The organism is Enterobacter cloacae complex sp. 402C9, assembly GCF_050030745.1.
Lineage (GTDB): Bacteria > Pseudomonadota > Gammaproteobacteria > Enterobacterales > Enterobacteriaceae > Enterobacter > Enterobacter intestinihominis.
The window spans coordinates 4,580,213-4,637,883 of record NZ_JBLGUW010000001.1 but is presented as its reverse complement, the minus strand read 5'-3'; the positions used below and the strand labels follow the sequence as shown (position 1 = coordinate 4,637,883).

The window sequence follows — 57,671 nt, the reverse complement described above, 5'->3', positions numbered from 1 at the left end:
CGTTGGTGTGGTCGTAACCGTAGTTGCACTTATAAGCACACTTGTTCTTGTAACGTTCCAGCGCTGGGTTGTACGCAAAACACAAAGCCAGGCTGTACGGGCCGATATGCTTCATTATCAGTCTGATGTTATGATGAATGGGGCAATTCTTATTGCGCTCGGTCTGGCCTGGTATGGCTGGCATCGTGCCGATGCGTTGTTTGCGTTAGGGATAGGGATCTATATTTTATACTGCGCGTTGCGGATGGGGTATGACGCGGTACAGTCGCTTCTTGACCGTGCGCTTCCGGATGCAGAACGTGATGAAATTTATGCCATCGTGACCCACTGGCCTGGCGTCAGTGGTGCTCACGATCTTCGTACGCGGCAGTCAGGGCCGACCCGCTTTATTCAGATTCATTTGGAAATGGAAGACAACCTGCCACTGGTTCAGGCGCATATGGTCGCTGAACAGGTGGAGCAGGCGATTTTGCAGCGTTTCCCTGGGTCAGACGTCATTATTCACCAGGATCCGTGCTCTGTCGTCCCCAGGGCGTTTTGAGCTTTCGTAATTCGTTGTAAAAAAGTGAGCCAGACCAGCATTTTGTGGATAAATTACCACCATATGGCCTGACCTGAATCAATTCAGCTGGAAGGGATTGATATACTATTTGCAGTATTCGACGGTTGAACAGTTTCTTCCGGCAGCAGATTTCAATTTTGCATTCCTAAGTTCAGAGGTAGTCATGATTAAGAAAATCGGTGTGTTGACAAGCGGCGGTGATGCGCCGGGCATGAACGCGGCAATCCGTGGGGTTGTCCGTGCAGCGCTGACGGAAGGTCTGGAAGTTTTTGGTATCTATGACGGTTACCTGGGTCTATATGAAGACCGCATGGTTCAGCTCGACCGCTACAGCGTGTCTGACATGATCAACCGTGGCGGTACTTTCCTCGGTTCCGCGCGCTTCCCGGAATTCCGTGACGAACACATCCGTGAAGTGGCTATCGAAAACATGAAAAAACGGGGTCTGGATGCGCTGGTGGTTATCGGCGGCGACGGCTCGTACATGGGTGCAAAACGTCTGACTGAAATGGGCTTCCCGTGCATCGGCCTGCCTGGCACCATCGACAACGACATCAAAGGCACTGACTACACCATCGGTTACTTCACTGCGCTGGGTACCGTTGTGGAAGCGATTGACCGCCTGCGTGACACCTCTTCCTCTCACCAGCGTATTTCCATTGTTGAAGTGATGGGCCGTTACTGCGGTGACCTGACCCTGGCAGCGGCCATTGCCGGTGGCTGTGAGTTCGTGGTAGTTCCGGAAGTAGAGTTCAGCCGTGAAGATCTGGTCGCAGAGATCAAAGCCGGCATCGCGAAAGGTAAGAAACACGCCATCGTTGCTATCACCGAGCACATCTGTGACGTTGACGAGCTGGCGAAGTACATCGAAACCGAAACCAAACGCGAAACCCGCGCGACCGTTCTGGGTCACATTCAGCGTGGCGGTTCCCCAGGCCCGTACGACCGTATCCTGGCGTCCCGCATGGGTGCGTACGCGATCGAGCTGCTGCTACAGGGCCACGGCGGCCGCTGCGTCGGTATTCAGAACGAGAAACTGGTTCACCATGACATCATCGACGCCATTGAAAACATGAAGCGTCCGTTCAAAGGTGACTGGCTGGACTGCGCGAAAAAACTGTACTGATCGGCTCTGTTGCCCGGTGGCGGCAAGGTAAATGCAAAACGGTAACCCTTGGGTTACCGTTTTTTATGGTTGCTCCCTCTCCCGTGGGAGAGGGTTGGGGTGAGGGCATCAGGCCGCTCATTCACTTTTTTTTATTCCTTCACGTTATAGCCAATCTTTTTTTATTCTTTAATCATCGGTTAGCTTTCTGGCACGCTGCATTCATCAAAACACTACACAAGAGAGCCGGGCGATGAATAAATGGGGCGTGGGGTTAACATTATTGCTGGCATCGACCAGCGTTCTGGCAAAGGACATTCAGTTACTGAACGTGTCGTACGATCCGACGCGTGAACTGTACGACCAGTACAACAAAGCTTTTGCGGCGCACTGGAAACAGGAAACCGGCGATAACGTGGTGGTTCGTCAGTCTCACGGCGGTTCAGGTAAGCAGGCGACATCGGTGATCAACGGCATTGAAGCCGATGTGGTTACCCTGGCGCTGGCTTATGACGTAGACGCGATCGCGGAGCGTGGCCGTATCGACAAAAACTGGATCAAGCGCCTGCCGGACAACTCTGCGCCATACACCTCGACCATTGTCTTCCTGGTGCGCAAAGGCAACCCGAAACAGATTAAAGACTGGAACGACCTGATTAAGCCGGGCGTGTCTGTCATCACGCCGAACCCGAAAAGCTCCGGCGGCGCACGCTGGAACTACCTGGCGGCCTGGGGCTACGCCCTGCACCACAACAACGGTGACCAGGCTAAAGCGCAGGAATTCGTGAAAGCGCTGTTTAAAAATGTCGAAGTGCTGGACTCCGGCGCGCGCGGCGCAACTAACACCTTCGTCGAGCGCGGCATCGGCGACGTGCTGATTGCCTGGGAAAACGAAGCCCTGCTGGCGACCAACGAGCTGGGTAAAGACAAATTCGAGATCGTGACCCCGAGCGAATCCATCCTGGCTGAGCCGACCGTCTCCGTCGTCGATAAGGTTGTTGATAAGAAGGGCACTAAAGCGGTGGCGGAAGCCTACCTGAAGTACCTCTACTCACCGGAAGGGCAGGAAATTGCGGCGAAAAACTTCTACCGCCCGCGCGATGAGGCCGTCGCGAAGAAATACGAAAACGCCTTCCCGAAACTGAAGCTGTTCACTATCGATGATGTTTTTGGCGGCTGGACCAAAGCGCAAAAAGAGCACTTCTCTAACGGCGGCACCTTCGACCAGATCAGCAAGCGCTAAGCGTTTTACAAAGAACGACACGGTAACCCGGTGTGAGAAATCCACCGGGTTTTTTATTTGGTCATCATTTTGCGTTACTCTTTTGCCTCTATTGAAAACAGGGAACGCGTTGTGAAAAAAATTATCTTACTGATTCTGATCGTTATCGCCCTTGCCGCAGGCGGCGTGTACTGGATGAAAGCGGGTAATCCGAATGCGTTGCGTCATATCGTTCTCGACCAGTGTGTGCCCAACCAGCTGCATAACCGTAACCCGGCACCGTGTGCGCAGGTGAAGCCAGATGCGGGCTACGTGGTGTTCAAGGACCGCAACGGACCGCTGCAATACCTGCTGATGCCCACGTACCGTATCAACGGCACCGAAAGCCCGCTGCTGACTGAGCCTCAGACACCGAATTTCTTCTGGCTGGCATGGCAGTCTCGTCATTTTATGAGCATGAAACGGGGAGCCGACGTGCCTGACAGCGCTGTTTCTCTGACCATCAACTCCCCGACCGGGCGCACGCAGAACCATTTTCATATCCACATCTCCTGCCTGCGCCCGGACGTGCGCGAGAAGCTGAACGCGGCGCAGGGGCAAATCAGCACCCAGTGGCTACCGCTTCCGGGCGGGCTGGAAGGGCATGAGTACCTTGCCCGTCGGGTGACGGAGAACGAACTGGTGCAGCGCAGCCCGTTTATGATGCTGGCGGAAGAGCTGCCGGAAGCGCGCGACCATATGGGACGCTTCGCGCTGGCGATGGCGCAGCAGTCAGACGGCTCGTTTGTACTGCTGGCGACGGAGCGTAACCTGCTGACCTTTAACCGTGCGTCGGCTGAGGAATTGCAGGATCATCAATGCGATATCCTGAAGTGACCCCACCATAAATAGCGTTTACTCGCCCTGCCTGTCGCCGTAGACTTGCTGAAAAATTCTACAGGAGACAGGTATGTCGCTCTGGTTAACGCATCCTCTGCTGCTTCCCTCGCTGATCGTCGGCGTCACCATCGTGCTGTGGGCGACGTCGCTGTTGCCGGAATTTATCACCGCGCTGCTGTTCTTTACGGCGGCGATGACCGCCAGAATCGCCCCGCCGGAAGTGATCTTTGGCGGCTTCGCCTCGTCTGCCTTCTGGCTGGTGTTCAGCGGCTTTGTGCTGGGCGTGGCGATTCGGAAAACCGGCCTGGCGGACAGGGCCGCCCGGGCGCTGTCGGCAAAGCTTACCGACTCCTGGGTGCTGATGGTGGCAAGCGTTGTGCTGCTGAGCTATGCCCTGGCATTCGTGATGCCGTCGAACATGGGACGTATTGCGCTGCTGATGCCGATTGTCGCCGCGATGGCGAAGCGGGCCGGCATTCCTGATGGCTCGCGGGCCTGGTTTGGCCTGGCGCTGGCGGTCGGGTTTGGCACCTTCCAGCTCTCGGCCACTATTTTGCCCGCTAACGTGCCAAACCTTGTGATGAGCGGCGCGGCGGAGGGCTCATACGGCATCCACCTCAACTATGTCCCGTATCTGCTGCTGCACACGCCGGTGCTGGGTATTCTCAAAGGCCTGATTCTGATTGGCCTGATCTGCTGGCTGTTTCCCGGCAACCCAAAACCGGCGAAGGATCTCGCGCCATCGGAACCGATGGCGCGTGACGAAAAACGTCTCGCCTGGCTGCTGGCGGTGGTGTTGACGATGTGGGTAACGGAAAGCTGGCACGGCGTGGGGCCAGCATGGACGGGGCTGGCGGCCTCGGTCATCGTTATGCTGCCGCGCATCGGATTTATCACCGGCGAGGAGTTCTCGGCGGGGGTGAATATGCGCACCTGTATTTACGTCGCGGGTATACTCGGGCTGGCCATTACGGTGACGCAGACCGGTATCGGTGCGGCCGTAGGCGAGGCGTTGCTCCATATCATGCCGCTGGATGCAGACCGCCCGTTTACCAGCTTCCTGGCGCTGACGGGGATCACCACGGCGCTCAACTTCATTATGACCGCCAACGGCGTTCCGGCGCTGTACACCACGCTGGCGCAGAGCTTCTCCGACGCGACCGGCTTCCCGCTGCTGTCGGTGATCATGATTCAGGTGCTGGGGTATTCCACGCCGCTGCTGCCGTATCAGGCGTCGCCGATTGTGGTGGCGATGGGCTTAGGGAAAGTGCCTGCGAAGGCGGGGATGCTGCTCTGCCTGGCGCTGGCGATTGCGACGTATCTGGTGCTGCTGCCGCTGGATTATTTGTGGTTTAGCGTATTAGGACGTTTGTAGTGGTTTTGTAGGGCGGGTTAGCGAAGCGCCACCCGCCCCAAAGGCAATTACGCCTGCTTAGCCGCTTCTGCCGCTTTAACGATCACCGCGAAAGCGTCTGCTTTCAGGGATGCGCCGCCAACCAGCGCGCCATCGATGTCTGGCTGGGTGAACAGCTCAGCTGCGTTTGATGCGTTAACGGAACCGCCGTACTGGATGATGACCTGCTCAGCCACTTTCGCGTCTGCTTTTGCAATGTGGTCACGGATGAACTTGTGCACCGCCTGTGCCTGCGCTGGAGTTGCAGATTTGCCGGTACCGATCGCCCAGACTGGCTCGTAAGCGATAACCGCGCCTTCGAACGCTGCCGCGCCCTGGGTTTTCAGCACAGCGTCGATCTGACGTGCGCACACTTCTTCGGTTTTACCCGCTTCGTTTTCTGCTTCGGTTTCACCGATGCACAGAACCGGGATCAGACCCTGCTCTTTCAGCACAGCGAATTTCTTCGCGATGAACTCGTCAGATTCTTTGTGGTAGGTGCGACGCTCAGAGTGGCCGATGATGATGTATTTCGCGCCGATGTCTTTCAGCATTTCAGCGGAGGTTTCACCGGTAAACGCGCCAGACAGGTTAACGTCAACGTTCTGCGCGCCCAGAATGATGTGGCTGCCGTCAGCGGCACGTTTAGCCAGATCCAGGTACATATCCGGCGGAGCGATAGCAACCGCGCAGCCGGTCACGCCAGCCAGCTCTTTACGCAGGTTAGCAACCAGTTCGTTTACCATGTGGCGGCTGCCGTTCAGTTTCCAGTTACCCATCACTAAAGGATGTCGCATTTCAATTCTCCACGCTCAATAAGCGAATTAAGGAATATGGCCACCCTTAAGGGCAGCATGGTCTGTGAATCAGTATAGAGATTTTCCCTCGAAAGGCTTTGCTTTTTGTCATTAATTCGCCCCCTCGAGTGCGTCTGATAGGGCCAGCTTAATCGGTTCAACCGCGAAGGTCAGCCCCTTTTCGCCGTTATCTGCGACAACATAGCGAACGGCACCTTCCGTATCCGCGTAATAGCGTTTGTTTTTCCCGGCGGTAAGCAGTTTTTGCAGCTTTTGCTGGCTTTGCGCTTTCGTGAAGGTGGGGGTAAAGGCGCGCAAAATAGCACTCATATACTCCAGCGCTTTCGCTTTCGCCGCTTTCTGCTCTGGGCCCTGAATCGGCAGCCAGGTGATCTGCATGCTTTTGATTTTTAACGTTCCGCGCTCAAGGGCAGTGGAAGCATATAGATTCTCGTTAATTTTGCTGGCAGCGCGGGTCAGGGTTGGCGTATCGCGGGCACCGTCAATCGCACGGAACTCCCCCAGCGCAAGCGAGGGGTTTTCTTTATTGAAGGCTTCGCGGAACTGGCTGATAGATTGATCGAAAGAGGGGGCGCCCGCCAGAAGGTAGGGGGCGGTGACCGGGGAAGCCGGTTCCGCGGCGTGCAGAGAAAAACTGGCGCTCAGCATCGCTAAACACAAATAAAGAGAGTGTGCCGAACTTTTCATCAACATTGCCCCTGGCCGTTATTGCCCATGATTAAAACGATATCTGGTCGGCTTGTCAAAAGGTCACAACTCCAGGGTAAAATGCGGGCTAAACAATAATAAGGAACCTTACATGACCATACAGCAGTGGTTGTTTTCATTCAAAGGGCGTATTGGACGCCGTGACTTCTGGATCTGGATGGCAGCGTGGGTTGTCGCCATGCTGCTTCTGTTTTTTGTTGCCTATAACGCCTGGCTGAGCACGCAAACTGCGGCTTTTGCGCTGGTCTGTTTACTGTGGCCAACCGCCGCCGTGGTGGTGAAACGTCTGCACGATCGCGGTCGCTCCGGCGCTTGGGCTTTTCTGATTATTCTGGCGTGGATGCTGGTGGCGGGGAACTGGTCAATGCTGCCCTCCATCCTCCCGTGGGTGGTGGGCAGACTGCTGCCGACGGTTATCTTTGTGATGATGGTTGTCGAACTGGGCGCGTTTATTGGCACCCAGAGCGAGAACAAATACGGAAAAGATACCCTTGAGGTGAAGTACCGCTGATCACCAGTAGTGTTCGGCGGTCATATGGCCCGGTCGGCGGCGAAGGTGTTTCGTCATCTGCCGGGTATCCTTCAGCAGTTGCTGCGTATCGCGCACCATCTGCGGATTACCGCACAGCATCACATGGCTGGTTTCGGTATTCATCGGTAAACCCACCGCCTCTTCCAGCGCGCCGCTTTCAATCAACGCCGGAACGCGGCCGGTTAACGAGCCAGCTGCGGTTTCGCGGCTGACCACCGTCTGAATTTTTAACTTCCCGCCATATCGCTGTTCCAGCGCCTGCATCTGCGGCAAATAGCTCAGGTCTGCGGCGTAGCGCGCGGCGTGAACCAGCACGATATTCTTAAAGCGCTCCAGATCTTTGCCGTACTCCAGGATAGAGAGATACGGGCCGATGGCCGTGCCGGTCGCCAGCATCCAGAGCGTGTCACAGTCGGGGATTTCATCCAGCACGAAGAACCCCGCCGCGTCGGAGACAATCTGCACCTCATCGCCCGGTTTCAGCGCGGCGAGGCGCGGGCTGAGCTTACCGTCCGGGACGGTGACCAGATAGAACTCGAGATCCGGGTTATCAGGCGCGTTAACGTAAGAGTAGGCGCGCTGTACGCGTTCACCGTCGATATCCAGCCCGAGCTTGGCAAACTGCCCGGCGGTAAACGGATGAACGGGAGCGTGCAGCGTGAGGCTAAATAGCGCATCGGTCCAGAACTGTACCTTTGTGACTTTACCTGTTACCCAGTCCGCCATGATCTTCTCCTGTGCTGTTTCTCTCTTCTATCTTCCGTACTTGTGGGAAACATTTCCAGCCCATTCGGGCCGGAAAGCTCTATCGATCAAACGGTTTTACAGAATGTGCGTCTGTACGTCCGGGTCTTTGCGGTCGAGATAATGAATGGACTGAATGCGGCGAATGGTGCGGGATTTGCCGCGGATCAGCAGGGTTTCAGTGGTGGCCATGTTTCCCTTGCGGGTGATGCCATCCAGCAGATCGCCTTTGGTGATGCCGGTTGCGGAGAAGACCACGTTATCGCTGCGAGCCATCTCGTTCAGCGCGAGCACTTTATTGGCCTCGATGCCCATCGCCGCACAGCGCGCCAGTTCGTCTTCACCAATGCGAAGGTTCTCGTCGCTGTCGCCTTTGACCTCATGGCGTGGCAGCAGACGCGCCTGCATATCGCCGTCCAGCGCGCGGATCACTGCCGCAGAGACCACACCTTCCGGCGCGCCGCCGATGCCGTAAAGCACGTCGACCTCGCTGTCCGGCATGCAGGTCAGAATAGAGGCGGCAACGTCGCCATCAGGAATGGCAAATACGCGCACGCCGAGTGCTTGCAGATAAGCGATGGTGGCGTCGTGGCGCGGTTTCGCCAGGATGGTCACGGTGAGTTCGTTGAGCGGTTTACCCAGCGCCGCTGCGATATTGCGCAGGTTGGCATCCAGCGGCAGGCTAAGGTCGATAGCGCCTTTAGCACCAGGACCGACAATCAGCTTTTCCATGTACATATCTGGCGCGTTGAGGAAGCAGCCCTTATCGCCCACCGCCAGCACCGCCAGCGCGTTGGCCTGGCCCATCGCCGTCATGCGCGTGCCTTCGATCGGGTCGACCGCGATATCCACCGCATCGCCTTTGCCCGTCCCGACTTTTTCACCGATGTAGAGCATCGGGGCTTCGTCGATTTCGCCTTCGCCAATGACGATAGTGCCATCGATATTGACCTGATTAAGCACAATGCGCATGGCGTGGACGGCTGCGCCGTCTGCGGTATTTTTGTCGCCACGGCCCAGCCACTTGTAGCCTGCGAGGGCGGCAGCTTCGGTGACGCGGGAAAACTCGATAGCAAGTTCACGTTTCATGAGGTACTCGTACAATCAAAAGGAATTGCACGAAGTTTATCACAGAGTGGGGAGGGGGAGGGGTGGTGCGGTCTGAGCCCCTCACCCCGGCCCTCTCCCCAAAGGGGAGAGGGTGTTTTAAGTCCCCTTGCCCCTTTGGGGAGAGGGTTAGGGTGAGGGGTGAGTCTGTCTTACTCGTCGTGCTCTTCCCATGCCAGGGCACGTTTCACCGCTTTCTTCCAGCCGCTGTAGCGGTAGTTGCGCTCGGTGGTTTCGATGCCTGGACGGAATTCGCGTTCGATCACCGCTTTTTCCTGAAGCTCGTCAAGGTTTTGCCAGAAGCCAACCGCCAGACCTGCCAGATACGCCGCGCCCAGCGCCGTTACTTCTCGCACCTCAGGACGTTCAACGCGGGTACCCAGAATGTCGGACTGGAACTGCATCAGGAAGTTGTTGGCTACCGCACCGCCGTCCACGCGCAGGGCGTGCAGACGAATGCCGGAGTCCGCCTGCATCGCTTCCAGCACGTCGCGCGTCTGGTAGGCGATGGATTCCAGGGTCGCACGAATAATGTGGTTTGAGTTCACACCGCGCGTCAGGCCGAAAATCGCGCCGCGGGCGTACGGATCCCAGTACGGTGCGCCCAGACCGGTAAACGCTGGCACCACGTATACGCCGTTGGTGTCTTTCACTTTGGTCGCGAAGTATTCGGAGTCAAACGCATCGCTGATCAGCTTCATCTCGTCGCGCAGCCACTGAATGGAGGCACCCGCCATGAATACCGCCCCTTCCAGGGCATAGTTCACTTCACCGCGTGGGCCGCAGGCGATGGTGGTCAGCAGACCGTTTTCTGATTTCACCGCTTTCTCGCCGGTGTTCATCAGCATAAAGCAGCCGGTGCCGTAAGTGTTCTTCGCCATCCCTTCCTTGACGCACAGCTGGCCGAACAGCGCCGCCTGCTGGTCACCGGCGATACCGGCGATAGGAATACGCGTGCCGCCTTTACCGCCGATGTTGGTCTGGCCGTATACTTCTGAAGATTTGCGCACGTCTGGCAGCATCGCACGCGGAATGTCCAGCGCGTCCAGCATCTTGTCATCCCACTCCAGGGTGTTGATGTTGAACAGCATGGTGCGCGAGGCGTTGGTGTAGTCGGTGACGTGAACGCGTCCCTGAGTCATCTTCCAGATAAGCCAGGTATCGACGGTGCCAAACAGCAGCTCGCCGCGTCGTGCACGTTCGCGTGAACCTTCCACGTGATCGAGGATCCACTTCACTTTGGTGCCGGAGAAATAGGGGTCAATGACCAGACCGGTTGTACTGCGCACGTACTCTTCCATTCCGTCGCGCTTCAGTTTTTCGCAGATCTCTGAGGTGCGGCGGCACTGCCAGACAATGGCGTTGTAGATGGGCTTACCGGTTTCGCGCTCCCAGACAACGGTGGTTTCACGCTGGTTGGTGATACCGATAGCGGCAATCTCGTCAGAACTGATGTCGGCTTTCGCCAGCACTTCCACCAGCGTGGAGCTTTGTGACGCCCAGATCTCCATCGGGTCGTGTTCAACCCAGCCTGGACGCGGATAGATTTGCTCAAATTCGCGTTGAGACACGCTGACAATGTTCGCGTCATGATCCATTACGACAGCGCGGGAGCTGGTAGTGCCCTGGTCGAGCGCAACGATATATTTTTTTTCGGTCATGGTATGTGTCCCGTAGTCAGATTACAGCGAAGCTTTTTGTTGTGTGGTGGAAGTCGACTCTTTTTCCTCTTCCACACAGGTGTCGCACGGTAAGTGGCGACCAATTAATTTGCGATAGCCGAATGCGCCCAGCGCCGCCCCTACGATTGGCCCGAACAGCGGAACCAGGAAGTAAGGAATGTCTTTGCCGCCGGTAAAGGCGACATCGCCCCATCCTGCAAAGAAGGCGAAGGTTTTTGGACCCAGGTCACGCGCCGGATTCATCGCAAAGCCGGTCAGCGGACCCATGGATGCGCCAATTACCGCAATCAGAAGGCCAATCAAAAGTGGTGCCAGCGGGCCGCGCGGAATGCCGTTTCCGTCGTCGCCCAGCGCCATAATGACGCCCATCAGAATAGCGGTAATCACCATTTCAACTGCGAACGCCTGCACAAAATTAATATGCGGATTCGGATACGTTGAGAAAATGCCTGCCAGATCCAGACTTTCGACACTGCCACGCACCATATGATGCGTCTGTTCGAAGTCGGTGAAAAGATTGTAATAAAGCCCGTAAACTAACGCCGCTGCGCAAAAGGCGCCGGCAAATTGTGAAATGATGAAAGGGACAACTTTGCGTCCGTCAAAGCACGCGAATAGCCACAACGCGATGGTCACCGCCGGGTTAAGATGTGCGCCGGAAACCCCTGCGGTCAGGTAGATGGCCATCGCCACACCCAAACCCCAGATAATACTGATTTCCCACTGACCAAAACTGGCACCTGCCACTTTCAGTGCAGCGACACAGCCTACTCCGAAGAATATCAACAACCCGGTACCCAGGAACTCGGCAATGCACTGGCCTTTTAAGGTTGATGTCTGACTCATAATCGGAATCCTGCAAAAGAGTAATGTTTATTGTTTGCGTGACCGCCCGTGACAGCCACGATGCCCTGTAGACATAGTGTTAATTTATCGTTAACGAGCACAAACGAGAAATATCGAAATCAAAATGTGTGGTCTGTGTCAATAAAATGAGCGTTTTCGCGCCATAAAGCGCGTTTTTGCATCAACGGTATAATGTGAGCTGAATCATTTCATTAACTAAAGAGTTAACAATTTAGGGGTATATACCGCGAACGCACCAGGACCAGACCTAAAAGTGTTGCAAACCGCGATCTGCGCGGTGTGTCGCTGGACACAGAGCGCCGCGCTCCATACAATCGACGGTATATGTCGTGCGCGTTTACGTTAAAGCGTCGCCTTGCAATTCAGGAGAGGTAGCATCATGTCTTTAGAAGTGTTTGAGAAACTGGAATCGAAAGTACAGCAGGCGATCGACACCATCACCCTGCTGCAGATGGAAATTGAAGAGCTGAAAGAGAAAAACAACTCCCTGTCCCAGGAAGTTCAGAATGCTCAGCACAGCCGTGAAGAACTGGAGCGCGAAAACAACCAGCTGCGCGAACAGCAGAACGGCTGGCAGGATCGCCTGCAGGCACTGCTGGGACGTATGGAAGAAGTCTGATTTCCTTTGGGAATGAATTGAACAGGCCGGGTAAGGCGAAGCCGCCACCCGGCTTTTTTATGGTTTTCGCTAACCGATATCAAACCATAAAAAAGGCCGCCTGAGGCGGCCTTAACGCTACTTGTCCTGCGCTGTCGTAGCAAAAGCAACAAACCCACTCGGTTCATCGCTCTTTACAACGAGTACGCTGGCGACAATGAACGCGATACATAAATAGCATTTCATTATGCGGTCCCTGCAGCTAACCGCTCCACCGTTCACCACCGGTGATAAGTCGGTGGACACAAGCCCGGTTAAAGGTTGCTTTACGGTGGTGAATACACCTTTCCCTGGACCGGCGCCCATTTGCGAGATGGCGGAAAGGGACACAGCATCATAATGAGCAACAGCTGCGGAGTTAAGGTTTCCACACATAATTAGGAATTCATAAAGGGTCGACAGGGGTTACCTGAGGAATGAATCAGGGTAAGATAAAAATCCTGGTTAAAGGTTGCAATATCACCCAACGGACCGCGAATCCCGTGGGACAAAAAAACCGCCACATTGCTGTTGGCGGTTTTTTTATGCATCTCGCTTATCGATTAACTACTCAATGTCCAGCGCATCCTCGGAAAGGATAATGCCGGTATTGTCAGCATAAAGGTGGTCGCCCGAGAAGAAGGTCACGCCGCCGAAATTGACGCGCACGTCGCTTTCGCCGATGCCGTCGCCCGCTGCGCCTACCGGTATGGCCGCGATGGCCTGAATCCCGATATCCATGTCTTCGAGATCGTCCACCTGACGCACGGAACCGTACACCACAATGCCTTCCCACTCGTTCTGGACGGCAATTCCCGCCAGTTCAGCATCAATCAATGCACGGCGCACGGAACCGCCGCCGTCGACCACCAGAACGCGGCCACGGCCGTTCTCTTCGAGCAGATCGTACAGCAACCCGTTGTCCTCGAAACATTTCACCGTGATGATTTGTCCGCCAAACGACGACCGTCCACCAAAGTTGGAGAACAGGGGTTCAACGACGTTGACATCTTCCTGGTAGATGTCACAAAGCTCGGAGGTATCGTATTTCATAGGTTTAACGCTCTGTTGCTGCGAATGTGTTCAGTATATCGTGCGAAATGCCTTGTTGGCAAAATCATCAATTGTTAATTGATATTTGTCAGCTAACTCAGCGTCTGGCTTAAGACAATCCCGATGACGAACAGCAGGTTAGTCAGCAACGCGCCTTTTACCGTGCGCTCCAGCATCGGCGGCATAGCAGCCGGGCTGAGTTCACGCATGACATAGCGGGCCTGCTTGACCAGCAGCGGTGCGGCGAGCACAAACAGCCAGCCCCACAGGCTGTGCAGAGAGATCAGATTGAACAGCGCCAGGCAGACCAGCGCGCCGATGAGCAGGCAGGCGTGATAGCGGCGGGCATTCACCGGGCCCAGACGCACGGCCAGCGTGTTCTTACCGTTCTCACGGTCGCTGTCGATGTCGCGCAGGTTATTGATATTCAGCACCGCCGTCGCCAGCAGACCGCAGGCGGTCGCGGGCAGGAACAGGGCGGGGATCACCGTATGCGCCTGCAAGTACCAGCTTCCCATGACGCTCAGCCAGCCGAAGAACACCAGTACGGAGATGTCGCCCAGACCAATATACCCGTAAGGACGCGTCCCGACGGTATAGGTAATTGCTGCAATAATGGCGAGCAAGCCCAGCACCAGGAAGCCAATGAAATCGCTGGTGGTTTTCGAGGCGACCGTCACCAGCGCCAGGCCGGACAGGCAAATCAACACCACGGTGATAATCAGCGCCCGCTTCATCTGTGCCTGGGTAATCACCCCTTTTTGCATCCCGCGCAGCGGCCCGATACGATCAGGTTTATCGCTGCCTTTTACCGCATCGCCGTAATCATTGGCGAGATTAGAGAGGATTTGCAGTAGCCCGGCGGTGACAAGCGCCAGACCAGCCACCAGGGGATCGAAATGCCCCTGCCACCAGGCAAGTGCGGTACCGACGATAATGGCGGCAAAAGCCAGAGGAAGCGTTTTTGGACGCAGACTTTCGAGCCACGCCTGCGTACGGCTGATATCAGTCATAGTTATTTAGCCAATAAAAATGGGGGCCATAGCCCCCATCAACAGTGATGAAAATGCATTGAACGCGATTATAGAATAAAACGGCTCAGATCTTCATCTGCCACTAACGCATCCAGGTGTTTGCCCACATACTCTGCGTCAATGGTAATGGTTTGACCGTTAAGGTCGCTCGCATCGTAAGAGATATCTTCCACCAGGCGTTCCAGCACGGTGTGCAGACGACGCGCACCGATGTTTTCGGTGGTTTCGTTGACCTGCCATGCGGCCTGAGCGATGCGTTTTATCCCATCGTCGGTGAACTCGATATTCACGCCTTCGGTCGCCATCAACGCTTTGTACTGTACGGTCACAGAAGCGTTTGGCTCAGTCAGGATACGTTCGAAATCTTCAGTGGTCAGCGCCTGCAGCTCAACGCGGATTGGCAGACGACCCTGCAGTTCCGGAATGAGATCGGATGGGCTGGCAACCTGAAACGCACCTGACGCGATAAACAGAATGTGGTCAGTTTTCACCATGCCGTGCTTGGTAGAGACGGTGCAACCTTCCACCAGCGGCAGCAGGTCGCGCTGAACGCCTTCGCGGGAAACATCCGGGCCGGAGCTGTTGCCGCCGCGCTTACAGATTTTGTCGATTTCGTCGATAAACACGATACCGTGCTGCTCAACCGCGTCGATAGCGTCCTGTTTCAGCTCTTCCGGGTTAACCAGCTTCGCGGCTTCTTCTTCAATCAGCAGCTTCATCGCGTCTTTGATTTTCAGCTTACGCGCTTTCTGCTTCTGCCCGCCCAGGTTCTGGAACATGGACTGCAACTGGCTGGTCATCTCTTCCATGCCCGGAGGGGCCATGATTTCAACGCCCATTGGCGCGGCAGCGAGATCGATCTCAATCTCTTTGTCGTCCAGCTCGCCTTCACGCAGTTTTTTGCGGAATGCCTGACGCGCAGCAGAAGGTTCAGGCTGCTGTTCAGCCTGTCCCCAGTTATTTTTTGCCGGTGGGATCAGCACGTCGAGAATACGCTCTTCGGCCATCTCTTCGGCGCGATAGCGGTTTTTCTCAATCGCCTGGACACGCACCATCTTAATCGCTGAATCGGTCAGATCGCGGATGATGGAGTCCACTTCTTTACCCACATAGCCCACTTCGGTGAACTTGGTGGCTTCAACTTTGATGAACGGCGCGTTAGCCAGTTTGGCCAGACGACGGGCGATTTCGGTTTTACCCACCCCGGTCGGGCCGATCATCAGAATATTTTTTGGCGTCACTTCATGGCGGAGCTCTTCGTCGAGCTGCATGCGACGCCAGCGGTTACGTAGTGCGATAGCCACGGAGCGCTTGGCGTTGTCCTGGCCGATAATGTGTTTGTTCAGTTCGCTGACAATTTCGCGTGGGGTCATTTCAGACATGGGCGATCCTTACGCTTTGGAGGTCAATTCTTCGATGGTGTGATTGTGGTTGGTATAGATGCAGATATCACCTGCAATATCCAACGCTTTCACCGCGATATCGCGCGCGTTCATGTCGGTATTTTCCAACAGCGCACGGGCTGCGGCCTGGGCGTACGGGCCGCCAGAGCCGATGGCAATCAGGTCGTTTTCAGGCTGAACCACGTCGCCGTTACCGGTGATGATCAGCGAGGCGTTTTCGTCAGCCACGGCCAGCAGTGCTTCGAGCTTGCGCAGCATGCGGTCGGTACGCCAGTCTTTTGCCAGCTCAACGGCGGCTTTCACCAGATGACCCTGATGCATTTCCAGTTTGCGTTCAAACAGTTCAAACAGCGTGAAGGCATCAGCCGTGCCGCCTGCGAAACCGGCGATCACTTTGTCGTTATAAAGACGACGTACTTTCTTCACGTTGCCTTTCATGACGGTATTACCCAGCGTGGCCTGGCCATCACCGGCAATTACCACCTGGCCGTTACGGCGTACACTTACTATTGTTGTCACGAGCAGACCCCCTGGTTACAGATTCGGGAAACAGAAGCCCTGAGCCTGTGCTCAGGGCTGAATTAAATGATAGATGGGGGAGATTTTGGGGGTTTCAACCCCCGGAGGCGAGTCGAATGCAGTTTGTGTGGCCCGCCACTTTCAAACGGGAAATGGTGCCGTCTGCGTTTTCTTTGCCTTTGACCGGTCCAATCACCACGCGATTCCAGCCGTTATTGGTGGTAATGCGTGAGTCAAATCCTTCAAATGCCAGCTGAGCACGCACCGTTTCTGCCTGCTCAGCGCCTTTAAACGAACCGCACTGAACCATCCAGCGGCGTTCATCTTTTTTCTCAGCCGTCTGCTTTGGTGCCTCGGTCTCTTTAGTGACCGGCGCAGCCTGCTGCGTTTTTGGCTGTTGCGCAGTGGTATGTGCAGGCGTCTGCAACAGATCCTGATACGGCTGTGCTGTTTGCTTCTGCGGCTGGGCTTTCGGCTGCTGCTGAACAGGCTGCGTTTGTACGGTACGCGTCTGCTGCTGCGGTTGTGTACGCGGCTGTTGTACCGGCTGCGTCTGCGTCCACTGCTGCTGTTGCGTTTGCTGCTGTGCCTGACGCTGGCGCTGCAACGTTTGCTGACGCTGCGCCGGGGTTTGTTCGTTCCACGGTACTTCGTTCAACTGCGTAGGCTGCTGGCGCATGTCCGCCTGCATCTGAGCGAGCAACTGGCGCTGTTCGTCCGTCAGCTGATCGGCATTCTTCACTTCACCCCCGGCAGAAGGCTCGGTAGGCGCACGTACGCCAGGCTGGCGGCTTTCCAGCTCTTTAATGTAGCGCCAGCGCTCTTCAGGCTTCGGAGGAAGGCCGTTGCCGACGACCTTGTTACCCTGAAGGGCTTCAGACTCTTCTTTTTTATGATGCGTAATGAAGTAGAGGCCGCCAATAAAGGCCACCAGCACAGCCGCAGCAATGGCGACCATGGCTGGGGAGACAGCAGACAGGCTACGTTGCTTGCTTTTTGAACTACTCTTTTTGCGTCGCGAAGGTGCCTGCTGGCCGCGACGTACATAATCTCGTTGTGCCACTATCGTTTCGCTGTATTTATTCGTTCGTCAGCCCGCCATGTTACTTAAGCGACGGGGCTTTGACCAGATAAGGGTGTCGAAAGGTATTTACTTTAAGTTAATGCCTGGGTAGAGCCGCGCACAATCAGCTCACAATCCAGTAGTCGTGACCCACTGCTAACTGTTTGACCGTGCAGCTGATCCAGCAAAAGCAGCATCGCTTCCCGGCCAATGTCATACCGCGGCTGCGAAACAGTCGAAAGCGGCGGATCGCAAAACTCCGAAAGCGAAATATTATCAAAACCGATTATCGACAGGTCCTTTGGCACGCGCAGGCCGTGACGTTTGGCGTAGGATAACGCCCCCAGCGCCATCACGTCGCTGTGGCAGAAGACCGCGGTAGGCGGTTCTGGCAAGGCAAGCAATTTTTCCAGCGCCTGCCCGCCCGCTTCAAAGGTGAAATCACCGCGCGCAATGTAGTGCGGATCGACAATAGCCCCGGTACGGCGAAGCGCCTGAACGTAGCCCTGCAACCGGTAATGACACAGCGGCATCTCTTCTGGTCCGGCAATACAACCGATACGCTTATGCCCCAGCTCCTGAAGATAGTTCACGGCGTTGAACGCGGCGGTGAGGTTATCGATATGAACGGTCGGCAGCTCCAGCTCCGGCGCGAATTCGTTCGCCATGACCATTGGCGGTAAATTGCGCTGTTCTTCAATGCTGGCATCAAACGGCAGGCGTGAGCCAAGCAGCAGCATGCCATCAATCTGCTTGGTGATGATCAGGTCGATGAACGTTTTTTCCTGCTGGTTCTGGTGGGCACAATCACCAATCAGCACCAGATAGCCCTGGGCGGCGGCCGTGACCTCAATGCCGCGGATGATTTCGCTGAAGAAGGGATCGCAGATGTCCGGCACGATCACCAGGATGGTGCGGGATTCGTTGCGTTTAACGTTGCGCCCCATGGCTTGCGGGAAATAACCGACCTCAAGCGCCGCCTTTTCAACCCGGTTTCGGGTCGCCTGGGAGACTTTGTCAGGGTTCATCAATGCGCGGGACACGGTTGCTGTTGAGACTTGTGCTTTCTCGGCAACGTCTTTCATGGTCGCCGAGGCAACCTCTTTCCTGGACTTCAACGTCTTCTCCTCGCCTGAACACCGAACTGCGGACCGCACCATTTTTACAGATAGTTAATGGAATCGGTTACAGAATTTTCATAAAAAGTGTGAGGCGCATTAAATTTTTCGATCCGTCTTCAGCCTTCAATCGGATCGACGTCCAGAACCCACTTCACTTTTCGCGCTTCCGGCAGGGTATTAATCAGCGCCAGCGTGCCGCTGACGATCTGCTGTAAACGGATACGCGAAGGGTGCTGAAGTAAGAGTTGCCAGCGGAAACGGCCGCCGCGTTTCGGGGCGAGCGCGGGTACCGGGCCTAAAATCCACAGCTGATTATCCACCAGTGGGCTGGCCTGCAGGAGATTTCTCAGCTGTTGCAGGAATAGCGGCGCCTGCTGGTTGTTATGATCTTCCGCACGGATGATGACGTGGCTGGTCCACGGAGGAAGCTGCATCGTCTGACGTTCGGCCAGCGCCTGGTCCGCGAAGGCGTCATAGCCTTTGTGCAGCAGCGTTTGCAGCAGCGGGTGCTCAGGATGGTGCGTTTGCAGCACTACTTCGCCCTGCTTACCCGCTCGACCGGCGCGACCAGCAACCTGGGTATAAAGCTGTGCGAAACGCTCGGCGGAGCGAAAATCCGCGGAGAACAGCGCGCCGTCGACGTCCAGCAGGGCGACCAGCGTCACGTCCGGGAAGTGATGCCCTTTCGCCAGCATTTGAGTGCCAATCAGTATGCGCGCGCCGCCGCGATGCACTTCCGCCAGCTGCTGCTCCAGTGCCCCTTTGCGGCTGGTGGTGTCCCTGTCGATACGCGAAATGGGCACATCAGGGAAGAACGGCGCCAGCGCCTGTTCGAGCTGCTCCGTCCCCAGACCCACCGGCACGATGTGCGTTGAGCCGCAGGACGGGCACTGACGGGGTACCGGACGCTGGCTGTCGCAGTGGTGGCAGCGTAAATGGCGCTGAGCCTGGTGGAAGGTGTAGTAGTGATCGCAGCGCGGGCACTCGGCAATCCAGCCGCAGTCGTGGCACAGCAACGCAGGCGCGAAGCCGCGGCGGTTCAGGAACAGGATCACCTGGTTGCCCGCCTGCAAATGTTGGCGCATGCGGTTAATCAGCGCAGGCGCTAACCCGGCCTGCACCTGCTGGCCTTTCAGATCCAGCACATGCTGAATGGCCGGACGGGCATTTCCCGCGCGGCGCGTCAGGCGCAGCATGTGGTATTTACGCTGGCGAACGTTGTGCAGCGTTTCAAGCGCGGGGGTGGCGGACCCCAGAATAATGGGGATTTGCTCGCTGTGGGCGCGGTACACGGCTAAGTCGCGGGCGTGATAGCGCCAGCCTTCCTGCTGTTTATAGGAGCTGTCATGCTCTTCATCGATCACGATAACGCCGAGATTTTTAAACGGCGTAAAGAGTGAGGAACGGGTGCCAATCACAATCGCCGCTTCGCCGTTTTTCGCTTTCAGCCAGGCGCTGAGGCGCTCGCTGTCGTTCAGGCCGGAGTGCAGAACCTCAACGGGCGCATTAAAGCGTTCACGGAAACGGGCGATGGTTTGCGGCGTCAGGCCGATTTCCGGCACCATTACCAGCGCCTGTTTGCCCTGCGCGAGCACATTTTCCAGTACGCTCAGATACACTTCGGTTTTACCGGAGCCGGTGACGCCCGCCAGCAGCCAGGCGGAGAAACGATCGGCGGCGCTGTGAATCGCGCCCACGGCGGTGGCCTGCTCGGTATTCAGACGCAGGCGATCGCCCGAGACGGAAAAGCCGTCGCGCCAGTCGTGAAGGGCAGGTGCTTCGCTGGCCAGCTCGCTCAGCCCTTTCTTCCTTAATGCCTGCAACGCGGTTTCGCTCACCTCGAGCTCGTCGACCTGATGGCGCCAGATTTTCCCCTGGCGTAGCGCGGCCAATGCCTGCTGTTGTTTTTGCGAGCGCTTCAGGCTGTTAATGTCGACCGCCTGACCCTGCTCGGTGGCAAACCAGTACCACATTGGCGCATGGCTGGCGCGCTTACCCTGACGCAGCATAATCGGCAGGGCGTGGAACAATACGTCGCCAATAGGATGGTGATAATAATCTGCCGCCCACAACAGCAGTCGCCAGGTGCTTTGAGAGTAAACAGGTTCATCATCCAGCCCTTCAACGATCGATTTCAGCTCGGTAAGCGGCAGCTCGCTTTTATCGCTGACGGAGACGACGATCCCCACGCGCTGCTGTTTACCGAACGGCACGGTCACGCGACAGCCCGCTTTGGCGCTCATGCTGTCGGGCAGCAGGTAGTCAAAGGTGCGGGGAAGCGGAACGGGCAGGGCAACGTGAGCGACGGGCATCGAATCTTCCTGACTTGAAAAGTGGCGCGTTAGTATACACATTAGTGAAAGCGGCGTGCGGATCAGTTTGCATACGTTGGTTAAATTCTGTATGATTCGCCGCCTTTGGTGTACTTTACGCCAAAGAACTTACATTCAACATCGCGTGGTGTCTGGCGTTAGGGCTGGAAGAGCGACGCGGCCTTAACTGAGGTTCTCCCATGAAAAAAGATATTCACCCGAAATACGAAATGATTACTGCAAACTGCTCTTGCGGTAACTCTATCCAGATCCGCTCTACCGTGGGTCACGATCTGAACCTGGACGTGTGCGGCAAATGCCACCCGTTCTACACTGGTAAGCAGCGTGATGTTGCAACCGGTGGCCGTGTTGACCGCTTCAACAAGCGTTTCAGCATCCCGGGCGCTAAATAAGTTTCCCGAAAAAAAGGCACCGCAAGGTGCCTTTTTTGTATCCGCTTATCAGTATTCCCACGTATCCGGGTCGATACCCAGTTCACGCATGATCACCTTCGCCTCTTCTGGAATTTCGTCACTGCGCTCTTTGCGCAGATCGTCATCGTTCGGCAACGGTTGGCCGGTAAACGCATGCAGGAACGCTTCGCACAGCAGTTCGCTGTTAGTGGCGTGACGCAGGTTGTTCACCTGACGACGCGTACGTTCATCGGTGAGGATCTTCAACACCTTCAGAGGAATGGACACCGTGATTTTCTTGACTTGCTCACTCTTCTTACCGTGCTCAGCGTATGGGCTGATATATTCGCCGCTCCATTCAGCCATGAGATACCTTTAATCCTCTCAGTCATTAATCTAAAGGTGCAAAACCGGTAACCATCAGTTTTGAACCGTAATCTTGCGTAGTTTACCGTAGAGACGATACCGAGGCACGGATATTGCCGCTGTAGCGTGTCCTAAAGCATATAATTTTAACGGCTATTTGCGCATTGCTCAATCTATACGCAAAGAAGTTTAGATGTCCAGATGTATTGACGTCCATACTTTCAATGTTTACTCTGGTGCCTGACTTTTCACCTCATTCGCCAGGAAGCCTCACCATGACGCGTAAACAGGCCACCATCGCAGTGCGTAGCGGATTGAATGATGACGAGCAGTACGGCTGCGTTGTCCCGCCAATTCATCTCTCCAGCACCTATAATTTCACCGGATTTAATGAACCTCGCGCGCATGACTACTCGCGTCGCGGCAATCCTACGCGTGACGTTACCCAGCGCGCGCTGGCGGAACTGGAAGGCGGCGCAGGGGCGGTATTAACCAATACCGGCATGTCTGCCATTCACCTGGTAACCACGGTGTTCCTGAAACCTGGCGATCTGCTGGTGGCGCCGCACGACTGCTACGGCGGCAGCTATCGTCTGTTTGATAGCCTGGCGAAACGTGGCTGCTACCGCGTGTTGTTTGTCGATCAAAACGACGAACAGGCGCTGAAACAGGCGTTAGCCGAACAGCCGAAGCTGGTTCTGGTGGAAAGTCCAAGCAATCCATTGTTGCGCGTAGTCGATATTGCGAAAATTTGTCAGCTCGCAAGGGATGCGGGAGCGATAAGTGTAGTGGATAATACGTTCCTCAGTCCGGCCCTTCAGAACCCACTGGCACTGGGTGCCGATCTGGTGTTGCATTCATGCACGAAATATCTGAACGGCCATTCTGACGTGGTAGCGGGTGTGGTGATTGCCAAAGATCCTGATGTTGTCACTGAACTGGCATGGTGGGCCAATAACATTGGCGTCACCGCGGGCGCGTTCGACAGCTATTTGCTGCTGCGCGGCATCCGCACGCTGTCACCGCGTATGGACGTCGCGCAGCGTAATGCCCAGGCGATCGTGGATTTCCTGAAAACCCAGCCGCTGGTGAAGAAGCTTTATCACCCGTCGCTGCCGGAAAACCAGGGGCACGAGATTGCCGCGCGCCAACAGAAAGGATTTGGCGCGATGTTAAGTTTTGAACTGGACGGTGACGAGCAAACGCTGCGTCGCTTCCTGAGCGGGTTGTCATTGTTTACGCTGGCGGAATCCTTAGGGGGAGTAGAAAGCTTGATCTCCCACGCCGCAACCATGACGCACGCAGGTATGGCACCCGAAGCACGTGCCGCCGCCGGGATTTCCGAGACGCTGCTGCGTATCTCGACCGGTATTGAAGATTCTGAAGATTTAATTGCCGATCTGGAAAATGGCTTCCGGGTCGCAGCCAAGGGGTAATCATGAGTGTGATAGCGCAGGCAGGGGCGAAGGGTCGTCAGCTGCACAAGTTTGGTGGTAGTAGTCTTGCTGATGTGAAATGTTATCTGCGTGTCGCAGGGATCATGACCGAGTATTCACAGCCGGGGGACATGATGGTTGTCTCTGCGGCGGGCAGCACCACCAACCAGCTGATTAGCTGGCTGAAACTGAGCCAGACCGATCGCCTCTCTGCGCATCAGGTGCAACAGTCCTTACGTCGTTACCAGAGTGAACTGATTGCCGGTTTGCTGCCTGCAGACGTGGCGGACGGACTGATAAGCGCCTTTACTCACGACCTTGAGCGTCTGGCAGCTCTGCTGGACAGCGGCATTACCGATGCGGTGTATGCGGAAGTGGTTGGCCATGGTGAAGTGTGGTCTGCACGCCTGATGGCCGCCGTGCTGCAACATCTTGGCGTGGAAGCCGCCTGGCTCGACGCGCGTGATTTCCTGCGTGCCGAACGCGCCGCACAGCCGCAGGTGGACGAAGGGTTGTCCTACCCGCTGCTGCAACAGCTGCTGGTGCAACATCCGGGTAAACGTATTGTGGTGACCGGCTTTATCAGTCGCAGCAACGCAGGTGAAACCGTACTGCTGGGCCGTAACGGCTCTGACTACTCGGCAACGCAGATTGGCGCCCTGGCGGGCGTGTCCCGCGTCACCATCTGGAGCGACGTGGCCGGTGTCTACAGCGCGGACCCGCGCAAAGTAAAAGATGCCTGCCTGCTGCCGCTGCTGCGTCTCGACGAAGCGAGCGAGCTGGCGCGTCTGGCGGCACCAGTGCTGCACGCGCGCACGCTACAGCCGGTTTCCGGCAGCGACATCGACCTGCAACTACGCTGTAGCTACACGCCGGATCAGGGTTCCACTCGCATCGAGCGCGTGCTGGCATCCGGTACGGGCGCGCGCATTGTCACCAGCCACGATGACATCTGCCTGATTGAGTTCCAGGTGCCTGCGGGCCAGGATTTCAAACTGGCGCACAAAGATATCGACACCATCCTGAAACGTGCCCAGGTGCGTCCGCTGGCCGTTGGCGTGCATAACGATCGCCAGCTGTTGCAGTTCTGCTATACCGCTGAAGTGGTGGACAGCGCCCTGAAGATTCTGGATGAAGCGGGACTGCCGGGCGAGCTTCGCCTGCGTCAGGGACTGGCGCTGGTGGCAATGGTGGGCGCGGGCGTCACCCGTAACCCGCTGCACTGCCACCGCTTCTGGCAGCAGCTGAAAGGGCAGCCGGTGGAGTTCACCTGGCAGTCGGAAGAGGGCATCAGCCTGGTTGCCGTTCTGCGCAAGGGGCCAACCGAAAGCCTGATTCAGGGCCTGCACACCTCCCTGTTCCGCGCGGAAAAACGCATCGGCCTGGTACTGTTCGGGAAAGGGAACATCGGTTCCCGCTGGCTTGAGTTGTTCGCCCGCGAGCAGGTGACGCTTTCGGCGCGTACCGGATTTGAGTTTATTCTGGCAGGCGTGGTGGACAGCCGCCGCAGCCTGTTGAACTACGAAGGGCTGGACGCCAGTCGGGCGCTGGCCTTCTTTAACGATGAAGCGGTTGAGCAGGACGAAGAGTCGCTGTTCCTGTGGATGCGCGCGCACCCGTACGACGATCTGGTGGTGCTGGACGTTACCGCCAGCGAGCAACTGGCCGATCAGTATCTGGATTTTGCCAGCCACGGGTTCCACGTCATCAGCGCCAACAAGCTGGCAGGCGCGAGCAGCACTGATAAATATCGCCAGATCCACGACGCGTTCGAAAAAACGGGTCGTCACTGGCTGTATAACGCCACCGTTGGCGCAGGTCTGCCGGTTAACCATACCGTGCGCGATCTGATTGATAGCGGCGACAGCATTCTGGCGCTGAGCGGGATCTTCTCCGGCACGCTCTCCTGGCTGTTCCTGCAATTTGACGGTACCGTGCCGTTCACCGACCTGGTGGATCAGGCGTGGCAGCAGGGCTTAACCGAGCCGGATCCGCGCGTTGACCTTGCCGGTAAAGACGTGATGCGCAAGCTGGTGATCCTGGCGCGTGAAGCGGGCTACGACATTGAGCCGGGTCAGGTTCGCGTTGAGTCTCTGGTGCCTGCGGGCTGCGAGGAAGGATCTGTCGATCACTTCTTTGAGAACGGCGACGAGCTGAACGAGCAGATGGTGCAACGTCTGGAAGCGGCAAACGAGATGGGCCTGGTGCTGCGTTACGTGGCGCGCTTCGAGGCGAACGGTAAAGCGCGCGTGGGCGTGGAGGCGGTACGTCCTGAACATCCGCTGGCGGCGCTGCTGCCGTGCGATAACGTCTTCGCCATCGAAAGCCGCTGGTACCGCGATAACCCGCTGGTGATCCGTGGCCCGGGTGCGGGGCGCGATGTGACCGCCGGAGCCATTCAGTCCGACATTAATCGCCTGGCTAAGCTACTGTAACCCCTCACCCTAACCCTCTCCCCTTAGGGGAGAGGGGACTGCTCGGTGCGGTCTTTCCCCCCTCGCCCCTTTGGGGAGAGGGCTGGGGGTGAGGGGCCTTCTCACCCCCATCATGAACGCCCTTCATCTTCCCTGAACAAACCTCACCGTTAATGTTGATTATTTCTGTTGACGTCATCCCGCTTTTCCGTCATTTTTACATCTGGACGTCTAAACGTATAGAAGTTCACAACACAACAAACAATGACACGCGAAAGATAGAGGTAAGGTATGAGCTTTTTTCACGCCAACCAGCGGGAAGCCCTGAATCAGAGCCTGGCCGAAGTAAACGGCCAGATTAACGTCTCTTTTGAATTTTTCCCGCCGCGCACCAGTGAAATGGAGCAAACCCTGTGGAGCTCTATCGATCGCCTGAGCAGCCTGAAGCCGAAGTTCGTCTCCGTAACCTACGGCGCCAACTCCGGTGAGCGTGACCGCACGCACAGCATCATTAAGGGCATTAAAGACCGAACCGGTCTGGAAGCGGCACCGCACCTCACCTGTATCGACGCCACTCCTGATGAACTGCGCGCGATTGCTCAGGACTACTGGAACAACGGCATTCGTCATATCGTTGCCCTGCGCGGCGACCTGCCGCCGGGGAGCGGTAAGCCGGACATGTACGCCACCGATCTGGTTGCCCTGCTGAAAGACGTTGCTGACTTTGATATTTCCGTTGCCGCTTACCCGGAAGTTCACCCGGAAGCGAAAAGCGCCCAGGCGGATCTGCTTAACCTGAAGCGTAAGGTGGACGCAGGTGCCAATCGCGCCATTACTCAGTTCTTCTTTGATGTGGAAAGCTATTTACGCTTTCGCGACCGCTGCGTCTCGGCGGGTATTGATGTCGAAATCATCCCTGGCATTCTGCCGGTCTCGAACTTCAAACAGGCGAAGAAATTCGCGGATATGACCAACGTGCGCATTCCGCTGTGGATGTCCAAAATGTACGAAGGTTTGGACGATGACCCGGAAACACGCAAGCTGGTGGGGGCCAATATCGCGATGGATATGGTGAAGATTTTAAGCCGTGAAGGGGTGAAGGATTTCCACTTCTATACGCTTAACCGCGCGGAGATGAGTTACGCCATTTGCCATACGCTGGGTGTCCGCCCGGCGTTATAAAGTAAAAAACCCTCATAAAGTGAGGGTTTTTTACTCGAACAGAAAGTTAAAAGGTATTAGCTATCGAATCTGTGGATTAATTCAACTATCTCTTATCGCTAGTGGTGTATATCGTAACGGTAACACTGTAAAGGGAGCATAGCGATGAGCATGTCAGACGAGACCAATAACGCGGCATCCGCCGGCAAATGTCCGTTCCACCAGGGCGGCGTCGATCACAGCGCGGGTGCAGGTACCGGCAGCAAAGAGTGGTGGCCTAAACAACTCCGCATCGATTTACTTAATCAACACTCCAGCCGTTCAAACCCTCTGGGTGAAGACTTCGACTACCGCAAAGAATTCAGTAAGCTCGACTATTCCGCCCTTAAGGGCGATCTCAAAGCACTGTTAACCGACTCACAACCGTGGTGGCCTGCCGACTGGGGCAGCTATGCGGGCCTGTTTATCCGTATGGCCTGGCACGGTGCGGGTACCTATCGCTCCGTTGATGGTCGCGGCGGTGCCGGTCGCGGTCAGCAGCGTTTTGCGCCGCTGAACTCCTGGCCTGACAACGTCAGCCTGGATAAGGCTCGCCGTCTGCTGTGGCCAATTAAGCAAAAATACGGACAAAAAATCTCCTGGGCCGACCTGTTTATCCTCGCGGGTAACGTGGCGCTGGAGAACTCCGGCTTCCGCACCTTTGGTTTCGGTGCCGGGCGTGAAGACGTCTGGGAACCGGATCTGGACGTGAACTGGGGCGATGAAAAAGCCTGGCTGACTCACCGTGACCCGGAAGCGCTGGCGAAGCGCCCGCTGGCCGCCACAGAAATGGGCCTGATTTACGTTAACCCGGAAGGGCCAAACGCCAGTGGTGAACCGCTGTCTGCGGCGGCGGCGATCCGCGCTACCTTTGGCAACATGGGCATGAATGACGAAGAGACCGTTGCGCTTATTGCAGGCGGCCATACGCTCGGTAAAACGCACGGTGCAGGCGAAGCCACGCACGTGGGCACTGACCCTGAAGCGTCGCCTATTGAAGCGCAGGGCCTGGGCTGGGCCAGCACGCACGGCACCGGTATTGGCGCTGACGCCATCACCTCCGGGCTGGAAGTTATCTGGTCTCAAACCCCAACCCAGTGGAGCAACTATTTCTTCGAGAACCTGTTCAAATACGAATGGGTGCAGACGCGTAGCCCGGCGGGCGCAATTCAGTTTGAAGCCGTGGATGCGCCGGAAATTATGCCTGACCCGTTCGACCCGTCGAAAAAACGCAAGCCAACCATGCTGGTCACCGACCTGACGCTGCGTTTTGATCCGGAATTCGAGAAAATTTCCCGTCGTTTCCTGAACGATCCGCAGGCCTTCAACGAAGCCTTTGCGCGCGCGTGGTTCAAGCTGACCCACCGCGATATGGGGCCAAAAGCGCGGTACATCGGCCCGGAAGTACCGAAAGAAGATCTGATTTGGCAGGATCCGCTGCCTCAGCCGGTGTTCCATCCGACGCAGGAAGATATTGAAAGCCTGAAAGCGGAAATCGCGGCCTCGGGTCTCTCCGTGAGCGAGCTGGTTTCCGTGGCCTGGGCGTCGGCATCGACCTTCCGCGGCGGCGACAAGCGTGGCGGCGCTAACGGCGCGCGTCTGGCGCTGGCACCTCAGCGCGACTGGGACGTTAACGCCGCGGCGGTGCGGGCATTACCGGCTCTGGAAGCGATCCAGCGCACCACCAACAAAGCTTCACTGGCCGATATCATTGTGCTGGCGGGTGTCGTGGGCGTTGAGCAGGCGGCGAAAGCGGCAGGCGTTTACGTCAACGTACCGTTCACTCCAGGTCGTGTGGATGCGCGTCAGGATCAGACGGATATCGAGATGTTTAACCTGCTCGAACCGATTGCCGACGGTTTCCGTAACTATCGCGCGCAGGTGGATGTGTCCACCACGGAGTCGCTGCTGATCGACAAAGCCCAGCAGTTGACCCTGACCGCGCCGGAACTGACGGTGTTGATCGGCGGTTTGCGCGTACTGGGTGCAAACTTCGATGGCAGCAAGAATGGCGTGTTTACTAACCGCGAGGGCGTGCTGAGCAACGACTTCTTCGTCAATCTGCTGGATATGAACACCCAGTGGAAAGCGACCGACGACTCAAACGAGCTGTTTGCCGGTAGCGATCGCGCCAGCGGGGAAGTGAAATATACCGCCACCCGCGCCGATCTGGTCTTTGGTTCCAACGCTGTCCTCCGCGCGCTGGCCGAAGTTTACGCCAGCAGCGATGCACAAGAGAAGTTCGTCCGCGACTTCGTTGCCGCATGGGCGCGAGTGATGGATTTGGATCGGTTTGACGTGAAGTAACCCTTGTGCCGGGTGGCGGCTACGCCTTACCCGGCCTACAAATTAAAGTGCCATGTAGGCCGGGTAAGCGCAGCGCCACCCGGCTTTTCTATTACTCCCACTCCTGCAAGAATCGCTGTCCATACTGGTCCGCCACCAGCAGCGCCGCATAGACCTGATCCGGCGTTACGCCGCCAGGCATGTTGTGAATGGTTTCCCCTTCGGCACAGGACGCCTCCGCGATCAGCCGCATTTTAGCCGGAATATCCTCTTTGATATTCAGCTGCGCCAGCGTAATTGGCAGCCCGACGCTATGGCACAGCCCCGCAACGGTTTCGATTTCTTCTACCGGCGCGTTCTCCAGTACCAGTTGCGTCAGCGTACCAAATGCCACTTTTTCACCGTGGTAGAAATGGTGCGCATCCGGCACCGCCGTCATGCCATTGTGAATGGCGTGTGCCGCCGCCAGCCCGCCACTTTCAAAGCCCACGCCGCTCAGATAGGTGTTGGCTTCAATAATGCGTTCCAGAGCAGGCGTCACCACGTGTTGTTCCGCCGCCAGCATCGCTTTCTCGCCCTCTTCAACCAGCGTGTTGTAGCACAGCTCAGCCAGCGCTAACGCTGCCTGCGTGCACTTGCCACCCGCCATGGTCGTGGCGCCGCTACGCGAACAGGCGCGCGCTTCAAACCAGGTTGCCAGGGCATCGCCAATCCCGGCGGCCAGCAGGCGCGCAGGTGCGCCCGCCACCACCCTGGTATCGACAATCACCATGTTCGGGTTGTGCGGCAGCATCAGGTAGCGATCGAACTCGCCGCTGTCGGTATAAATCACGGAAAGGGCACTGCACGGCGCATCGGTGGAGGCAATGGTCGGGGCAATAGCCACCGGCACGTCCATAAAGTGCGCCAGCGCTTTGGCGGTATCCAGCGTTTTTCCGCCCCCGATACCCAGCACCGCCAGGCAGTCGGTACTGTCGGCCAGTTTTTTCAGGCGATCGATTTCATTTTGCGTACATTCGCCGCCAAACGGTGCAATTTCGGCATGGAGTCCGGCTTTTTTAAAACTCTGACGCAGGGTTTCTTCGGCAAAACCCAGCACAAATTTATCGCCTACCACCAGCCAGCGAGCCGCCAGCGGCTTCAGGTAGTCGCCGAGACGAGTGAGAACATCAGCGCCCTGGATGTACTTCCCCGGCGATTGAATGATACGGTCCATAACATATCTCCCTTAGAGGTTGAGGTTACCAAACGCGTTTTTCCAGTCCTGCTCGAACTTCTCTATGGCTGACTCTACCGCTGGCGTGCCGAGCATTTGTTGCGCTACGTCTAAGGGAAGCGTAATTGCCTCACATCCTGCCAACAGGCAATCCAGCGCCTGGCGCGGCGTTTTAAAGCTGGCAGCCAGCACCATGCTCTCTGGCGCATGCTGTTCCAGCAGGGATTGCAGTTCCTGTACCGTGCGAATGCCGTCACCGCCCTGCGCATCGACGCGGTTTACATACGGTGCGACATATTTCGCTCCTGCCAGCGCGGCCAGTAACCCCTGAGCGGCGCTGTAAACGGCGGTTCCCAGCGTGGTAATTCCCTCTTTCTTCAGCGCTTTAATCGCGATGAGCCCCTGTGCAGTGACGGGAATTTTTACCACGATGTCCGGCAGGGCATTGTTCAGCCGTTTTGCTTCCGCCACCATTCCTTCGGCGTCGCGGCTCATGGTTTGGGCAAACAGCCTGCCCTCCGGGCCGATAGCATGCTGCAGGCGCGGCAACACCTCCCAGACAGATTCGCCGCTGGCGGCTACGATGCTTGGGTTGGTGGTCACGCCCGCAATGGGAAAAATGCGCGCCAGGCGTTCAACTTCTGCCACGTTGGCGGTATCCAGGTACAGTTCCATTATTTTTCCTTAAGTCAGAAAGGTTGAATAAAGGATACGGCGCACCCAGTCGCGGCGAATACAGGTCAATTTTGCCAAATACTGGATAAATGTAATGTCCCTGGCGAAGTGAGAGAGCGATCACAATGCTACTTTTTGGCGATCAGCTGGCTGTGATACTGGCGTCGATATTCGGAAGGGGAACGTTCAGTGTGCTTGCGAAAGAGACGGCAAAAGTAGTTACTGTCCGTAAATCCGCAGCTTGCAGCGATATCTTTGATTTTAAACTCGTAGCCTTTAAGAAGCTGACGCGCGTGCTCGAGGCGTGTTTGCGTAAGATATTCGTTGAACCCCACGCTGCCTGTTTTTTGAAAAAGATGAGAAAGGTAGTTCGGTGAAATATAAAACGCCTGCGCCACCGATTCACGGGTCAGTGCAGAGGCGTGATGTTCTTCGATGTAGTGACGAATCGCTTCAAATAATGCACGGCTGCGGCTGGCGGTATGGATATCGCTGCCCAGCAGATCGCGACAGTGGCTGAGCAAACTTAATACCACCAGTCTGGCCGTTTCCCGATCGTCTGGCTGCATTTGCAATTCAGCGAGCGTCTGCAAAAGGAATGCGCCCACTCGCGGCCCGCGTCTGGCAACCTGTTGCTGTTGCAAAAGCGTGTTGTCGCGCTCGAGCTGAAGAGTCAGTTGTTGCTTGCCGAAGCTGATGTTGAGCGAAAAGGCGGGTTGAAGCGGAATATTACCGGATGAAAAAAATAACGCTTCGCAGGCCGTATCAAAGCTAAGCACGAGGCAAGGTGACGTTCGGGGGAGCGGTTTAGCCGAAGGGGGGAAATGCACCTGACGCAGCGGCAAGGTGCCGTTGATCAGGTCATTCAGGATGTGGGGGATATCGTGGTGCATGGTGTGGATACCAGGGTATTGCCCGGCGACGCTGGCGCTTGCCGGGCCTACGAAAAGCCTATTGTAGGCCGGGTAAGCGTAAGCGCCACCCGGCAAAACCGATCAACCGGTGTTACGCATCCCCGCCGCAACGCCCGCAATCGTCACCATCAGCGCCTGTTCAACGCGCGGATCCGGCTCTTTACCTTCCTCTTCCGCCAGACGCGAACGGTGCAGCAGTTCAGCCTGTAAAACGTTCAGCGGGTCGGTGTAGATGTTACGCAGTTGGATAGACTCGGCGATCCACGGCAGGTCTTCCATCAGGTGGGAGTCGTTAGCGATATCCAGCACCACTTTGATGTCGCCTTCCAGCAGCTCGCGTAGCTCTTTACCCAGCGCCCACAGCTCGGGTTTCACCAGACGCTGATCGTAGTATTCCGCCAGCCACAGGTCGGCTTTCGAGAAGACCATCTCCAGCATGCCCAGACGGGTAGAGAAGAATGGCCAGTCGCGGCACATGGTTTCCAGTTCGCTCTGCTTACCGTCTTCCACCACTTTTTGCAGCGCCGCACCGGCACCCAGCCAGGCTGGCAGCATCAGACGGTTTTGCGTCCAGGCAAAGATCCACGGAATGGCGCGCAGGGATTCAACGCCGCCAGTAGGACGACGCTTGGCCGGGCGCGAGCCGAGCGGCAGTTTACCCAGCTCCTGCTCAGGCGTGGCTGAGCGGAAGTAAGGCACAAAGTCTTTGTTTTCACGCACGTAGCCGCGATACAGATCGCAGGAGATGTCAGACAGCTCGTCCATAATCCGGCACCAGGATTCTTTTGGCTCCGGCGGCGGCAGCAGGTTGGCTTCCAGGATCGCACTGGTATAGAGCGACAGGCTGCTGATGGTCACTTCCGGCAGGCCGTACTTGAAGCGGATCATCTCGCCCTGCTCGGTCACGCGCAGTCCGCCTTTCAGGCTTCCTGGTGGTTGGGAGAGCAGCGCCGCGTGTGCAGGCGCACCGCCACGACCAATTGAACCGCCGCGTCCGTGGAACAGGGTCAGTTCAATACCGGCTTTTTCGCAGGTTTTAATTAGCGCATCCTGCGCCTGATACTGCGCCCAGGAGGCTGCCATCACGCCCGCATCTTTCGCGGAGTCGGAATAGCCAATCATCACCATCTGCTTGCCCTGAATAAAGCCGCGATACCAGTCGATGTTCAGCAACTGGGTCATCACGTCGTTGGCGTTGTTCAGGTCGTCGAGAGTCTCAAACAGCGGTGCTACCGGCAGAGCGTAGTCGATGCCCGCTTCTTTCAGCAGAAGGTGAACGCCCAGCACGTCGGACGGGGTCTTCGCCATGGAGATCACATAGGCGGCCACCGATCCTTTCGGCGCATCCACGATCGCTTTACAGGTGTTGAGCACTTCGCGGGTGTCATTGCTTGGCTCCCAATTGCGCGGCAGCAGCGGGCGCTTGGAGTTCAGCTCGCGGATCAGGAACGCCTGTTTGTCGGCTTCGGACCAGCTTTCATAGTCGCCAATGCCGAGATAACGGGTCAGCTCGCCCAGCGCTTCGGTATGACGGGTGCTTTCCTGACGGACGTCGATACGCACCAGCGGCACGCCGAAACACTTCACGCGGCGCAGAGTGTCGAGCAGTTCGCCATTGGCAATGATGCCCATCCCGCAGGCCTGAAGCGATTTATAACAGGCGTACAGCGGTTCCCAGAGCTGTTCGTTCTGGCTCAGCAGACCTTCCGGCTTCGGCAGGCGCTGGCCTTTCAGGCGCGCTTCCAGCCAGGCCTGCGTGGCCATCAGCTGACCGCGCAGTTTTTTCATCAGGAAACGGTACGGCTCACTGGCACCTTCTTCACCGGCCAGCGCGCGCAGTTCCGGCGTCGCTTCTACCATCGACAGCTCGGAGATCAGCACCTGAATATCTTTCAGGAACAGGTCGGTTGCTTTCCAGCGGCTCAACAACAGGACGTGACGGGTGATTTCCGCCGTCACGTTCGGGTTGCCGTCGCGGTCGCCGCCCATCCAGGAAGTGAAGCGAACCGGCACAAAGTCGACCGGCAGGCGATAGCCCAGATTTTCTTCCAGCTGTTCGTTAAGCTCGCGCAGGTAGTTTGGCACCCCTTCCCACAGGCTGTTTTCCACCACCGCAAAGCCCCATTTTGCTTCGTCGACCGGGCTTGGGCGATGCTTACGAATTTCATCGGTGTGCCAGGACTGAGCAATCAGCTGGCGCAGGCGGCGCATAAGCTGGTTACGTTCGTAGTCGGCAATGTCTTTGTTATCCAACTGCTTCAGACAGTTGTTCACTTCCACCATTTTGTGGATCAGCGTACGACGTGTGATTTCGGTTGGGTGTGCGGTCAGCACCAGCTCCAGCGAAAGGGATTCCACCGCTTTTTTGATGGTCGCTTCGTTGAGGTTGGGCTGGTCTTTGAGTTTACGAAGGGTGCGGGCAATGACTTCCGGGTTGCTGGCCGCTTCGCCTTTTGGCGAAATGCTGTGGTATTGCTCAGCGGTGTTTGCCAGGTTCAGAAACTGGCTGAAGGCGCGGGCAACGGGCAGTAGCTCATCATTAGAGAGGTTCTGCAAGGTGGTGAGCAGCTCCTGACGATTGGCCTCGTTACCGGCGCGGGAAGATTTGGACAGCTTGCGGATGGTTTCAACACGGTCGAGGATGTTCTCCCCCAACGCATCTTTGATGGTATCTCCAAGCACTTTGCCGAGCATACTGACATTACTACGCAACGCGGAATATTGTTCGTTCATAAAAACCCAGTCACCCCATCATTTTTGTTTATGCCCAGGCGAAAATTTTCTGGACATTATTTTGTCATCTCCCTTTATAAAGCCACGTAAAACCCCCGTCGTCAATTGCTGCGAAAACGGTTCAGCAGATGAATAAATGCGGGCAATTTACGAAATTTAATTCGTATTGCGTCAGATAAGAGATGCTTATGGGAATGTGACGGAGATCGCGGGATTTACTCCCCTCACCCTAACCCTCTCCCCAAAGGGGAGAGGGAACTTGAACACCCTCTCCCCTTGGGGGAGAGGGCAGGGTGAGGGGCCGTTTTAATGCCAGCAGAAGTGATGCACAACCTGGGTAATGAGTTCGCGGGTGGGCTTGATGAAGCGGGTTTCGAGATATTCGTCCGGCTGGTGGGCCTGGTTGATGGAGCCAGGGCCCAGAACCAGCGTCGGGCACAGGGTCTGAATAAACGGCGCTTCGGTACAGTAGTTCACCACGTCGGTTTTCTCCCCGAGCAGTTTTTCCACCACCTGAACCAGCTGGTGGTCAGGCGGGCATTCGTAGCCTGGAATCGGCGGATGCAGTTCGGAGACCGTCAGACGTCCCGGCCAGCGCTCGCTGACCGGTGCCAGCGCTTCGTTCAGTAAGCCATCCAGATCGCTCAGCGTCATGCCCGGCAGAGGACGGATATCCATATGCAGTTCGCAGCAGGCGCAGATACGGTTGGACGCATCACCGCCGTGCAGGCTGCCGAGGTTCAGCGTCGGATACGGCACGGTGAACGCCTCGTAGTGATAGCGCTCTTTCAGATCGTCGCGCAGGGTCATGATGCGGCCAATCGCGTCATGCATCAGCTCAATGGCGTTCACGCCGCGCGCCGGATCGCTGGAGTGACCAGACTGGCCCAGCACGCGCACTGCGGTAGAAATATGGCCTTTGTGCGCCCGAATCGGTTGCAGAGAGGTAGGTTCACCGATGATCGCGCAGTCCGGGCGAATCGATGTGTTTTCAGAGAAATACCGTGCGCCCGCCATGCTGGTCTCTTCATCGGCGGTCGCCAGAATGTAGAGCGGCTTTTTCAGCGTTGTCACGTCCACGTCACGCAGCGCGTCGAGGATAAAAGCAAAGAAGCCTTTCATGTCCGCCGTGCCGAGACCGTAGAGCTTGTTGTCGTGCTCTGTCAGGGTGAACGGATCGCGGGTCCAGCGGCCATCGTCAAACGGCACGGTGTCAGTGTGACCAGCCAGCAGCAGGCCGCCAGCGCCATGTCCGGTGCTGGCGAGCAGGTTAAATTTGTGACGTGTTCCGGGGACGGGCTGAACCTCAACGTTAAACCCAAGATCGCTAAACCAACCCGCCAGCAGATTGATTAAAGACTCATTGCTCTGATCCAGCGCTTCTTCCGTTGCGCTGATGGACGGTGTGGCAATCAGGGCGCGGTAAATCTCGATAAATGGCGGTAAGTTCATTTTCATTGTTGACACACCTTAGGTCATGATAGTATCAATATTCATGCAATAAATGTGAATAAAAATACATTAACGTTGAGCATAAAGGAACCCGATGTTGAATACGCTGATTGTAGGCGCTAGCGGTTATGCGGGCGCAGAGCTTGTAAGCTACGTGAATCGCCACCCACATATGACCATAACCGCTTTGACCGTGTCAGCGCAAAGCAATGATGCCGGAAAGTTAATTTCCGATTTGCATCCACAACTTAAGGGCGTGGTTGATTTGCCTTTGCAGGCCATGTCTGACATCAGCGAGTTTACCGACGGCGTTGACGTGGTGTTTTTAGCCACCGCACACGAGGTCAGTCACGACCTGGCGCCGCAGTTTCTGGCAGCCGGTTGCGTGGTCTTCGATCTCTCCGGCGCGTTTCGCGTTAACGACAGCGCGTTCTACGAAAAATATTACGGCTTCACCCATCAGCACCCGGATCTGCTCGAAAAAGCGGTGTACGGCCTGGCGGAGTGGAGCGCAGATAAACTGAAAGAAGCGAATCTGATTGCCGTGCCTGGCTGTTACCCGACGGCGGCGCAGCTCTCCCTTAAGCCACTGATCGACGCGGGTCTGCTGGATCTTGACCAGTGGCCGGTGATCAACGCCACCAGCGGCGTGAGCGGCGCCGGGCGCAAGGCCGCGATCTCCAACAGCTTCTGCGAAGTGAGCCTTCAGCCGTATGGCGTGTTTAATCACCGTCATCACCCTGAAATCACCACCCATCTGGGCGCGGAGGTGATATTCACCCCGCACCTCGGTAGCTTCCCGCGCGGGATCCTTGAAACCATTACCTGTCGCCTGAAGCCGGGCGTGACCAAAGACCAGGTGAGCGAAGTCTTCACGCAGGCGTATGCGGATAAACCACTGGTGCGTCTGTATGACAAAGGCGTACCAGCGCTAAAAAACGTGGTCGGCCTGCCGTTCTGCGACATCGGCTTTGCCGTGCAGGGCGAGCACCTGATTGTGGTCGCCGCGGAAGATAACTTACTCAAAGGCGCTGCCGCACAGGCAATGCAGTGTGCAAATATTCGTTTCGGCTTCCCTGAAACGCAGGCTCTTATTTAAGGTGTGATGATGAACCCATTAATTATCAAACTCGGTGGTGTACTGCTGGACAGCGAAGAAGCGCTGGAGCGCCTGTTTACCGCGCTGGTGAACTATCGTGAATCACATCAACGTCCGCTGGTGATTGTCCACGGCGGCGGCTGTGTGGTGGACGAGCTGATGAAAGGGCTCAACCTGCCGGTGATTAAGAAAAATGGCCTGCGCGTCACGCCTGCCGACCAGATTGACATTATTACTGGTGCGCTGGCGGGGACGGCGAACAAAACGCTGCTGGCGTGGGCGAAGAAGCACCACATCGCGTCCGTTGGTCTCTGTCTGGGCGATGGCGATAGCGTGAAAGTGACCCAGCTCGACGAAGCGCTTGGCCATGTTGGACTGGCGCAGCCAGGTTCGCCTAAGCTGATTAACACCCTGCTGGAAGGTGGTTTTCTGCCGGTGGTGAGCTCAATCGGCGTGACCGAAGAGGGCGAGCTGATGAACGTCAATGCGGACCAGGCGGCAACCGCGCTGGCTGCTACGCTGGGCGCAGACCTGATCCTGCTCTCCGACGTGAGCGGCATTCTGGACGGCAAAGGCCAGCGCATTGCGGAAATGACCGCCGCAAAAGCCGAACAGCTGATCGATCAGGGCATTATCACCGACGGCATGATCGTTAAGGTGAACGCGGCGCTGGATGCCGCGCGCACGCTGGGTCGTCCGGTGGATATCGCCTCCTGGCGTCACGCGGAGCAACTCCCGGCGCTGTTTAACGGTACGCCGATTGGTACGCGTATTCTGGCTTAAGATTCTGTGCCGGATGGCGCTTCGCTTATCCGGCCTACGTGAATTTTGTAGGCCCGGTAAGCGCAGCGCCACCGGGCAAAAATATCATCATTAAGGAAATTCGTTATGGCACTTTGGGGTGGGCGTTTTACACAGGCAGCGGATCAGCGGTTCAAACAGTTCAACGACTCTTTGCGCTTCGACTACCGCCTGGCCGAACAGGATATTGTCGGCTCTGTGGCCTGGTCCAAAGCGCTGGTGACCGTGGGCGTGCTGACCGCAGAGGAACAGCAGCAGCTGGAAGAGGCGCTGAATAATCTGCTGGAAGAGGTGCGTCTGGATCCGCAGCAAATCCTCCAGAGCGATGCCGAAGATATTCACAGCTGGGTGGAAGGCAAACTGATCGACAAAGTCGGCCAGCTGGGTAAAAAGCTCCATACCGGGCGTAGCCGTAATGACCAGGTGGCGACCGACCTGAAGCTGTGGTGTAAAGAGACCGTCGGCGAACTGCTGGCGGCGAATCGTCAGCTGCAGAGCGCGCTGGTGGACACTGCGCAGAACAATCAGGATGCGGTGATGCCGGGTTATACCCACCTGCAACGCGCACAGCCGGTGACCTTTGCGCACTGGTGTCTGGCCTACGTTGAGATGCTGGCGCGTGATGAGAGCCGTTTACAGGATACCTTAACGCGTCTGGACGTCAGCCCGTTGGGCAGCGGCGCGCTGGCCGGTACGGCTTATGAAATCGACCGTGAGCAGCTGGCAGGCTGGCTGGGCTTTGCTTCCGCCACCCGCAACAGCCTGGACAGCGTCTCTGACCGTGACCACGTGCTGGAGCTGCTGTCGAATGCCTCTATCGGGATGGTGCACCTGTCGCGCTTTGCCGAAGACCTGATCTTCTTTAACTCTGGCGAAGCGGGCTTCGTCGAGCTGTCCGACCGCGTGACGTCCGGCTCCTCCCTGATGCCGCAAAAGAAAAACCCGGATGCGCTGGAGCTGATCCGCGGCAAATGTGGCCGCGTGCAGGGCGCGCTGACCGGCATGATGATGACCCTGAAAGGGCTGCCGCTGGCATACAACAAAGACATGCAGGAAGACAAAGAGGGGCTGTTCGACGCGCTCGACACCTGGCTGGACTGTCTGCATATGGGCGCGCTGGTGCTGGACGGCATTCAGGTGAAACGTCCGCGCTGCCAGGAAGCGGCGCAGCAGGGCTATGCTAACTCAACTGAGCTGGCGGACTACCTGGTGGCGAAAGGTGTACCGTTCCGCGAGGCGCACCATATTGTGGGTGAAGCGGTAGTGGAAGCGATTCGTCAGGGTAAAGCCCTTGAAGAGCTGGCGCTTGCCGACCTGCAAAAATTCAGTGCGGTTATTGGGGAGGATGTCTACCCGATTCTGGCCCTGCAATCCTGCCTGGATAAGCGTGCGGCGAAAGGTGGAGTCTCGCCGAAGCAGGTGGCGCAGGCGATTACGGACGCGAAAAACCGGTTGGTTTGAATAGTGCGGGCTGGTGCCCTCACCCCGGCCCTCTTCCACAGGGAGAGGGAGAAAAACGGAGCCTGGCTTAGTGCCGGGCTTTTTTATACGCAAAAAAAAGCGGACCACGGGGTCCGCAAAAGTTCACGTTGGCTTTAGTTTTTCGAGTTTTGAGAGAAACTCGCTGACGGTGCGGGGTCGTTTTGGGTCAAACACGTGCCGCCTCGTCTATGTGATGTATTATTCAACAGAATGCTTGATAGGGATAATCGTTCGTTGCTATGCTATCTATCGCCATGAACTATCGTGGCGACGGAGGATGAATAATGAATATTCGTGATCTTGAATACCTGGTAGCGTTAGCTGAGCATCGCCATTTTCGCCGCGCGGCAGACTCCTGCCACGTCAGCCAGCCAACGCTGAGCGGTCAGATCCGCAAGCTGGAAGATGAGCTGGGCGTGATGCTGCTGGAGCGCACCAGTCGTAAGGTACTGTTCACGCAGGCAGGTCTGCTGCTGGTGGATCAGGCGCGCACCGTACTGCGCGAGGTCAAAGTGCTCAAGGAAATGGCAAGCCAGCAGGGGGAGGCGATGTCCGGCCCGCTGCATATTGGCCTGATCCCAACCGTTGGCCCGTATCTGTTGCCGCAAATCATTCCGCTGCTGCACCAGACGTTCCCGAAACTCGAAATGTACCTGCATGAAGCGCAAACCCATCAGCTGCTGGCGCAGTTAGACAGCGGCAAGCTCGACTGCGCGATCCTGGCGCTGGTCAAAGAGAGCGAAGCCTTTATTGAAGTACCGCTGTTCGATGAGCCGATGATGCTGGCGATCTATGAAGATCACCCGTGGGCGAACCGCGATCGCGTGCCGATGGCCGATCTGGCCGGAGAAAAGCTGCTGATGCTGGAAGACGGCCACTGTCTGCGCGATCAGGCGATGGGCTTCTGCTTCGAAGCGGGTGCAGATGAAGATACCCATTTCCGCGCAACCAGCCTGGAAACGCTGCGTAACATGGTCGCGGCGGGAAGTGGCATTACGCTGCTGCCTGCGCTGGCCGTGCCGCGCGAGCGTAAGCGTGATGGCGTGGTCTATCTGCCGTGTATTAAGCCAGAGCCGCGTCGCACGATCGGCCTGGTTTATCGTCCGGGTTCACCGCTGCGCAGTCGCTATGAGCAGCTGGCAGAGGCCATCCGTGGTGCAATGGATGGCCATTTCGACAACGCGTTAAAACAGGCGGTTTAAGCCGTTCAGCGCAGCTACCCGATAGGCTTCCGCCATGGTCGGGTAGTTAAAGGTGGTGTTAACGAAGTACTCGATGGTGTTGCCACCACCTTTTTGCTCCATGATCGCCTGGCCGATATGAATGATTTCCGCGGCACGTTCACCAAAGCAGTGAATACCGAGGATCTCTTTCGTCTCGCGATGGAACAGGATCTTCAGCGTACCCACGCTCATCCCCACAATTTGTGCGCGCGCCAGGTGTTTAAACTGGGCACGACCCACCTCGTAAGGCACCTTCATGGCCGTCAACTGCTGCTCGGTTTTGCCGACAGAACTGATTTCCGGGATGGTGTAGATGCCCGTCGGGATGTCCTCGATCAGATGCGCCGTCGCTTCACCTTTCACCAGCGCCTGTGCGGCGATGCGGCCCTGATCGTAAGCAGCGGAGGCCAGACTTGGGTAACCAATAACGTCGCCGACCGCGTAAACGTGCGGCAGCGCAGTCTGGTACATGCTGTTGACCTTGAGCTGACCGCGGCTGTCGGTTTCAAGCCCGATATTCTCCAGCTGCAATGAATCCGTGTTGCCGGTACGGCCGTTGGCATACAGCAGGCAGTCCGCCTTCAGCTTCTTACCAGATTTCAGGTGCATGATCACACCGTCGTCGCAGCCTTCGATTTTCTCGTACTCTTCGTTGTGGCGAATCACCACGCCACTGTTCCAGAAGTGGTAGGAGAGGGAATCTGACATCTCCTGATCGAGGAACGCCAGCAGCCGGTCGCGGGTGTTGATCAAATCAACTTTGACCTCCATTCCCCGGAAAATCGACGCATATTCACAGCCAATCACGCCCGCGCCATAGATGATCACATGGCGTGGCTCGTGGTGCAGGCTGAGGATGGAGTCGCTGTCGTAAATGCGTGGATGAGAGAAGTCCACGTCTGCCGGATGATATGGGCGCGATCCGCAGGCAATCACAAATTTTTCAGCGGTGAGCGTCTCAACCGAACCGTCGTGGCACTCCAGCGCCAGGGTGTGTTCATCCACAAAATGCGCGTTACCCTGCAGAATTTCACAGTGGTTGCGCTCATAGAAACCCTGACGCATGCGCGTCTGCTGGTTAATGACCGTGTCTGCGTGATTCAGGATATCGGCAAAGGAAGAACGAAGAAGTCGGGAGTGGTCGCTGTAAAGAGGGTTCTGGTTAAATTCGATAATGCGGCTAACGGCGTGGCGGAGGGCTTTCGAAGGGATGGTGCCCCAGTGGGTGCAACCGCCGCCGACATTATGGTAGCGCTCAATAACCGCTACTCTGGCTCCCTGTTTTACCAGACCCATAGCAGCACCTTCGCCGCCGGGGCCGGAACCAATAACTATTGCGTCGTAATCGTAGGAATGTGGCATGGCAAGGCTTACCTGTTCTTATACATAAAAGCAACAGAATCATAACATCATTGCCTGGGTAACCCAATTATCGTTGTGCTTTTTTCGGGCAGTGGAGCACAAACCGCGCGTAAACAATCATTCACAAAGCCAGGTAAACAGATTAATTTTATTCTCTGGTATAGTGCCAACGGGCCTTTGGAAGGATTCAACTATCGTGATGGGCGTAAGAGCACAACAAAAAGAGAAAACCCGGCGTTCGCTGGTGGAAGCCGCATTCAGTCAACTGAGTGCTGAGCGGAGTTTTGCCAGTTTAAGCCTGCGCGAAGTGGCGCGCGAGGCCGGGATTGCGCCAACGTCCTTCTATCGTCATTTCCGTGATGTGGATGAACTGGGCCTGACCATGGTCGACGAGAGCGGTTTGATGCTGCGCCAGCTTATGCGTCAGGCGCGTCAGCGTATTGCCAAAGGCGGCAGCGTGATCCGCACCTCCGTGTCGACATTTATGGAATTTATCGGCAATAACCCTAACGCGTTTCGCCTTTTGCTGCGCGAGCGCTCTGGCACGTCGGCGGCGTTTCGTGCCGCCGTCGCGCGTGAAATTCAGCATTTCATCGCGGAACTTGCCGACTATCTTGAACTCGAAAACCATATGCCGCGTGCGTTTACTGAAGCACAGGCCGAGGCGATGGTGACCATTGTTTTCAGTGCGGGTGCCGAAGCGCTGGATGTCAGCATTGAACAACGTAAGCAACTCGAAGAGCGACTGGTATTGCAACTGCGGATGATTTCTAAAGGTGCGTACTACTGGTATCGCCGTGAACAAGAGAAGTTGGCACATCAAAACGATGAGTGAAGGTGAGTAATGAAACAGTCAGGTCAGGATAAAGGAACGCTGTTGCTGGCATTGATCGCTGGCTTATCCATTAACGGTACGTTTGCGGCGGTTTTCAGCTCAATTGTACCGTTCTCGATTTTCCCGATTATCGCGCTGGTGCTGACGGTGTATTGCCTGCATCAACGTTATCTGAACCGCACCATGCCGGTTGGGTTACCGGGGCTGGCCGCAGCCTGTTTTATTCTTGGTGTATTGTTGTACAGCACCGTGGTGCGTGCAGAGTATCCGGATATCGGTTCTAACTTCCTGCCTGCGGTGCTGTCTGTGGCGCTGGTGTTCTGGATTGGCTCGCGCATGCGTAGCCGCAAGAGCCAGTTACCAGAGTAAAGGGTTTTGTCATTGTAGGCCGGATAAGCGAAGCGCCATCCGGCTTTTTTGGCAGGTGGCGCTTCGCTTACCTGCCCTACAAGGCCCACATTACTTCGCCGTGAGCAGTACGCCGCACTCCATATGGTGCGTATATGGGAACTGATCGAACAGCGCCAGACGTTCAACCTTGTGCGTCTGGCTTAATGTTTCCAGATTCTTGCACAGCGTCTCCGGGTTACAGGAGATGTACAAAATACGCGGGTACGCCTGCACCATCTTCTCGGTTTCGCTGTCCAGGCCACTGCGCGGCGGATCGACAAAAATTGTCTCACACTGGTAGCTCTTCAAATCAATCCCTTGCAGGCGGTTAAACTCACGTACGCCGTTCATCGCCTGGGTAAACTCTTCTGCCGCCATACGAATGATCTGCACATTATCAATATGGTTAGCGGCGATGTTGTACTGCGCGGCGGCCACCGACGGTTTGGCGATTTCCGTCGCCAGCACGCGCTCGAAGTTACGCGCCAGCGCCAGCGAGAAGTTGCCGTTACCGCAGTAGAGCTCCAGCAGATCGCCCGTCGACCCTTCCGTCGCATTCAGCGCCCACTCCAGCATCTGCACGTTCATTGCCGCATTCGGCTGGGTGAAGCTGTTCTCCACCTGACGGTAAACCATCTCTTTTCCTGCCACCGGCAAGCGCTCGTCGATGTAATCCTGGTCCAGCATGATTTTGGTTTTGGTCGCGCGGCCAATCAGGTGCACGTTGATGTTCTGCGCGCGCAGCGCATCGCGCAGGGCTTCTGCCTGCTCGCGCCACTCGTCGGTCAGCGCTTTGTGATAGAGCAGAGAGACAATGGCCTGATTGCTTTGGGTGGTCAGGTAGTCAATCTGGAACAGCTTGTTGCGCAGCACCGGATTAGTGCGCACACCGTCGATCATCAGCGTCATTAGCTGGTTGATAAGCTCACTCGCCGCCGGGAAACTGTCTACGCGAATCCGGGATTTCGTCTGCTGATCGAAAATGATGTGGTACAGGTCATCGCCATCGTGCCAGATGCGAAACTCAGCGCGCATACGGTAGTGGCTGACCGGAGAACGAAACACCTCGGGAACGGGCGCGTTGAAAGGCGTCATCATACTTTGCAGGCGGACAACTTTTTCTGCCAGCTGTGCGTCGTACTGTTCTGTCGGGAGGTGTTCGGGGGTCATGATGCGTCCTGAGTGATAAAGAATTACGCGGGGATTGTAGGGATTGTGCAGTGGATGTCCAGATTTAATGGCTAATAGCTATCTGGACATCTATACGTGTCTAATTGTAGCATTCTGTTTCCGGTCTCCTGAGAGTAAAAAGGGAATCCAGTGCAAATCTGGAGCTGACGCGCAGCGGTAAAGACTGGCGGGATGAGAGTTGTAGACACTGTGAAAACGGGAAGTCTTCATCCGTATAACGCCACCCAGCCCGAAGACCTGCCGGGATCACGTCGCATTTGGTTTCATCATCGCGTGCTATCGATGAGGCCTGCGGCATCCTTCTTATATTGTGGATGCTTTAACAATGATTAAAAAAGTATCGCTGTTGACGGCGTTTTCCGTCACGGCATTTTCGGGCTGGGCGCAGGAAAGCGCCGACTCGTTGGTGGTGACAGCAAACCGTTTCGAACAACCTGAAAAATCTGTTCTGGCTGCGACTTCTGTCGTGACGCGGGCCGATATCGACCGCTGGCAATCCACCACGGTTCTGGATGTCATGCGTCGCCTGCCTGGCGTAGATACGGCACAAAATGGCGGGATGGGGCAGCTCTCTTCTCTCTTTATACGCGGTACGAACTCCAGCCATGTCCTGATTCTCGTCGATGGGATCCGCCTTAACCAGGCGGGCGTCACGGGGTCGTCCGATCTCAGCCAGTTTCCGATCTCCCTGGTGCAGCGCATCGAATATCTTCGTGGACCGCGTTCGGCGGTGTACGGCTCGGATGCGATCGGTGGTGTAGTCAACATTATCACTACGCGTGCGAAGGATGGCACAACGCTGAATGCTGGCGTTGGGACACACGGCTTCCAGAATTATGGTGGCAGCACCCAGCAAACATTGGGTGAAAGTACGCGCGTTACGCTGGCGGGGGATTACACCTACACAAAAGGCTTTGACGTCGTTGCTGACGGTAATAACGGCGGCCTTGCCCAGACCGATCGCGACGGCTTTATGAATAAAACGCTCTACGGCGCACTGGAGCATGCTTTCTCTGAGCAATGGAGTGGTTTCGTTCGCGGCTATGGTTACAGCAACCGTACCGCCTATGACGGCTATTACAGTTCATTTACCCCTGATGTGCTGGTTGATACCCGCCAACTCTATAGCCAGACCTGGGATGCCGGATTGCGGTTTAACCGGGATGTTTTCCATTCACAGTTGCTCTCCAGCTACAGTCACAGCAAAGACTACAATTACGATCCGCACCTTGGACGCTATGACTCCACAGCAACCCTGGATGAAATCAAACAGTACAATGTTCAGTGGACCAACTCAGTTGACGTGGGACATGGCAACATCGGCGCGGGCGTTGACTGGCAGAAACAGAGCACCGAGCCGGGTACCAACTACGTAACCAACGCCTATGACCTGCGTAACACTGGCGTCTACCTGACTGGGTTGCAGCAGTTTGGAGATTTCACTCTGGAGGCGGCGGCCCGCAGCGATGACAACTCTCAGTTTGGTCGCCATGGTACCTGGCAAAGTAGCGCAGCCTGGGAGTTCGTTGACGGTTACCGCTTCATAGCCTCTTATGGCACGGCCTATAAAGCGCCGAATCTGGGTCAGCTCTATGGCTTCTACGGCAATACCCATCTTGATCCTGAAGAGAGCAAGCAGTGGGAAGGGGCGTTTGAAGGCCTGACGGCAGGCGTAAGCTGGCGCGTATCCGGCTATCGTAATGACGTTGATAATCTCATCGACTTCAACAATAACCTGCAGCAATATTACAACGTCGGCAAAGCACGCATTAAAGGTGTAGAAGCGACAGCGTCGTTTGATACGGGTCCGTTGACGCATACTGTGGGCTACGACTATGTGGATGCCCGCAATGCGGCAACCAATCAACTTCTGGACCGTCGTGCTAAACAGCAGGTGAAATATCAGCTTGATACGCAGATCTATGATGTTGACTGGAGCCTGACGTATCACTATCTCGGCACGCGCTACGACACCGACTTTGGAACCTATCCGTCAGAGAAAGTTAAAATGGGCGGCGTCAGCCTGTGGGACGTCGCGGTTTCATATCCTGTCACCTCACATCTCACAGTTCGTGGTAAAATAGCCAACCTGTTCGATAAAGATTACGAGACAGTTTATGGCTACCAAACTGCAGGACGGGAATACACCTTGTCTGGCAGCTACACCTTCTGATCCGCGTCCCACCGTGCTGGTGTTTGATTCCGGCGTCGGTGGGCTTTCGGTCTATGATGAGATTCGGCAGCTCCTGCCGGATCTCCATTACATCTACGCCTTCGATAACGTCGCGTTCCCGTATGGGGAAAAGAGTGAAGACTTTATCGTTGAGCGTGTGATTGAAATCGTCACTGCGGTACAAAAGCGCTATCCCCTGGCGCTGGCGGTTATTGCCTGTAATACAGCAAGCACGGTCTCTCTTCCTGCCCTGCGCGAAAAATTCCCGTTCCCGGTTGTGGGCGTTGTCCCGGCAATCAAACCTGCGGCGCGTCTGACGGCGAACGGTATCGTGGGGTTGCTGGCGACACGCGGTACGGTAAAACGTCCTTATACGCGTGAGCTTATTGAGCGCTTTGCCAATGAATGCCAGATCGCCATGCTCGGCTCCGCGGAGCTGGTGGAAATGGCGGAAGCGAAACTGCACGGCGAGACGGTATCGCTTGAAGAGCTGCGTCGCATTCTGCGTCCATGGCTGCGGATGCAGGAACCACCGGATACGGTTGTTCTCGGCTGCACCCATTTCCCGCTATTACAGGAAGAGCTGTTAAAGGTTTTGCCTGAAGGGACCCGGCTGGTGGATTCCGGTGCTGCGATTGCGCGTCGGACGGCCTGGCTACTGGAGCACGAGGCGCCGGATGCGAAATCAGCGGATGCGAACATCGCTTTCTGTATGGCGATAACAAAAGAAACCGAACAACTTTTGCCCGTTTTACGTCGTTATGGCTTCGAAACGCTCGAAAAACTGGCGCTGTAGCACGGTTTTGAGCAAAAAAGAGACGGTTGAACGTTTTTTTTCAAAGAGGGGTTGTCAACGTCTGAGAACTCCCTATAATGCGCCTCCACTGACACGGAACAACGGCTTACAAGCCGCCGGGACAGCGGGGTTCAGAGATGAACGCCAACAGAGAAAAGTGAAAATAATTGCTTGACTCTGAATGAGGAAAACGTAATATACGGGACCTCGCAACGGTGAGCGAAAGCCGCGTTGCACTGCTCTTTAACAATTTATCAGACAATCTGTGTGGGCACTCAAAGTGACATGGATTCTTAATGTCCTCGGACACTAAATGAATACCAAGTCTCAACGAGTGAACACGTAATTCATTACGAAGTTTAATTCATTGAGCATCAAACTTTTAAATTGAAGAGTTTGATCATGGCTCAGATTGAACGCTGGCGGCAGGCCTAACACATGCAAGTCGAACGGTAACAGGAAGCAGCTTGCTGCTTTGCTGACGAGTGGCGGACGGGTGAGTAATGTCTGGGAAACTGCCTGATGGAGGGGGATAACTACTGGAAACGGTAGCTAATACCGCATAACGTCGCAAGACCAAAGAGGGGGACCTTCGGGCCTCTTGCCATCGGATGTGCCCAGATGGGATTAGCTAGTAGGTGGGGTAACGGCTCACCTAGGCGACGATCCCTAGCTGGTCTGAGAGGATGACCAGCCACACTGGAACTGAGACACGGTCCAGACTCCTACGGGAGGCAGCAGTGGGGAATATTGCACAATGGGCGCAAGCCTGATGCAGCCATGCCGCGTGTATGAAGAAGGCCTTCGGGTTGTAAAGTACTTTCAGCGGGGAGGAAGGCGACAGGGTTAATAACCCTGTCGATTGACGTTACCCGCAGAAGAAGCACCGGCTAACTCCGTGCCAGCAGCCGCGGTAATACGGAGGGTGCAAGCGTTAATCGGAATTACTGGGCGTAAAGCGCACGCAGGCGGTCTGTCAAGTCGGATGTGAAATCCCCGGGCTCAACCTGGGAACTGCATTCGAAACTGGCAGGCTAGAGTCTTGTAGAGGGGGGTAGAATTCCAGGTGTAGCGGTGAAATGCGTAGAGATCTGGAGGAATACCGGTGGCGAAGGCGGCCCCCTGGACAAAGACTGACGCTCAGGTGCGAAAGCGTGGGGAGCAAACAGGATTAGATACCCTGGTAGTCCACGCCGTAAACGATGTCGACTTGGAGGTTGTGCCCTTGAGGCGTGGCTTCCGGAGCTAACGCGTTAAGTCGACCGCCTGGGGAGTACGGCCGCAAGGTTAAAACTCAAATGAATTGACGGGGGCCCGCACAAGCGGTGGAGCATGTGGTTTAATTCGATGCAACGCGAAGAACCTTACCTACTCTTGACATCCAGAGAACTTTCCAGAGATGGATTGGTGCCTTCGGGAACTCTGAGACAGGTGCTGCATGGCTGTCGTCAGCTCGTGTTGTGAAATGTTGGGTTAAGTCCCGCAACGAGCGCAACCCTTATCCTTTGTTGCCAGCGGTCCGGCCGGGAACTCAAAGGAGACTGCCAGTGATAAACTGGAGGAAGGTGGGGATGACGTCAAGTCATCATGGCCCTTACGAGTAGGGCTACACACGTGCTACAATGGCGCATACAAAGAGAAGCGACCTCGCGAGAGCAAGCGGACCTCATAAAGTGCGTCGTAGTCCGGATTGGAGTCTGCAACTCGACTCCATGAAGTCGGAATCGCTAGTAATCGTGGATCAGAATGCCACGGTGAATACGTTCCCGGGCCTTGTACACACCGCCCGTCACACCATGGGAGTGGGTTGCAAAAGAAGTAGGTAGCTTAACCTTCGGGAGGGCGCTTACCACTTTGTGATTCATGACTGGGGTGAAGTCGTAACAAGGTAACCGTAGGGGAACCTGCGGTTGGATCACCTCCTTACCTTAAAGAACCTGCCTTTGTAGTGTCCACACAGATTGTCTGATGAAAAACAGCAGTAAAAAATCTCTGCAGGCTTGTAGCTCAGGTGGTTAGAGCGCACCCCTGATAAGGGTGAGGTCGGTGGTTCAAGTCCACTCAGGCCTACCAAACTCCTTTTAAAGGATGAGCGGTACAGAGATTACAAACGATGGGGCTATAGCTCAGCTGGGAGAGCGCCTGCCTTGCACGCAGGAGGTCTGCGGTTCGATCCCGCATAGCTCCACCATCCTTTACTGCGAACACAAGAAAACTTCAGAGTGAACCTGAAAAGGTGCACTGCGAAGTTTTGCTCTTTAAAAATCTGGATCAAGCTGAAAATTGAAACGACACACAGCTCATGTGTGTTCGAGTCTCTCAAATTTTCGCAATCATGAAGTGAAACATCTTCGGGTTGTGAGGTTAAGCGACTAAGCGTACACGGTGGATGCCCTGGCAGTCAGAGGCGATGAAGGACGTGCTAATCTGCGAAAAGCGCCGGCGAGGTGATATGAACCTTTGACCCGGCGATGTCCGAATGGGGAAACCCAGTGCAATCCGTTGCACTATCGTTAACTGAATACATAGGTTAACGAGGCGAACCGGGGGAACTGAAACATCTAAGTACCCCGAGGAAAAGAAATCAACCGAGATTCCCCCAGTAGCGGCGAGCGAACGGGGAGCAGCCCGGAGTCTGAATCAGCTTGTGTGTTAGTGGAACGGTCTGGAAAGTCCGACGGTACAGGGTGATAGTCCCGTACACGAAAGCACACTTGCTGTGAACTCGAAGAGTAGGGCGGGACACGTGGTATCCTGTCTGAATATGGGGGGACCATCCTCCAAGGCTAAATACTCCTGACTGACCGATAGTGAACCAGTACCGTGAGGGAAAGGCGAAAAGAACCCCGGCGAGGGGAGTGAAAAAGAACCTGAAACCGTGTACGTACAAGCAGTGGGAGCCTCTTTATGGGGTGACTGCGTACCTTTTGTATAATGGGTCAGCGACTTATATTCTGTAGCAAGGTTAACCGTATAGGGGAGCCGAAGGGAAACCGAGTCTTAACTGGGCGTTAAGTTGCAGGGTATAGACCCGAAACCCGGTGATCTAGCCATGGGCAGGTTGAAGGTTGGGTAACACTAACTGGAGGACCGAACCGACTAATGTTGAAAAATTAGCGGATGACCTGTGGCTGGGGGTGAAAGGCCAATCAAACCGGGAGATAGCTGGTTCTCCCCGAAAGCTATTTAGGTAGCGCCTCGTGAACTCATCTTCGGGGGTAGAGCACTGTTTCGGCTAGGGGGCCATCCCGGCTTACCAACCCGATGCAAACTACGAATACCGAAGAATGTTATCACGGGAGACACACGGCGGGTGCTAACGTCCGTCGTGAAGAGGGAAACAACCCAGACCGCCAGCTAAGGTCCCAAAGTCATGGTTAAGTGGGAAACGATGTGGGAAGGCACAGACAGCCAGGATGTTGGCTTAGAAGCAGCCATCATTTAAAGAAAGCGTAATAGCTCACTGGTCGAGTCGGCCTGCGCGGAAGATGTAACGGGGCTAAACCATGCACCGAAGCTGCGGCAGCGACACTATGTGTTGTTGGGTAGGGGAGCGTTCTGTAAGCCGTTGAAGGTGTCCTGTGAGGGGTGCTGGAGGTATCAGAAGTGCGAATGCTGACATAAGTAACGATAAAGCGGGTGAAAAGCCCGCTCGCCGGAAGACCAAGGGTTCCTGTCCAACGTTAATCGGGGCAGGGTGAGTCGACCCCTAAGGCGAGGCCGAAAGGCGTAGTCGATGGGAAACAGGTTAATATTCCTGTACTTGGTGTTACTGCGAAGGGGGGACGGAGAAGGCTATGTCAGCCGGGCGACGGTTGTCCCGGTTTAAGCATGTAGGCGGAGGTTCCAGGTAAATCCGGTACCTTGTTAACGCTGAGGTGTGATGACGAGGCACTACGGTGCTGAAGTGATAAATGCCCTGCTTCCAGGAAAAGCCTCTAAGCATCAGGTAACACGAAATCGTACCCCAAACCGACACAGGTGGTCAGGTAGAGAATACCAAGGCGCTTGAGAGAACTCGGGTGAAGGAACTAGGCAAAATGGTGCCGTAACTTCGGGAGAAGGCACGCTGATATGTAGGTGAAGTCCCTGCGGACGGAGCTGAAATCAGTCGAAGATACCAGCTGGCTGCAACTGTTTATTAAAAACACAGCACTGTGCAAACACGAAAGTGGACGTATACGGTGTGACGCCTGCCCGGTGCCGGAAGGTTAATTGATGGGGTTAGCGGCAACGCGAAGCTCTTGATCGAAGCCCCGGTAAACGGCGGCCGTAACTATAACGGTCCTAAGGTAGCGAAATTCCTTGTCGGGTAAGTTCCGACCTGCACGAATGGCGTAATGATGGCCAGGCTGTCTCCACCCGAGACTCAGTGAAATTGAACTCGCTGTGAAGATGCAGTGTACCCGCGGCAAGACGGAAAGACCCCGTGAACCTTTACTATAGCTTGACACTGAACACTGGTCCTTGATGTGTAGGATAGGTGGGAGGCTTTGAAGCGTGGACGCCAGTCTGCGTGGAGCCAACCTTGAAATACCACCCTTTAATGGCTGGTGTTCTAACGTAGACCCGTAATCCGGGTTGCGGACAGTGTCTGGTGGGTAGTTTGACTGGGGCGGTCTCCTCCCAAAGAGTAACGGAGGAGCACGAAGGTTGGCTAATCCTGGTCGGACATCAGGAGGTTAGTGCAATGGCATAAGCCAGCTTGACTGCGAGCGTGACGGCGCGAGCAGGTGCGAAAGCAGGTCATAGTGATCCGGTGGTTCTGAATGGAAGGGCCATCGCTCAACGGATAAAAGGTACTCCGGGGATAACAGGCTGATACCGCCCAAGAGTTCATATCGACGGCGGTGTTTGGCACCTCGATGTCGGCTCATCACATCCTGGGGCTGAAGTAGGTCCCAAGGGTATGGCTGTTCGCCATTTAAAGTGGTACGCGAGCTGGGTTTAGAACGTCGTGAGACAGTTCGGTCCCTATCTGCCGTGGGCGCTGGAGAATTGAGGGGGGCTGCTCCTAGTACGAGAGGACCGGAGTGGACGCATCACTGGTGTTCGGGTTGTCATGCCAATGGCACTGCCCGGTAGCTAAATGCGGAAGAGATAAGTGCTGAAAGCATCTAAGCACGAAACTTGCCCCGAGATGAGTTCTCCCTGAGACTTTAAGTCTCCTGAAGGAACGTTGAAGACGACGACGTTGATAGGTCGGGTGTGTAAGCGCAGCGATGCGTTGAGCTAACCGATACTAATGAACCGTGAGGCTTAACCTTACAACGCCGAAGCTGTTTTGGCGAACGAGAGACAGACACGATTTTCAGCCTGATACAGATTAACAGAATTTGCCTGGCGGCTTTAGCGCGGTGGTCCCACCTGACCCCATGCCGAACTCAGAAGTGAAACGCCGTAGCGCCGATGGTAGTGTGGGGTCTCCCCATGTGAGAGTAGGGAACTGCCAGGCATCAAATTAAGTAGTAAGCCGGTGCATTAATCCGGTGGTTACAGAAGTATTCGGTGGAGCGGTAGTTCAGTCGGTTAGAATACCTGCCTGTCACGCAGGGGGTCGCGGGTTCGAGTCCCGTCCGTTCCGCCACTTATTAAGACATTAAGCCTGCCCAAAGGGCAGGCTTAATGGCAAAAAAATTTAGGGGCGTAGCTCAGTTGGTAGAGCACCGGTCTCCAAAACCGGGTGTCGCGAGTTCGAGTCTCTCCGCCCCTGCCATATAGAATCCTTTGCTTCGGCAAAGGATTTTTTTTTGCCTGTAAAACGGCTCAACACCTTCCTGAAGAATAAGCAGCCTGCATTTCCGCAGGCTTTTGCGTTAATCCAGTATGCTGGTTTTTAACAGATCTTTTATCTGAGACTGCTTATCGCTGTTTTGCAACCAAATAGCATACAACGGCCTGGAGAGCGTTGTTGAATCGGTGACAACATGGAGTGCGGGTTTATTATCCGCCCAGCGAACAGGTAACCAGGTACAGCCTTTCAGTGTGGGAAGATGCTGGCATGCGATCTCCGCAGAGCTTGTCGTGAGTTGCGGGATATCATCGCTGGCAATTAACCCCGTCTCGTGCTGCTGAAAATCAGGCCCCCATTCCAGGCGTAAATAATTCAGGTCGGCCTTCATCATTGCAGGCTCGGATGCATAGAGCGCCAGGCTAAACTGTCCAACAATCTGGCTGCTAAATTCATCCATCTTGGGGGCTTCTGTGGTGATCAGCAGATCAAGCTGCCGCTCGTGGAGTTGCTTAACCAGCGACTGGCGTTGCGCAATCCTCGCCTCAAATTGCAGATGGTTGTGTGTGCGATATAGCCGCATAAGCCACTGGCTGAGCATGCATTCCCATAGTGAAGCGCTGGCACCGATCGAGAATTCATTATGCCGGGATGTGTGCGCAACCTCCTTTCGCGCTGCTTGCCAGGTATTCATCAGGGTTTCTGCATAAGGCAATAGCTTTTCACCGGCCGGGGTTAAACGAATATTGTTGCGATGGCGGGTAAAAAGGTTCACACCCAGTTGATTTTCCAGCTGTCGAATACGAAAACTGACTGCTGACTGCGTCAGGTAGAGGGCTTCAGCTGCTCGCCCAAAGTGTCGCGTTCTGCTCACTTCGAGGAAAGTTTTTAGCAATTCCGTATCCACATCTTTCTCCACAAAATTATTTGTCGTTATGATTTAAATGTTTTGTTTTACACTCTGTCAAGCGTAACTAATACTCCGCGCCATAAATAGCTCGGCCAAAGAATTAGGAGCGTGTAGGATGGCGGAAAGCTTTACGACGACTAATCGTTTTTTCGATAATAAACATTATCCGCGCGGGTTCTCTCGTCACGGCGATTTCACTATCAAAGAAGCTCAACTTCTTGAGCGCCATGGTTATGCCTTTAACGAGCTGGATCTGGGTAAGCGCGAACCGGCAACCGAAGATGAAAAACAGTTTGTCTCTGTTTGTCGTGGTGAGCGTGAGCCGCAGTCTGATGCAGAACGTGTATGGATCAAGTATATGGCTCGCATTAAGCGTCCTAAGCGTTTCCATACGCTGTCTGGCGGCAAGCCGCAGATGGAAGGTGCAGAAGACTACACCGAGTCTGACGATTAAGAAGAGAAGGGGCTACGGCCCCTTTTTTATGCCAGCATTTTTTGCAGATGCAACAGCAGCCGATCGATCGCACGGTAGCTTAATGCCTCCTGCAAATGTCGCCTCTCTATTCCGGGGCAGCCCTCCACGTCAGCGACCGTGCGCGCAACTTTCAACAAACGCTGCCACGCGCGAATGGATAGCCCAAACCGCGTCAGTGTCTCTTCCAGCCAGCCTGCATCTTCGGCGTTGAGAGAGCAAAACTGTCGGATCCCGCTGTTATCCAGCCGGGCATTCAGCCTGTTCTGACGGGCATACTGCCGCGCCTGAGCCGCAATAACCCGTTCTCGCACCACTGCTGAGCTTTCGCCTTTGATACCGGTTTGCCTCAGCAGACCGGGCGGTGGCAGGGGGATCTCGAGAGATAAATCAAAACGGTCGAGGAAGGGGCCGGACAGCTTACTCAGATAGCGCAGCGTCTGCTCCGGCGTACAGCGGTTATGGTTGCCCTGATAATGGCCCGTTGGGCTAGGGTTCATCGCGGCGACCAGCTGAAACTGCGCAGGGTAGCTTATTTTGGCGCGTGTACGAGACAGATGGATTTCGCCGGATTCAATCGGCTCCCGCAACGCATCCAGCACGCGGCGTTCAAACTCTGGCAATTCATCCAGGAACAGAATGCCGTTGTGTGCCAGTGAGATTTCACCCGGTCCGGGAATTGAGCCCCCGCCCACCATCGCGGTAAGAGACGCACTGTGGTGTGGCGAGCGGAAAGGACGGCGGCGCCACTGTTTATGCAGCGATATTGAACTGACCAGGCTAAATATCGCGGCGCTTTCCAGCGCTTCGTGATTATTGAGGGGGGGCAGCAGGCCGCTCAACCTGCTCGCCAGCATCGTTTTCCCCGTGCCTGGCGGACCTATCAGTAGCAGGTTATGCCCACCCGCGGCCGTTATTTCTAACGCCCGCTTACCCTGTTCCTGACCCATAATATCGCTGAGGTCATCGGGTGAATCTGCCACTACCTCCTCATTCTCCTGCGGCTCGGCAAGCTCATGTCGGCCTTCCAGCCAGGCGCAAACCTCCTGCAAATGTCCCGCGACAAGACACCCCTTTTCGGCGATAAGGCTGACTTCAGAGGCATTTTCATTGGCCACAATGATTTGCCTTCCCGCGCGTATGGCTTCAAGCGCACCCGAGATTGCTCCGGGAACGCCTCTTAACGCGCCTGTAAGCGCTAATTCACCCACGAACTCGCACGAGCTTAACCCTGGCGTATTGAGCTGTTCAGAAGCCGCGAGAAGCGCTATAGCAATAGGTAAATCATATCGCCCTCCCTCCTTTGGCAAATCGGCGGGCGCAAGGTTGATGGTGATCTTCTTCGCCGGAAAAGCATAACCGCTATTAATAATTGCGCTGCGCACGCGATCCCTGGCCTCCTTAACGGTCGTTTCGGGTAAGCCGACCAGCGTCAGTCCGGGCAGTCCATTACTTAAATGAACCTCTACAGAAATAAGCGGTGCCTTCACGCCGATGGCCGCGCGTGTATAAACAACTGACAGTGACATAAGCCCTCCTTGGCGGTGACTATGCCAGCATCATTTTTTCCTGTTTAGCGCTAATTCACTGAATTACGGCGCTCGTTCCAGCCTTTTAGCGCCTAAATGTAATCATTACATGTCGGTGGAATCGGCCTCGCAGAAAAGAAATCATGCGCGCCTTGCCTGATGAAACAGGACAAAAAAATGAATAATCTTCATTTCTATTTTTTCCCTATATAAAACAACGATTTTGAAAGAAATAGTTCGCCTGCTACAGAAATGAGTCATAAAAAAATCTTGTGTCAGATGAAATATCTGTGGTAACTCTTTAGGTATTCCTTCGAACAAGATGCAAAAAGAACTGAAAATGACAGCCCTTCTACGAGTGATTAGCCTGGTCGTGATTAGCGTGGTGGTGATTATTATCCCACCGTGCGGGGCTGCACTTGGACGAGGAAAGGCTTAGAAATCAAGCCTTAACGAACTAAGACCCCCGCACCGAAAGGTCCGGGGGTTTTTTTATGACTAAAAAACTTAAATGAGGAGCAGAGAATGACGACTAGCATAAAATTCTGTTTCTCCAGATTTATGACGGGGAACTAACTATGAATGGGGCACAATGGGTAGTACATGCGTTGCGCGCGCAGGGAGTCGAAACCGTATTCGGTTATCCGGGTGGCGCAATTATGCCGATTTACGATGCACTGTATGACGGCGGCGTGGAACACCTCTTGTGCCGACACGAGCAGGGCGCAGCGATGGCCGCCATCGGTTATGCCCGTGCGACCGGTAAAACCGGCGTCTGTATGGCCACCTCCGGTCCGGGCGCAACGAACCTGATCACCGGCCTGGCTGACGCGCTGCTCGATTCCGTACCCGTGGTGGCGATCACCGGCCAGGTGGCCTCTCCGTTCATCGGCACCGATGCTTTCCAGGAAGTGGATGTGCTCGGTTTATCGCTTGCCTGCACCAAACACAGCTTCCTCGTTCAGTCTCTCGAAGAGCTGCCGCGCGTGATGGCCGAAGCGTTCGAGGTTGCCAGCTCTGGCCGTCCTGGCCCGGTTCTGGTAGATATCCCGAAAGATATTCAGGTTGCACTCGGCGATCTGGAACCGCACTTCTCCACCGTTGAAAGCGACGACGTGTTTCCCCATGCGGAGGTTGAAGAGGCTCGCCAGATGCTGGCGCAGGCGAAACAGCCGATGCTGTATGTAGGCGGCGGCGTGGGCATGGCGCAGGCTGTTCCTGCCCTGCGCGAATTTATCGCAGTAACGCAAATGCCCGCCACCTGCACGCTGAAAGGATTGGGCGCGGTCGACGCGGACTATCCATACTATTTGGGCATGTTAGGGATGCACGGCACCAAAGCGGCAAACCTGGCGGTGCAGGAGTGTGACCTGCTCATCGCCGTCGGCGCCCGTTTTGACGACCGCGTCACCGGCAAGCTGAACACCTTTGCGCCGAACGCCAAAGTGATCCATATGGACATCGACCCGGCGGAGATGAACAAACTGCGTCAGGCGCATGTCGCGTTGCAGGGCGATCTCAACGCGCTTTTACCGGCGCTGGAGCAGCCGCTGGATATCAACCCATGGCGTCAGCACACCGCAGATATGCGCGCTGAACACGCCTGGCGTTACGATCACCCCGGCGAGGCCATCTATGCGCCGCTGTTGTTGAAACAGTTGTCCGACCGCAAACCCGCAGACAGCGTGGTGACGACGGATGTCGGCCAGCATCAGATGTGGTCAGCCCAGCACATGACCTACACCCGCCCGGAGAACTTCATCACCTCGAGCGGCTTAGGCACGATGGGCTTCGGCCTGCCCGCTGCCGTG

The 57,671-nt window shown here is 55.8% G+C and carries 47 protein-coding genes, 4 tRNA genes, 3 rRNA genes and 1 riboswitch (2 of these 55 running past the window's edge); of the genes, 31 read left to right on the top strand and 23 right to left on the bottom strand.

The genetic code is table 11. The annotated features are described in order from the left end of the window. From fieF to ACQG1K_RS22025, 5 genes are all read left to right on the top strand, one after another. On the top strand, positions 1 to 541 hold the 3' portion of the coding sequence (gene fieF / locus ACQG1K_RS22045) for a CDF family cation-efflux transporter FieF (protein WP_063146857.1). It extends 344 nt beyond the left edge of the window; the window shows 541 of its 885 coding nt (coding positions 345–885); its start codon lies off the left edge, out of view; it ends in the stop codon at positions 539 to 541. 184 nt (positions 542 to 725) lie between these two features. Next, positions 726 to 1,688, top strand: a complete 963-nt coding sequence (pfkA, locus tag ACQG1K_RS22040; RefSeq protein WP_003862009.1) for a 6-phosphofructokinase — start codon at positions 726 to 728, stop codon at positions 1,686 to 1,688. Between the two features lie 232 nt (positions 1,689 to 1,920). Continuing rightward, positions 1,921 to 2,910, top strand: a complete 990-nt coding sequence (locus tag ACQG1K_RS22035) for a sulfate ABC transporter substrate-binding protein (protein WP_023298902.1) — start codon at positions 1,921 to 1,923, stop codon at positions 2,908 to 2,910. 111 nt (positions 2,911 to 3,021) lie between these two features. Beyond that, entirely contained in the window at positions 3,022 to 3,765 is a 744-nt protein-coding gene (locus tag ACQG1K_RS22030; protein ID WP_063853151.1) for a CDP-diacylglycerol diphosphatase, read from the top strand. 73 nt (positions 3,766 to 3,838) lie between these two features. Continuing rightward, complete coding sequence (locus ACQG1K_RS22025; RefSeq protein WP_048965674.1) at positions 3,839 to 5,143, top strand: SLC13 family permease; 1,305 nt, start codon at positions 3,839 to 3,841, stop codon at positions 5,141 to 5,143. A gap of 47 nt (positions 5,144 to 5,190) precedes the next feature. Here the strand turns inward: ACQG1K_RS22025 and tpiA are convergent, their stop codons facing one another. Then, complete coding sequence (tpiA, locus tag ACQG1K_RS22020; RefSeq protein ID WP_003862019.1) at positions 5,191 to 5,958, bottom strand: triose-phosphate isomerase; 768 nt, start codon at positions 5,956 to 5,958, stop codon at positions 5,191 to 5,193. 111 nt (positions 5,959 to 6,069) lie between these two features. Next, positions 6,070 to 6,666: a DUF1454 family protein gene (locus ACQG1K_RS22015; protein WP_022649805.1), complete on the bottom strand. Its 597-nt coding sequence runs from the start codon at positions 6,664 to 6,666 to the stop codon at positions 6,070 to 6,072. A 112-nt stretch (positions 6,667 to 6,778) separates the two neighbouring features. Here ACQG1K_RS22015 and ACQG1K_RS22010 point away from each other — a divergent pair, with 112 nt between their 5' ends. Next, positions 6,779 to 7,198 carry a DUF805 domain-containing protein gene (locus ACQG1K_RS22010; protein WP_022649804.1) on the top strand — a complete coding sequence of 140 codons (420 nt, stop codon included), beginning with the start codon at positions 6,779 to 6,781 and terminating at the stop codon, positions 7,196 to 7,198. On the opposite strand, the gene fpr is transcribed toward ACQG1K_RS22010, so the two are convergent. The 4 genes from fpr to ACQG1K_RS21990 all read right to left on the bottom strand — a co-directional run bounded on the left by fpr (position 7,199) and on the right by ACQG1K_RS21990 (position 11,598). Beyond that, positions 7,199 to 7,945, bottom strand: a complete 747-nt coding sequence (fpr, locus tag ACQG1K_RS22005; RefSeq protein ID WP_022649803.1) for a ferredoxin--NADP(+) reductase — start codon at positions 7,943 to 7,945, stop codon at positions 7,199 to 7,201. A 96-nt stretch (positions 7,946 to 8,041) separates the two neighbouring features. Beyond that, positions 8,042 to 9,052 carry a class II fructose-bisphosphatase gene (gene glpX, locus ACQG1K_RS22000; RefSeq protein WP_023307187.1) on the bottom strand — a complete coding sequence of 337 codons (1,011 nt, stop codon included), beginning with the start codon at positions 9,050 to 9,052 and terminating at the stop codon, positions 8,042 to 8,044. Positions 9,053 to 9,222: 170 nt separating this feature from the next. Beyond that, on the bottom strand, positions 9,223 to 10,731 hold the full coding sequence (glpK, locus tag ACQG1K_RS21995) for a glycerol kinase GlpK (RefSeq protein WP_022649801.1): 1,509 nt from the start codon (positions 10,729 to 10,731) through the stop codon (positions 9,223 to 9,225). 21 nt (positions 10,732 to 10,752) lie between these two features. Next, positions 10,753 to 11,598: an MIP/aquaporin family protein gene (locus ACQG1K_RS21990; protein ID WP_022649800.1), complete on the bottom strand. Its 846-nt coding sequence runs from the start codon at positions 11,596 to 11,598 to the stop codon at positions 10,753 to 10,755. 400 nt (positions 11,599 to 11,998) lie between these two features. Here ACQG1K_RS21990 and zapB point away from each other — a divergent pair, with 400 nt between their 5' ends. Next, entirely contained in the window at positions 11,999 to 12,238 is a 240-nt protein-coding gene (gene zapB, locus ACQG1K_RS21985) for a septal ring assembly protein ZapB (protein ID WP_022649799.1), read from the top strand. Positions 12,239 to 12,823: 585 nt separating this feature from the next. Here zapB and rraA read toward each other — a convergent pair. From rraA to priA, 7 genes are all read right to left on the bottom strand, one after another. Next, a complete protein-coding gene (gene rraA / locus ACQG1K_RS21980; RefSeq protein WP_022649798.1) occupies positions 12,824 to 13,309 on the bottom strand; it encodes a ribonuclease E activity regulator RraA in 486 nt (161 codons plus the stop codon). A gap of 92 nt (positions 13,310 to 13,401) precedes the next feature. Continuing rightward, positions 13,402 to 14,328 carry a 1,4-dihydroxy-2-naphthoate polyprenyltransferase gene (gene menA / locus ACQG1K_RS21975; RefSeq protein ID WP_088581795.1) on the bottom strand — a complete coding sequence of 309 codons (927 nt, stop codon included), beginning with the start codon at positions 14,326 to 14,328 and terminating at the stop codon, positions 13,402 to 13,404. Positions 14,329 to 14,390: 62 nt separating this feature from the next. After that, positions 14,391 to 15,725: an HslU--HslV peptidase ATPase subunit gene (hslU, locus tag ACQG1K_RS21970; protein ID WP_022649796.1), complete on the bottom strand. Its 1,335-nt coding sequence runs from the start codon at positions 15,723 to 15,725 to the stop codon at positions 14,391 to 14,393. 9 nt (positions 15,726 to 15,734) lie between these two features. Next, positions 15,735 to 16,265 carry an ATP-dependent protease subunit HslV gene (hslV, locus tag ACQG1K_RS21965; protein ID WP_022649795.1) on the bottom strand — a complete coding sequence of 177 codons (531 nt, stop codon included), beginning with the start codon at positions 16,263 to 16,265 and terminating at the stop codon, positions 15,735 to 15,737. Positions 16,266 to 16,359: 94 nt separating this feature from the next. Then, positions 16,360 to 17,328 carry a cell division protein FtsN gene (gene ftsN, locus ACQG1K_RS21960; RefSeq protein WP_426720982.1) on the bottom strand — a complete coding sequence of 323 codons (969 nt, stop codon included), beginning with the start codon at positions 17,326 to 17,328 and terminating at the stop codon, positions 16,360 to 16,362. Positions 17,329 to 17,420: 92 nt separating this feature from the next. After that, on the bottom strand, positions 17,421 to 18,446 hold the full coding sequence (gene cytR / locus ACQG1K_RS21955; RefSeq protein ID WP_063853129.1) for a DNA-binding transcriptional regulator CytR: 1,026 nt from the start codon (positions 18,444 to 18,446) through the stop codon (positions 17,421 to 17,423). Positions 18,447 to 18,565: 119 nt separating this feature from the next. Beyond that, complete coding sequence (gene priA, locus ACQG1K_RS21950; RefSeq protein WP_367076156.1) at positions 18,566 to 20,761, bottom strand: primosomal protein N'; 2,196 nt, start codon at positions 20,759 to 20,761, stop codon at positions 18,566 to 18,568. A gap of 200 nt (positions 20,762 to 20,961) precedes the next feature. Between priA and rpmE the strand changes: the two genes are divergently transcribed. Continuing rightward, positions 20,962 to 21,174: a 50S ribosomal protein L31 gene (rpmE, locus tag ACQG1K_RS21945; protein ID WP_003862040.1), complete on the top strand. Its 213-nt coding sequence runs from the start codon at positions 20,962 to 20,964 to the stop codon at positions 21,172 to 21,174. A 48-nt stretch (positions 21,175 to 21,222) separates the two neighbouring features. On the opposite strand, the gene metJ is transcribed toward rpmE, so the two are convergent. Beyond that, positions 21,223 to 21,540: a met regulon transcriptional regulator MetJ gene (gene metJ / locus ACQG1K_RS21940; protein WP_006179183.1), complete on the bottom strand. Its 318-nt coding sequence runs from the start codon at positions 21,538 to 21,540 to the stop codon at positions 21,223 to 21,225. A gap of 275 nt (positions 21,541 to 21,815) precedes the next feature. Between metJ and metB the strand changes: the two genes are divergently transcribed. The 4 genes from metB (at position 21,816) to katG (ending at position 28,897) form a co-directional block, all read left to right on the top strand. Continuing rightward, a complete protein-coding gene (gene metB, locus ACQG1K_RS21935) occupies positions 21,816 to 22,976 on the top strand; it encodes a cystathionine gamma-synthase (protein ID WP_017383102.1) in 1,161 nt (386 codons plus the stop codon). A 2-nt stretch (positions 22,977 to 22,978) separates the two neighbouring features. After that, complete coding sequence (locus ACQG1K_RS21930; RefSeq protein WP_023298896.1) at positions 22,979 to 25,411, top strand: bifunctional aspartate kinase/homoserine dehydrogenase II; 2,433 nt, start codon at positions 22,979 to 22,981, stop codon at positions 25,409 to 25,411. 270 nt (positions 25,412 to 25,681) lie between these two features. Beyond that, on the top strand, positions 25,682 to 26,572 hold the full coding sequence (metF, locus tag ACQG1K_RS21925) for a methylenetetrahydrofolate reductase (protein WP_022649792.1): 891 nt from the start codon (positions 25,682 to 25,684) through the stop codon (positions 26,570 to 26,572). Positions 26,573 to 26,716: 144 nt separating this feature from the next. Continuing rightward, positions 26,717 to 28,897 carry a catalase/peroxidase HPI gene (gene katG, locus ACQG1K_RS21920; protein ID WP_023298895.1) on the top strand — a complete coding sequence of 727 codons (2,181 nt, stop codon included), beginning with the start codon at positions 26,717 to 26,719 and terminating at the stop codon, positions 28,895 to 28,897. A gap of 91 nt (positions 28,898 to 28,988) precedes the next feature. On the opposite strand, the gene gldA is transcribed toward katG, so the two are convergent. From gldA to argE, 5 genes are all read right to left on the bottom strand, one after another. Continuing rightward, a complete protein-coding gene (gene gldA, locus ACQG1K_RS21915) occupies positions 28,989 to 30,092 on the bottom strand; it encodes a bifunctional L-1,2-propanediol dehydrogenase/glycerol dehydrogenase (protein WP_155025722.1) in 1,104 nt (367 codons plus the stop codon). Positions 30,093 to 30,104: 12 nt separating this feature from the next. Then, complete coding sequence (gene fsa / locus ACQG1K_RS21910; RefSeq protein WP_058646047.1) at positions 30,105 to 30,767, bottom strand: fructose-6-phosphate aldolase; 663 nt, start codon at positions 30,765 to 30,767, stop codon at positions 30,105 to 30,107. A gap of 128 nt (positions 30,768 to 30,895) precedes the next feature. Continuing rightward, positions 30,896 to 31,660, bottom strand: a complete 765-nt coding sequence (locus ACQG1K_RS21905; protein WP_023298892.1) for a helix-turn-helix transcriptional regulator — start codon at positions 31,658 to 31,660, stop codon at positions 30,896 to 30,898. Positions 31,661 to 31,762: 102 nt separating this feature from the next. Continuing rightward, positions 31,763 to 34,414, bottom strand: a complete 2,652-nt coding sequence (gene ppc / locus ACQG1K_RS21900) for a phosphoenolpyruvate carboxylase (protein ID WP_022649787.1) — start codon at positions 34,412 to 34,414, stop codon at positions 31,763 to 31,765. Between the two features lie 306 nt (positions 34,415 to 34,720). Continuing rightward, positions 34,721 to 35,872, bottom strand: coding sequence for an acetylornithine deacetylase (gene argE / locus ACQG1K_RS21895; RefSeq protein ID WP_015569956.1), 1,152 nt, complete (start codon positions 35,870 to 35,872; stop codon positions 34,721 to 34,723). 88 nt (positions 35,873 to 35,960) lie between these two features. On the opposite strand from argE, the gene argC reads away from it, so the two are divergent. From argC to oxyR, 4 genes are all read left to right on the top strand, one after another. Next, positions 35,961 to 36,965 carry an N-acetyl-gamma-glutamyl-phosphate reductase gene (argC, locus tag ACQG1K_RS21890; protein ID WP_023298889.1) on the top strand — a complete coding sequence of 335 codons (1,005 nt, stop codon included), beginning with the start codon at positions 35,961 to 35,963 and terminating at the stop codon, positions 36,963 to 36,965. Positions 36,966 to 36,971: 6 nt separating this feature from the next. Continuing rightward, positions 36,972 to 37,748 carry an acetylglutamate kinase gene (gene argB, locus ACQG1K_RS21885; RefSeq protein ID WP_094948456.1) on the top strand — a complete coding sequence of 259 codons (777 nt, stop codon included), beginning with the start codon at positions 36,972 to 36,974 and terminating at the stop codon, positions 37,746 to 37,748. Positions 37,749 to 37,853: 105 nt separating this feature from the next. Then, positions 37,854 to 39,227, top strand: a complete 1,374-nt coding sequence (gene argH / locus ACQG1K_RS21880) for an argininosuccinate lyase (RefSeq protein WP_023298888.1) — start codon at positions 37,854 to 37,856, stop codon at positions 39,225 to 39,227. Positions 39,228 to 39,532: 305 nt separating this feature from the next. After that, positions 39,533 to 40,450: a DNA-binding transcriptional regulator OxyR gene (gene oxyR, locus ACQG1K_RS21875; protein ID WP_022649783.1), complete on the top strand. Its 918-nt coding sequence runs from the start codon at positions 39,533 to 39,535 to the stop codon at positions 40,448 to 40,450. Here the strand turns inward: oxyR and sthA are convergent. After that, positions 40,433 to 41,833 (bottom strand): Si-specific NAD(P)(+) transhydrogenase, encoded by a 1,401-nt coding sequence (gene sthA, locus ACQG1K_RS21870; RefSeq protein WP_003862057.1) that lies wholly within the window; start codon positions 41,831 to 41,833, stop codon positions 40,433 to 40,435. The genes oxyR and sthA overlap by 18 nt on opposite strands. A 196-nt stretch (positions 41,834 to 42,029) precedes the next feature. Between sthA and fabR the strand changes: the two genes are divergently transcribed. Both fabR and ACQG1K_RS21860 read left to right on the top strand, forming a co-directional pair. Further along, the gene (fabR, locus tag ACQG1K_RS21865; protein WP_003862059.1) at positions 42,030 to 42,668 is read left to right on the top strand and encodes an HTH-type transcriptional repressor FabR; all 639 of its coding nucleotides are present in this window, start codon (positions 42,030 to 42,032) and stop codon (positions 42,666 to 42,668) included. Between the two features lie 9 nt (positions 42,669 to 42,677). Further along, the gene (locus ACQG1K_RS21860; RefSeq protein ID WP_017383113.1) at positions 42,678 to 43,037 is read left to right on the top strand and encodes a YijD family membrane protein; all 360 of its coding nucleotides are present in this window, start codon (positions 42,678 to 42,680) and stop codon (positions 43,035 to 43,037) included. Positions 43,038 to 43,127: 90 nt separating this feature from the next. On the opposite strand, the gene trmA is transcribed toward ACQG1K_RS21860, so the two are convergent. Next, entirely contained in the window at positions 43,128 to 44,228 is a 1,101-nt protein-coding gene (gene trmA / locus ACQG1K_RS21855) for a tRNA (uridine(54)-C5)-methyltransferase TrmA (protein WP_023298887.1), read from the bottom strand. A gap of 104 nt (positions 44,229 to 44,332) precedes the next feature. After that, positions 44,333 to 44,508: riboswitch (cobalamin riboswitch) on the top strand. Positions 44,509 to 44,574: 66 nt separating this feature from the next. On the opposite strand from trmA, the gene btuB reads away from it, so the two are divergent. From btuB to ACQG1K_RS21810, 9 genes are all read left to right on the top strand, one after another. Further along, positions 44,575 to 46,422, top strand: a complete 1,848-nt coding sequence (btuB, locus tag ACQG1K_RS21850) for a TonB-dependent vitamin B12 receptor BtuB (protein ID WP_023330102.1) — start codon at positions 44,575 to 44,577, stop codon at positions 46,420 to 46,422. Continuing rightward, positions 46,367 to 47,218: a glutamate racemase gene (gene murI / locus ACQG1K_RS21845; RefSeq protein ID WP_023298885.1), complete on the top strand. Its 852-nt coding sequence runs from the start codon at positions 46,367 to 46,369 to the stop codon at positions 47,216 to 47,218. The genes btuB and murI overlap by 56 nt, the downstream gene beginning before the upstream one ends. Before the next feature lie 384 nt (positions 47,219 to 47,602). Beyond that, a 16S ribosomal RNA gene (locus ACQG1K_RS21840) occupies positions 47,603 to 49,144 on the top strand. Between the two features lie 70 nt (positions 49,145 to 49,214). Beyond that, positions 49,215 to 49,291 (top strand) — tRNA-Ile (locus tag ACQG1K_RS21835). A gap of 42 nt (positions 49,292 to 49,333) precedes the next feature. After that, positions 49,334 to 49,409, top strand: a tRNA-Ala gene (locus ACQG1K_RS21830). A 171-nt stretch (positions 49,410 to 49,580) separates the two neighbouring features. Next, a 23S ribosomal RNA gene (locus ACQG1K_RS21825) occupies positions 49,581 to 52,485 on the top strand. Between the two features lie 72 nt (positions 52,486 to 52,557). Continuing rightward, positions 52,558 to 52,673 (top strand): 5S ribosomal RNA (gene rrf, locus ACQG1K_RS21820). Together the 16S, 23S and 5S rRNA genes with 4 tRNA genes alongside form the textbook arrangement of a ribosomal RNA operon. A gap of 55 nt (positions 52,674 to 52,728) precedes the next feature. Further along, positions 52,729 to 52,805 (top strand) — tRNA-Asp (locus ACQG1K_RS21815). Between the two features lie 53 nt (positions 52,806 to 52,858). Further along, a tRNA-Trp gene (locus ACQG1K_RS21810) sits at positions 52,859 to 52,934 on the top strand. Between the two features lie 100 nt (positions 52,935 to 53,034). Here the strand turns inward: ACQG1K_RS21810 and hdfR are convergent. Beyond that, a complete protein-coding gene (gene hdfR / locus ACQG1K_RS21805; protein WP_022649779.1) occupies positions 53,035 to 53,856 on the bottom strand; it encodes an HTH-type transcriptional regulator HdfR in 822 nt (273 codons plus the stop codon). 118 nt (positions 53,857 to 53,974) lie between these two features. Between hdfR and ACQG1K_RS21800 the strand changes: the two genes are divergently transcribed. Continuing rightward, on the top strand, positions 53,975 to 54,313 hold the full coding sequence (locus ACQG1K_RS21800; protein WP_006808641.1) for a DUF413 domain-containing protein: 339 nt from the start codon (positions 53,975 to 53,977) through the stop codon (positions 54,311 to 54,313). Between the two features lie 26 nt (positions 54,314 to 54,339). On the opposite strand, the gene ACQG1K_RS21795 is transcribed toward ACQG1K_RS21800, so the two are convergent. Then, positions 54,340 to 55,860, bottom strand: coding sequence for a YifB family Mg chelatase-like AAA ATPase (locus ACQG1K_RS21795; protein WP_022649778.1), 1,521 nt, complete (start codon positions 55,858 to 55,860; stop codon positions 54,340 to 54,342). Between the two features lie 340 nt (positions 55,861 to 56,200). Here ACQG1K_RS21795 and ilvL point away from each other — a divergent pair, with 340 nt between their 5' ends. The 3 genes from ilvL to ilvG form a co-directional block, all read left to right on the top strand. Continuing rightward, entirely contained in the window at positions 56,201 to 56,299 is a 99-nt protein-coding gene (ilvL, locus tag ACQG1K_RS21790; RefSeq protein WP_001311244.1) for an ilv operon leader peptide, read from the top strand. 86 nt (positions 56,300 to 56,385) lie between these two features. Beyond that, positions 56,386 to 56,436, top strand: a complete 51-nt coding sequence (ilvX, locus tag ACQG1K_RS21785; RefSeq protein ID WP_201405605.1) for a peptide IlvX — start codon at positions 56,386 to 56,388, stop codon at positions 56,434 to 56,436. Positions 56,437 to 56,438: 2 nt separating this feature from the next. After that, a protein-coding gene (gene ilvG / locus ACQG1K_RS21780) for an acetolactate synthase 2 catalytic subunit (RefSeq protein ID WP_023298882.1) crosses the window boundary here: on the top strand, positions 56,439 to 57,671 show its 5' portion. Its footprint extends 414 nt past the window's final position; only the first 1,233 of its 1,647 coding nucleotides appear in the window; it begins with the start codon at positions 56,439 to 56,441; the stop codon falls past the right edge of the window.

Coding starts and splice junctions, on each gene's coding strand:
- pfkA (WP_003862009.1), top strand. CDS start 726: ATGATTAAGAAAATCGGTGTGTTGACAAGCGGCGGTGATGCGCCGGGC.
- ACQG1K_RS22035 (WP_023298902.1), top strand. CDS start 1,921: ATGAATAAATGGGGCGTGGGGTTAACATTATTGCTGGCATCGACCAGC.
- ACQG1K_RS22025 (WP_048965674.1), top strand. CDS start 3,839: ATGTCGCTCTGGTTAACGCATCCTCTGCTGCTTCCCTCGCTGATCGTC.
- tpiA (WP_003862019.1), bottom strand. CDS start 5,958: ATGCGACATCCTTTAGTGATGGGTAACTGGAAACTGAACGGCAGCCGC.
- ACQG1K_RS22015 (WP_022649805.1), bottom strand. CDS start 6,666: ATGAAAAGTTCGGCACACTCTCTTTATTTGTGTTTAGCGATGCTGAGC.
- ACQG1K_RS22010 (WP_022649804.1), top strand. CDS start 6,779: ATGACCATACAGCAGTGGTTGTTTTCATTCAAAGGGCGTATTGGACGC.
- fpr (WP_022649803.1), bottom strand. CDS start 7,945: ATGGCGGACTGGGTAACAGGTAAAGTCACAAAGGTACAGTTCTGGACC.
- glpX (WP_023307187.1), bottom strand. CDS start 9,052: ATGAAACGTGAACTTGCTATCGAGTTTTCCCGCGTCACCGAAGCTGCC.
- glpK (WP_022649801.1), bottom strand. CDS start 10,731: ATGACCGAAAAAAAATATATCGTTGCGCTCGACCAGGGCACTACCAGC.
- ACQG1K_RS21990 (WP_022649800.1), bottom strand. CDS start 11,598: ATGAGTCAGACATCAACCTTAAAAGGCCAGTGCATTGCCGAGTTCCTG.
- zapB (WP_022649799.1), top strand. CDS start 11,999: ATGTCTTTAGAAGTGTTTGAGAAACTGGAATCGAAAGTACAGCAGGCG.
- rraA (WP_022649798.1), bottom strand. CDS start 13,309: ATGAAATACGATACCTCCGAGCTTTGTGACATCTACCAGGAAGATGTC.
- hslU (WP_022649796.1), bottom strand. CDS start 15,725: ATGTCTGAAATGACCCCACGCGAAATTGTCAGCGAACTGAACAAACAC.
- priA (WP_367076156.1), bottom strand. CDS start 20,761: ATGCCCGTCGCTCACGTTGCCCTGCCCGTTCCGCTTCCCCGCACCTTT.
- rpmE (WP_003862040.1), top strand. CDS start 20,962: ATGAAAAAAGATATTCACCCGAAATACGAAATGATTACTGCAAACTGC.
- metJ (WP_006179183.1), bottom strand. CDS start 21,540: ATGGCTGAATGGAGCGGCGAATATATCAGCCCATACGCTGAGCACGGT.
- metB (WP_017383102.1), top strand. CDS start 21,816: ATGACGCGTAAACAGGCCACCATCGCAGTGCGTAGCGGATTGAATGAT.
- ACQG1K_RS21930 (WP_023298896.1), top strand. CDS start 22,979: ATGAGTGTGATAGCGCAGGCAGGGGCGAAGGGTCGTCAGCTGCACAAG.
- metF (WP_022649792.1), top strand. CDS start 25,682: ATGAGCTTTTTTCACGCCAACCAGCGGGAAGCCCTGAATCAGAGCCTG.
- katG (WP_023298895.1), top strand. CDS start 26,717: ATGAGCATGTCAGACGAGACCAATAACGCGGCATCCGCCGGCAAATGT.
- gldA (WP_155025722.1), bottom strand. CDS start 30,092: ATGGACCGTATCATTCAATCGCCGGGGAAGTACATCCAGGGCGCTGAT.
- fsa (WP_058646047.1), bottom strand. CDS start 30,767: ATGGAACTGTACCTGGATACCGCCAACGTGGCAGAAGTTGAACGCCTG.
- ACQG1K_RS21905 (WP_023298892.1), bottom strand. CDS start 31,660: ATGCACCACGATATCCCCCACATCCTGAATGACCTGATCAACGGCACC.
- ppc (WP_022649787.1), bottom strand. CDS start 34,414: ATGAACGAACAATATTCCGCGTTGCGTAGTAATGTCAGTATGCTCGGC.
- argE (WP_015569956.1), bottom strand. CDS start 35,872: ATGAAAATGAACTTACCGCCATTTATCGAGATTTACCGCGCCCTGATT.
- argC (WP_023298889.1), top strand. CDS start 35,961: ATGTTGAATACGCTGATTGTAGGCGCTAGCGGTTATGCGGGCGCAGAG.
- argB (WP_094948456.1), top strand. CDS start 36,972: ATGATGAACCCATTAATTATCAAACTCGGTGGTGTACTGCTGGACAGC.
- argH (WP_023298888.1), top strand. CDS start 37,854: ATGGCACTTTGGGGTGGGCGTTTTACACAGGCAGCGGATCAGCGGTTC.
- oxyR (WP_022649783.1), top strand. CDS start 39,533: ATGAATATTCGTGATCTTGAATACCTGGTAGCGTTAGCTGAGCATCGC.
- sthA (WP_003862057.1), bottom strand. CDS start 41,833: ATGCCACATTCCTACGATTACGACGCAATAGTTATTGGTTCCGGCCCC.
- ACQG1K_RS21860 (WP_017383113.1), top strand. CDS start 42,678: ATGAAACAGTCAGGTCAGGATAAAGGAACGCTGTTGCTGGCATTGATC.
- trmA (WP_023298887.1), bottom strand. CDS start 44,228: ATGACCCCCGAACACCTCCCGACAGAACAGTACGACGCACAGCTGGCA.
- btuB (WP_023330102.1), top strand. CDS start 44,575: ATGATTAAAAAAGTATCGCTGTTGACGGCGTTTTCCGTCACGGCATTT.
- murI (WP_023298885.1), top strand. CDS start 46,367: ATGGCTACCAAACTGCAGGACGGGAATACACCTTGTCTGGCAGCTACA.
- ACQG1K_RS21800 (WP_006808641.1), top strand. CDS start 53,975: ATGGCGGAAAGCTTTACGACGACTAATCGTTTTTTCGATAATAAACAT.
- ACQG1K_RS21795 (WP_022649778.1), bottom strand. CDS start 55,860: ATGTCACTGTCAGTTGTTTATACACGCGCGGCCATCGGCGTGAAGGCA.
- ilvL (WP_001311244.1), top strand. CDS start 56,201: ATGACAGCCCTTCTACGAGTGATTAGCCTGGTCGTGATTAGCGTGGTG.